This window comes from Mycoplasmopsis mucosicanis (assembly GCF_006546935.1).
Lineage (GTDB): Bacteria > Bacillota_I > Bacilli_A > Mycoplasmatales > Metamycoplasmataceae > Mycoplasmopsis > Mycoplasmopsis mucosicanis.
Genome location: NZ_SMDN01000004.1, coordinates 1 through 57,671, shown reverse-complemented (window position 1 = coordinate 57,671; position 57,671 = coordinate 1). Strand labels below are relative to the sequence as shown.

Annotated in this window: 38 protein-coding genes and 10 tRNA genes (1 of these 48 running past the window's edge); 10 read left to right on the top strand and 38 right to left on the bottom strand. The window is 29.7% G+C overall.

Annotated elements, in window-relative coordinates; translation table 4 throughout:
• From E1I18_RS01470 to E1I18_RS01435, 8 genes are all read right to left on the bottom strand, one after another.
• Positions 1 to 242, bottom strand: partial view of an FAD synthase gene (locus tag E1I18_RS01470; protein WP_141483829.1) — the 5' portion only. Its footprint begins 625 nt before the window's first position; the window shows 242 of its 867 coding nt (coding positions 1-242); its start codon is at positions 240 to 242; the stop codon falls past the left edge of the window.
• Between the two features lie 18 nt (positions 243 to 260).
• Positions 261 to 1,100, bottom strand: a complete 840-nt coding sequence (locus E1I18_RS01465) for a YcsE-related riboflavin metabolism phosphatase (RefSeq protein ID WP_141483828.1) — start codon at positions 1,098 to 1,100, stop codon at positions 261 to 263.
• Between the two features lie 8 nt (positions 1,101 to 1,108).
• Positions 1,109 to 1,957 carry a tRNA pseudouridine(55) synthase TruB gene (gene truB, locus E1I18_RS01460; RefSeq protein ID WP_141483827.1) on the bottom strand — a complete coding sequence of 283 codons (849 nt, stop codon included), beginning with the start codon at positions 1,955 to 1,957 and terminating at the stop codon, positions 1,109 to 1,111.
• A 70-nt stretch (positions 1,958 to 2,027) separates the two neighbouring features.
• On the bottom strand, positions 2,028 to 4,685 hold the full coding sequence (gene secDF, locus E1I18_RS01455) for a protein translocase subunit SecDF (protein WP_141483826.1): 2,658 nt from the start codon (positions 4,683 to 4,685) through the stop codon (positions 2,028 to 2,030).
• Between the two features lie 160 nt (positions 4,686 to 4,845).
• Positions 4,846 to 5,802, bottom strand: a complete 957-nt coding sequence (gene ruvB, locus E1I18_RS01450; protein ID WP_141483825.1) for a Holliday junction branch migration DNA helicase RuvB — start codon at positions 5,800 to 5,802, stop codon at positions 4,846 to 4,848.
• Positions 5,774 to 6,385, bottom strand: coding sequence for a Holliday junction branch migration protein RuvA (gene ruvA, locus E1I18_RS01445; protein WP_141483824.1), 612 nt, complete (start codon positions 6,383 to 6,385; stop codon positions 5,774 to 5,776). Before ruvA ends, ruvB begins: the two co-directional genes overlap by 29 nt.
• Positions 6,386 to 6,714: 329 nt before the next feature.
• Positions 6,715 to 6,799 (bottom strand) — tRNA-Leu (locus E1I18_RS01440).
• 5 nt (positions 6,800 to 6,804) lie between these two features.
• Positions 6,805 to 6,880, bottom strand: a tRNA-Thr gene (locus E1I18_RS01435).
• Between the two features lie 119 nt (positions 6,881 to 6,999).
• Between E1I18_RS01435 and E1I18_RS01430 the strand changes: the two genes are divergently transcribed.
• Together E1I18_RS01430 and E1I18_RS01425 are read left to right on the top strand one after the other, a co-directional pair.
• Entirely contained in the window at positions 7,000 to 7,980 is a 981-nt protein-coding gene (locus E1I18_RS01430) for an Eco57I restriction-modification methylase domain-containing protein (RefSeq protein WP_141483823.1), read from the top strand.
• 77 nt (positions 7,981 to 8,057) lie between these two features.
• On the top strand, positions 8,058 to 9,209 hold the full coding sequence (locus E1I18_RS01425; protein ID WP_141483822.1) for a hypothetical protein: 1,152 nt from the start codon (positions 8,058 to 8,060) through the stop codon (positions 9,207 to 9,209).
• A gap of 120 nt (positions 9,210 to 9,329) precedes the next feature.
• Here the strand turns inward: E1I18_RS01425 and E1I18_RS01420 are convergent, their stop codons facing one another.
• From E1I18_RS01420 to E1I18_RS01280, 29 genes are all read right to left on the bottom strand, one after another.
• Positions 9,330 to 9,767 (bottom strand): carboxymuconolactone decarboxylase family protein, encoded by a 438-nt coding sequence (locus E1I18_RS01420; protein ID WP_141483821.1) that lies wholly within the window; start codon positions 9,765 to 9,767, stop codon positions 9,330 to 9,332.
• A 103-nt stretch (positions 9,768 to 9,870) separates the two neighbouring features.
• Positions 9,871 to 9,946 (bottom strand) — tRNA-Val (locus E1I18_RS01415).
• Between the two features lie 4 nt (positions 9,947 to 9,950).
• Positions 9,951 to 10,026 (bottom strand) — tRNA-Glu (locus E1I18_RS01410).
• A gap of 3 nt (positions 10,027 to 10,029) precedes the next feature.
• Positions 10,030 to 10,104, bottom strand: a tRNA-Asn gene (locus tag E1I18_RS01405).
• 90 nt (positions 10,105 to 10,194) lie between these two features.
• Positions 10,195 to 10,268: transfer RNA gene (locus tag E1I18_RS01400), tRNA-Gly, on the bottom strand.
• 117 nt (positions 10,269 to 10,385) lie between these two features.
• Positions 10,386 to 10,462, bottom strand: a tRNA-Arg gene (locus E1I18_RS01395).
• A gap of 49 nt (positions 10,463 to 10,511) precedes the next feature.
• A tRNA-Arg gene (locus E1I18_RS01390) sits at positions 10,512 to 10,588 on the bottom strand.
• A gap of 5 nt (positions 10,589 to 10,593) precedes the next feature.
• A tRNA-Cys gene (locus E1I18_RS01385) sits at positions 10,594 to 10,669 on the bottom strand.
• 166 nt (positions 10,670 to 10,835) lie between these two features.
• A complete protein-coding gene (locus E1I18_RS01380) occupies positions 10,836 to 11,828 on the bottom strand; it encodes an NAD(P)H-dependent glycerol-3-phosphate dehydrogenase (protein ID WP_141483820.1) in 993 nt (330 codons plus the stop codon).
• A gap of 26 nt (positions 11,829 to 11,854) precedes the next feature.
• Positions 11,855 to 12,241 carry a hypothetical protein gene (locus E1I18_RS01375; RefSeq protein ID WP_141483819.1) on the bottom strand — a complete coding sequence of 129 codons (387 nt, stop codon included), beginning with the start codon at positions 12,239 to 12,241 and terminating at the stop codon, positions 11,855 to 11,857.
• Positions 12,241 to 13,017, bottom strand: a complete 777-nt coding sequence (gene rsmA, locus E1I18_RS01370; protein ID WP_141483818.1) for a 16S rRNA (adenine(1518)-N(6)/adenine(1519)-N(6))-dimethyltransferase RsmA — start codon at positions 13,015 to 13,017, stop codon at positions 12,241 to 12,243. The genes E1I18_RS01375 and rsmA overlap by 1 nt, the downstream gene beginning before the upstream one ends.
• Positions 13,004 to 13,771, bottom strand: a complete 768-nt coding sequence (locus tag E1I18_RS01365) for a TatD family hydrolase (protein ID WP_141483817.1) — start codon at positions 13,769 to 13,771, stop codon at positions 13,004 to 13,006. Before E1I18_RS01365 ends, rsmA begins: the two co-directional genes overlap by 14 nt.
• A 6-nt stretch (positions 13,772 to 13,777) precedes the next feature.
• Positions 13,778 to 15,115: a tRNA uridine-5-carboxymethylaminomethyl(34) synthesis GTPase MnmE gene (mnmE, locus tag E1I18_RS01360; protein ID WP_141483816.1), complete on the bottom strand. Its 1,338-nt coding sequence runs from the start codon at positions 15,113 to 15,115 to the stop codon at positions 13,778 to 13,780.
• 72 nt (positions 15,116 to 15,187) lie between these two features.
• Positions 15,188 to 15,261 (bottom strand) — tRNA-Gly (locus E1I18_RS01355).
• A 145-nt stretch (positions 15,262 to 15,406) separates the two neighbouring features.
• Positions 15,407 to 16,684 (bottom strand): CNNM domain-containing protein, encoded by a 1,278-nt coding sequence (locus tag E1I18_RS01350; RefSeq protein WP_141483815.1) that lies wholly within the window; start codon positions 16,682 to 16,684, stop codon positions 15,407 to 15,409.
• Positions 16,684 to 18,117 (bottom strand): replicative DNA helicase, encoded by a 1,434-nt coding sequence (locus E1I18_RS01345; RefSeq protein ID WP_141483814.1) that lies wholly within the window; start codon positions 18,115 to 18,117, stop codon positions 16,684 to 16,686. Before E1I18_RS01345 ends, E1I18_RS01350 begins: the two co-directional genes overlap by 1 nt.
• A complete protein-coding gene (gene rplI / locus E1I18_RS01340) occupies positions 18,107 to 18,562 on the bottom strand; it encodes a 50S ribosomal protein L9 (protein WP_141483813.1) in 456 nt (151 codons plus the stop codon). Before rplI ends, E1I18_RS01345 begins: the two co-directional genes overlap by 11 nt.
• Positions 18,562 to 20,520 (bottom strand): GGDEF domain-containing protein, encoded by a 1,959-nt coding sequence (locus E1I18_RS01335; RefSeq protein ID WP_235888473.1) that lies wholly within the window; start codon positions 20,518 to 20,520, stop codon positions 18,562 to 18,564. Before E1I18_RS01335 ends, rplI begins: the two co-directional genes overlap by 1 nt.
• Positions 20,521 to 20,534: 14 nt before the next feature.
• Positions 20,535 to 23,366 (bottom strand): excinuclease ABC subunit UvrA, encoded by a 2,832-nt coding sequence (uvrA, locus tag E1I18_RS01330; protein ID WP_141483812.1) that lies wholly within the window; start codon positions 23,364 to 23,366, stop codon positions 20,535 to 20,537.
• A gap of 7 nt (positions 23,367 to 23,373) precedes the next feature.
• Positions 23,374 to 25,356: an excinuclease ABC subunit UvrB gene (gene uvrB, locus E1I18_RS01325; protein ID WP_141483811.1), complete on the bottom strand. Its 1,983-nt coding sequence runs from the start codon at positions 25,354 to 25,356 to the stop codon at positions 23,374 to 23,376.
• A 124-nt stretch (positions 25,357 to 25,480) separates the two neighbouring features.
• The gene (locus E1I18_RS01320) at positions 25,481 to 25,723 is read right to left on the bottom strand and encodes a DUF2188 domain-containing protein (RefSeq protein ID WP_141483810.1); all 243 of its coding nucleotides are present in this window, start codon (positions 25,721 to 25,723) and stop codon (positions 25,481 to 25,483) included.
• A gap of 193 nt (positions 25,724 to 25,916) precedes the next feature.
• Positions 25,917 to 26,699, bottom strand: coding sequence for an MAGa3780 family membrane protein (locus tag E1I18_RS01315; protein WP_141483809.1), 783 nt, complete (start codon positions 26,697 to 26,699; stop codon positions 25,917 to 25,919).
• 149 nt (positions 26,700 to 26,848) lie between these two features.
• Positions 26,849 to 27,556, bottom strand: a complete 708-nt coding sequence (locus tag E1I18_RS01310) for a UpaP162 family type II restriction enzyme (RefSeq protein ID WP_141483808.1) — start codon at positions 27,554 to 27,556, stop codon at positions 26,849 to 26,851.
• Positions 27,549 to 28,523 (bottom strand): DNA cytosine methyltransferase, encoded by a 975-nt coding sequence (locus tag E1I18_RS01305; RefSeq protein WP_211334696.1) that lies wholly within the window; start codon positions 28,521 to 28,523, stop codon positions 27,549 to 27,551. The genes E1I18_RS01310 and E1I18_RS01305 overlap by 8 nt, the downstream gene beginning before the upstream one ends.
• Positions 28,524 to 28,896: 373 nt before the next feature.
• Positions 28,897 to 37,806: a GA module-containing protein gene (locus E1I18_RS01300; protein WP_141483806.1), complete on the bottom strand. Its 8,910-nt coding sequence runs from the start codon at positions 37,804 to 37,806 to the stop codon at positions 28,897 to 28,899.
• 301 nt (positions 37,807 to 38,107) lie between these two features.
• Positions 38,108 to 39,076, bottom strand: a complete 969-nt coding sequence (locus tag E1I18_RS01295) for an exonuclease/endonuclease/phosphatase family protein (protein ID WP_141483805.1) — start codon at positions 39,074 to 39,076, stop codon at positions 38,108 to 38,110.
• A gap of 182 nt (positions 39,077 to 39,258) precedes the next feature.
• Positions 39,259 to 39,588 carry a variable surface lipoprotein gene (locus E1I18_RS01290; protein ID WP_141483804.1) on the bottom strand — a complete coding sequence of 110 codons (330 nt, stop codon included), beginning with the start codon at positions 39,586 to 39,588 and terminating at the stop codon, positions 39,259 to 39,261.
• A gap of 209 nt (positions 39,589 to 39,797) precedes the next feature.
• Entirely contained in the window at positions 39,798 to 41,309 is a 1,512-nt protein-coding gene (locus E1I18_RS01285; RefSeq protein WP_141483803.1) for an APC family permease, read from the bottom strand.
• A 190-nt stretch (positions 41,310 to 41,499) separates the two neighbouring features.
• A complete protein-coding gene (locus E1I18_RS01280) occupies positions 41,500 to 44,160 on the bottom strand; it encodes a hypothetical protein (RefSeq protein WP_141483802.1) in 2,661 nt (886 codons plus the stop codon).
• Positions 44,161 to 44,746: 586 nt separating this feature from the next.
• Here E1I18_RS01280 and E1I18_RS01275 point away from each other — a divergent pair.
• The 4 genes from E1I18_RS01275 to E1I18_RS03775 all read left to right on the top strand — a co-directional run bounded on the left by E1I18_RS01275 (position 44,747) and on the right by E1I18_RS03775 (position 50,957).
• Positions 44,747 to 45,571, top strand: coding sequence for an HAD-IIB family hydrolase (locus E1I18_RS01275; RefSeq protein WP_141483801.1), 825 nt, complete (start codon positions 44,747 to 44,749; stop codon positions 45,569 to 45,571).
• A gap of 24 nt (positions 45,572 to 45,595) precedes the next feature.
• Positions 45,596 to 46,861 carry a GTPase ObgE gene (obgE, locus tag E1I18_RS01270; RefSeq protein ID WP_141483800.1) on the top strand — a complete coding sequence of 422 codons (1,266 nt, stop codon included), beginning with the start codon at positions 45,596 to 45,598 and terminating at the stop codon, positions 46,859 to 46,861.
• 272 nt (positions 46,862 to 47,133) lie between these two features.
• Positions 47,134 to 49,794 (top strand): type I restriction-modification system subunit M, encoded by a 2,661-nt coding sequence (locus E1I18_RS01265; protein ID WP_141483799.1) that lies wholly within the window; start codon positions 47,134 to 47,136, stop codon positions 49,792 to 49,794.
• Entirely contained in the window at positions 49,794 to 50,957 is a 1,164-nt protein-coding gene (locus tag E1I18_RS03775) for a restriction endonuclease subunit S (RefSeq protein WP_211334695.1), read from the top strand. The genes E1I18_RS01265 and E1I18_RS03775 overlap by 1 nt, the downstream gene beginning before the upstream one ends.
• Positions 50,958 to 51,041: 84 nt before the next feature.
• Here the strand turns inward: E1I18_RS03775 and E1I18_RS01255 are convergent, their stop codons facing one another.
• Complete coding sequence (locus E1I18_RS01255) at positions 51,042 to 52,151, bottom strand: hypothetical protein (protein WP_141483798.1); 1,110 nt, start codon at positions 52,149 to 52,151, stop codon at positions 51,042 to 51,044.
• A gap of 578 nt (positions 52,152 to 52,729) precedes the next feature.
• Here E1I18_RS01255 and glpO point away from each other — a divergent pair.
• The 4 genes from glpO to E1I18_RS01235 all read left to right on the top strand — a co-directional run.
• Positions 52,730 to 53,884, top strand: coding sequence for a type 2 glycerol-3-phosphate oxidase (gene glpO / locus E1I18_RS01250; protein WP_141483846.1), 1,155 nt, complete (start codon positions 52,730 to 52,732; stop codon positions 53,882 to 53,884).
• Between the two features lie 18 nt (positions 53,885 to 53,902).
• Positions 53,903 to 55,420 carry a glycerol kinase GlpK gene (gene glpK / locus E1I18_RS01245; protein ID WP_141483797.1) on the top strand — a complete coding sequence of 506 codons (1,518 nt, stop codon included), beginning with the start codon at positions 53,903 to 53,905 and terminating at the stop codon, positions 55,418 to 55,420.
• 2 nt (positions 55,421 to 55,422) lie between these two features.
• On the top strand, positions 55,423 to 56,181 hold the full coding sequence (locus tag E1I18_RS01240; protein ID WP_211334693.1) for an MIP/aquaporin family protein: 759 nt from the start codon (positions 55,423 to 55,425) through the stop codon (positions 56,179 to 56,181).
• 232 nt (positions 56,182 to 56,413) lie between these two features.
• On the top strand, positions 56,414 to 57,671 hold a 1,258-nt coding region (locus tag E1I18_RS01235), incomplete at its 3' end, for an IS1634 family transposase (protein WP_141483796.1).

The window sequence follows — 57,671 nt, the reverse complement described above, 5'->3', positions numbered from 1 at the left end:
GCAAAATTCTCGAGGCGATAAAGTTCATCAGTAAATTTAATTCCGTTGTTTTTAGGCAAATTTTCTACATCAGCAAAATAAATAAGCACAATATCACGCTCATTGTTGCTCAAAGCATTTAACTCCTTTGCCTTGAGCAACAATTCATTGTGTCCTATATGAAAAGATTCAAAAGAACCAATCATAAAGATTGGTTTTTTGAATTCGATTAAATTATCTAATTCATAAACATAAATAGACATATTTTTAATTATAAAACATTAAATTAAATTTAGCTCTTTTAATTTAAGATATGCACCATCTTGCTCAACACTTTGAGCAATATCTTTGGCAATATTTTTTAAGTTTTCATCGCCTTCTTGCATAACCACACCTCAGGCTGCATTGCTAATCATTTCATAATCATTTGAACTGTCTCCAAAAGCAATAACATTTGAACCATTTGATAGGTCAAGATGGTTAGCAAGTCAATCAATTGTGTCTGATTTTGTTACACCTTTTGGTGTGATAAAAAGACCTTTATATCAAGTTGAATTAATTTCAACATTTAAATTGTTTTGCTCAATGATTTTATTGATTTTTTCTACAATTGCATCAGTTCCTTCTTGATTAAGAGATTGAATTGTGATGATATGAAGGTGGTCTTTATCAATAGCATCAAAGTCCATTGGACGCATTTTTTCTTTGTGTGGTTTTAAAAATCAAGTGTCAAGGTTCATGCCTGGAGTATGATAGCATCATTCAAGATCAGTAATTGTAAGCCCTTTAGCTTCTGGAATATCCTCTAATGCATTATAAATTACTTTTAATTCATGAAGTGTAATTGTTTTTTCATAGATGATTTTTTGTTTTTTGATGTCATAGACAAACATACCATTAGCACCAATAAAGAAGTCTAAATGTGGAGTTTTATTCATTAAAGAACCTATGGTCACAAATTCTCGAGCAGTTGCAAGAGTGCTATAAATTTTAGATCTATTGAGTTCTTTAAACATTTTTGAAACATTATCACTAAAAGAATGCTGTGCATATGGCAGCAATGTACCATCAATATCGAAAGCAGCTAATTTGATTTTGTCTTTTAGATTTGATTTAGTCATGTTTGCTCCTATTTCAACCTTTTACCAAATAATTTAACAGGTATTAATGTGTTGTTTTCTATTTTTACAATACCTAAAGCCTCATTTTTGCGTTGCTCATCGCAGCAAAGAATGTAGCGGCCATTTGTATGATTGTATCCTACTTTTAAACCTTTCGATAGTATGTTTAACACATCTTTTTGAACGTCTAAAACAGGTATCGACATCAAAGGTAGGGCATTAATTATAGCAAATGTATTTTGTGGTTGAATAATATTTTTATCTAAATTATTAATTGAGATTCTTTCGAGGTCAGCCATATAAGAACACGTATCAAAAGCTTGACCAACATCATGAGATAATGAGCGAATATATGTACCATTAGACACGCAGAGTTCAACAACCAGTGTTTGAGTTTCTTCATCAAAAACGTGTAATTTTACTGAAAAAACATTGATATTTTGTTTTTTTTGCTTAACTGTCTTGCCTTGTCGAGCAAGTTCATAACTTCGTTTACCGTCTATTTTTTTTGCACTATAAATTGGAGCATATTGACTAGTTTGCTCTTTGAATCAGTTGAGTAAATGTGGAATAGTTTCATTGTTAATACGGTTCGATGAAGTCTGGATTATTTTGCCTTCGGCATCGTAAGTGTCTGTAGCAAAGCCAAATTTAATTGTAGCGATGTAGGTTTTGGTTTTGTTGGCAAAAAAGTTTATTAATTTGGTGTCATCATCAGTGGCAATTAATAAAAGTCCACTGGCAAGGGGGTCAAGAGTGCCTGAATGTCCAATCTTTGTGATGTTATGTTGGCGCGCAAAGTCGCGAATGAATTTGAATGATGAAATTGATTTTGGTTTGTATAAGAGTGCAAACATAGCCTGGCCTCCATAAAAAAATATCACTAAAAAGTGTAGTGATATTATTTTATTATATTAAGCAGTTATATTAAGCAATAAAATCGTTGATTCCGGCAAAAATTTGTTCATCATTTCCGGGTAATGCTCAATATTTTTCTTTGTGTCTTTTTTCAATTCCTCTTTGACGACGCATTTCAAGTTTGTTTCAAATTGACATTGTTACAAACATTGAACAAAGACTTACAACTAATGAAGCAAAAATCAATGTTATAGTGAATGAAAAGTCAATTGGGAATATGAATAAAGTTGCTATTAAATTGATTAAAATTAGGATTATTGTATTGAATAATGAACGTTTTAGATTGGCTCGCAATGCTTTGTTTGAGATTGCTAAAATTTGATCATTATTTAAATATGCATTATGAGCTTGAAGTGATGTAATTTCTTTCACTTTTGCAATCAAGGAAATTTTGTCACTGAGTGAGAATAAAATAAGTGAAGCAATAGCAACGATTGCTATTTTGTTGATGTAAAGACGAGTGATTGCTAAGAATGCTAAAACTAGTATAAATTCAAACAAAATAGAAACAACTACTGAAATTGCATAAGTTCATCTGTATCTGATCAATATGTAAACAAAAGCAATACCAATAGAAGCTAAAATTGCATACAGAGCAAATAAGGTATAGTTCAATGATTCGCTAGCACTTACACCAAAACTTAATACATCGAGACTTAAAGCACCAAAATTATTAATAACATCAAATTTAAATTGCTCACGAACATGTGTAGGAATTTGTTGTGTTGTTTTAATTACAAGGCTAAATGACTCACGATTTTGATCTAGTGGATTTAAAGTAATTAATTTGTCTAAATTTGCAATTTCTTTAAAGTTATCTTTGTGTGCATTTTGAATCAAGAATTGTCGTATTTGATTTGCTAATGGCTCATTTAAACTCGAACCTTCGCGACCTTGAATTGTGATATCAGTACCGCCTCTAAAGTCAATAGCACGACTAAATCCGGCCGCAAAATCTTTATTTATACCAGCAAATACTGAATAAATTATGATACCAACAACAACAAATATTAGGGATGCTCACAAGAATCATTTGGCCTTAGCAATAAAATTAAAGTTTTGCAATTTTGGTTGATAAGATGGATGAAGTTTTTTTGGACGCAAACCACATAGACGTGGATGGTTGATAAATAATTTTGAGTTGGCAATTAAAGTTGTACACAAACGTGTTATAAATAAAGTAGCAAAAGTTATCGCAAGTACTGAAAATACAATACTTATACTGAAATTCCGAATGTCTTGAAGTCCTAAATAGAACATAACAAAGGAAGCTAAAAGAATTAAAATGTTGGAGTCAAGTAAGCTTGGTAAAGTAGAACGCATAGTTGTTGCGACTGCTTTACGCATTTTTTCACCTCGATAAAGTTCTTGTTTAAGACGCGAAAGTGTTACAACATTAGCATCAAAGGAAATCGCTAGTCCAATTAATACTGCACCAAAAGTTATTGGTGAATATTCTCCACGTAGAACAGTAAATAAAGTTAATGTTAAGAAGACATAAAGAGCAATAGAAATTGTGCTTAATGCACCTAATAAACCATAGTTTACTAGCAACATAATTGCTAAAAATGTAAATACAACACCTATAGCAATTAGTGAGAGTGCAAATGCATTATTTGTTGATTCTGCAGTTATAAAGTTAGATGAAACTACTTCAAGATCATATTGTGAAGTACCATAATTTATTTCTTCTGCCAACTGTTTAGCAGCTTCTTCATTGAATGGTTCACCTGAAGCATTATTTCCAATGATAAATCTATCTCCATTAAGAGGTCTATTTACTCCAACTTTGTTAACAAGATATCTATCTGCTTTAATTGAGTGCAGTTTTAAAATACCTTCTTGATTTTGGAATCGTGGTTGTTGACCAACATAAACAAAGTTATAAGGGTTTTTTTGTGCGGCTGTTCAGTCTGATGAATATTTTGATCTAGCAATTTTTACTAATTCATCAATGTTTAACCAAGTTAATAAAAATTTCTCACCATTTGGTTTTTTTGATAAATAATCAGTCAATTTGGTTCATTCAGCCTCTGAAGCACGATTTTTTAAGTGCGCTTCAACAACAAAAGCATTGCTTCCGAATGAATTAAATGAATGTCTTGCGCTGCTAATCGGAGGAACAAAAGTACGTAAAACTTCACTTGCATCTTGTCTGCTAATAACATCTTCTCAGTCAATTTTGTTGTTTTCGGTAGGTTGGACAAAAACACCATTTCTAAAAAGTGGTTGACCTGAAACATCAGTGAAAATTAGAGTAGATTTAGTGGTTACTAAACTTTCAAACTTCTTACGGTCATCAGCGCTTAATCGACCGCTTTTAGAAATTTTGATATTATCATTACCCTCTAAAGACACAATCGCATCACTAAAAGATGAACCATCATTGATTCTACTTTGGATCGAGTTTGCTATATCCAAACCTTTAATCTTGCTATTTTTGTCTCGGTTTTTAATTTCAATCAAAAACTCTTGACCACCATCATACTCAACAGATTTTTTAACATTTTTTGATGTGTAAGCAGTAGTACCAGCAACAATTGAAGCTACTGCACCCGTTAAGATAAAAAGTGATAAAAACCATCTTTTTCATCCGTTTAATGAAAAAACTTTCTTCCAAGTTTTTGCACTAAAAAGATTCTTAAAAAACATTTTAACTTTATTCATAATACAATTTTATATTATATATAAAAGATATATTTTTGAGTTCTTAAATTGTAAAAGATTTTATGCTTTTATTGTAAGCACATTTTGACCAAAATACTCATTAAATGTGTATTTTGGTCAAAACGATAAAATAAATCCTTCCGAACGGAAGGAATAAATATTATTGATGAATATAATTTTTAAGTAAGTAATTCACACCTTGAGTTGTAATTCTTCTACCACGAGGACTTTTTTCAATTAGCTTAAAAAATAGTAATAAGGGTTCAATTTCATAAAGTATATTTTCACGTTGAAAGTTTAAAATTCCAGACAACGAATCCAGTGATGCACTCTTATCATCAAAAGTGTCACTTAATACTCTTAAATACTCTAGATGTTCGCGGCCTAAACCTAATTCATAAAGTTCAAGATACTTAAATGTTTGCATAACAGTCTTTTTCGAAATGATTGATTCATTATTTTTAATACTGAAATCATAAATTCGTTTGAGTAAATGAATAGCAACACGCGGTGTTGCTTTAGAATATTGAGCCACAATTTTTCAAACACTTTCTTCAGCCTCAATTTTCAATATTTTCTGTGCATTCTTAATAATTTTGAGTATATCTTCTATTGAATAAGGATTTAGGCGTCCTTGAAGACCAAATCTATCACGCAAAGGTTGACTAATTAAATTTATTTTTGTTGTGGCACCAATCAGTGTAAAAGGTTTTAGGTTCATTCTCATTACTTTTGAATTACCCTCAGGTCCAATTATGATATCAATTTTGAAATCTTCCATTGCTGAATAAATAAGTTCTTCAACATTCTTGTTAATACTGTGAATTTCATCAATGAAAACAATATCACCAGTATTTACCTGCGCAAAAACACTCAAAATGTCTGCTTTTTTCTCGAGCAATGAACCTTGTAAATAATGAACTTTTACGCCTAATTCATTGCTTAGAATGCTAGCTAAAGATGTTTTTCCAGTTCCGGGTGGTCCATAAAAAAGAATATGATCCAAAGTTTCATTACGGTGTTTGCAACCGTTAATCATTGTTTTTAGTGTGGTTGTTAATTTTTCTTGTCCCACAAATTCATCAAAATTATGCGGACGTAAAATTAGTTGTTTCATTTTCCATTTGTTTTCCAGTCATTACATACATTGCTTGTTGGATAATAACTTCAACATCATTTGATGTTGGTATTGCATTAAGAGCTTCATCAATTTGTTTTGGTTTAAATCCTAAAGTTTTTAGTGTTTCTCTAGCTTCTTCAATTACGTTTGTAGCAGCAACAACTTGACTAGCTTTTTTATTATTTATTATTTTTGCTCATTTATCTGATAATTCAGCAATAGTTAGTCTTGCAATTTTAGGACTTAAATATGGAGTCTTTAAAATACCATCAACATCACCTAAACTTATCATACTTGCTATTTTTTCTCATCCTTGATTCAACAAGTTAAAGGCAACTTTTGGACCAACACCATTCAATGAAATTAAATCAATAAATAGTAATCTTTCTTTAAAATCTTTAAAAGCATAAGTAGCTTGGTAATAATCATTTTTAATATCAAAAAGGTATAGTTTCAACTTCATTTTTGCTTCAACTCGTTCAGGTTGAGGCATTATCAAACTATATCCTACTCCGCTTGATTCAAAAATTAAATTTGAGTTATTTTTATATATAACCTCGCCAACACGATATAAAATCATTTATCTCCTTAAAATTATTTGTATTTGTAGTTTCAAAATATAGTGGATTTTTTATAAGCTAATATTATTAACTTAACATGTAATAAAAAAGATTGCAAAGTCTGTTCCATATAGTAGCTCCTTTCTTTTTCACTACGCACTTATGATATTTTTATTTGTGCATTTATAACGCTAATGTTTTCCATAATAAATAATGTGGAAAACTAACAAAAAACAACAAAAAAATACTCAAAAATGAGTATTTTGGTAAAAAAGTAATGAATTTATAATGTTGATAAATAAGTTAATAAAAAAAGTTGCTTTGAGCAACTATTGGTGAAAAAAACATTTGGTGCGCAAGAAGGGACTTGAACCCTTACGCCGTGAAGCACTAGAGCCTAAATCTAGCGTGTCTGCCAATTTCACCACTCGCGCATAAATGGTGCCGGCTATAGGACTCGAACCTACGACCTACTGATTACAAGTCAGTTGCTCTACCAACTGAGCTAAGCCGGCATAAATGCTTTACTATTATATAATATGCGGTAAAAAAATATAGAAAAAATTTTATTTTTTTGCAACCATAAAAATAATTAAAATTTAGTAAGATAATAATATTAGTTATAGAAGGAAATATGGATAAAAAACTGCAGAAAGGTCAATTTTTTACAGAACAAGATGTCTTTGAAAACAATGATGTTTTTATTGATTTTATGCAAAAGAACAATCTTTGAAATAAAAAGATATTAGAACCTTTTGCAGGCTCGAATAACTTAATTAAATTTTTACAAAAGATAAAACCACAGATAAATTATCGTTCTTATGATATAGAACCAAAAAATAAAAATGTTTACAAAAATGATAGCATCAATAATTGAAATTATCAGGGTTTTGATCTTGTAATAACCAATCCTCCATACTTGTCAAAACATTCAGCAAAAAGAATGAAAATTGATGTGGACTTTGGTGATTTTGATGATCTTTATAAACTTTCTATTTTTAAATGCATACAAAATGTACGATTTACAGTTGCTATAATTCCTACAACTCTAATAAATTCCAATCGAAAAAAAGATAAAATATTAATTCAAAAACTAATTGCATTTCAACTCTTACCTAATAAACAAAATTTCAAAGACACTGAACATCCAGTTGCTTTAGCATATTTCGATAACTTAAAAAATAATGAGAATATTGATTTTGATATCTATGAAAACAATAAGTTTATTGAAAAATACTCAAATTTAATTGAAATAGAGAAATCTATATTAAAATCAACAAACACACATGAAATTATATTTAACAAACCTAACGGGAATGTTTGTGTAAATACCGGAGACAATACATTAGATAAATCAAATATTAGATTTTTAGAAGGAGAATGACTTAGCAGCGATGAAGTCAAGACGACAGACCGTCACAAGGTTAAATTAGAAATCAGAGGAATTGAAATAACTCAACACCATATTGATAAATTAAATAATAAAATCAATGAACTTCGACAAAATAAATGTGATTATCTTTGAGCATCATTTAAGGGTGTATCAAAAAATGGTCATTTTCGCAAGCGAATTGACTTTGGAACTATAAAGAGAATAATCAATGCTGTTTTATAGCATTGATTTTTTTCGTTCACAATGCTAAATATATGAATAAGACACAAAATTCTATAAAATTTAATTAAGGAGGCATAATGAAACTAAAAAATTTAATGTTAGCACCAATTATCTTAGCTCCATTAAGCGTTGCTTCATGTTCTATTTTTGGCGATGATTATGAATCAGATAAAATAGACTCACATCTAAGAAAGCATGCTTATTTTTGAAATCTATATACAGACTTTGATGATGAAATTATATTTAGAGATTTAAACGCACCTAAACACACCACAAAGACTTTTATTAGCGAAAAAAATCTAAGAAATAACGAGTACAAAAACTACTCTCTTTCGCATGGTCGTGATTTAATTGTGTTGCGAAAAGTCGGTTCTAAACCTTTTAATTTGAATTACAATTCTTATTCTTATGGTAGTGATTCTCCTGACTACTACGAAAGATTTCATACTGAAAACATAAATGGTATGGAAGTAGATGGTCGAAAATATTTTTTATTAAATCTCGGAGTCAAAAATAATTCAACCTTCAGCGGTTTAATTCACAATACCTCTTGAGCAATAAAAACAGGTGCTGAACTTAAAGAAGCTTCAGATAATTTAGATAAATTTTTCAATAGCGTTAATGTATTTATCCCTCACGATCAGAGTAATAATATAGATCTTTACGATGAAGTAAGGAAAAAAGTTAAAGGTTGAGAAAAAGTAATAAATAACAACAAATTCTTTTATAAAGAAGCGAATAAAGACAAAAAATATTTTGTTTTCCAAGCAGCAATTCTTAATCAATGAATTTGATCAAGATTAGATGATAAACCTACTACAATTTTTAGTTATGTACCAATGATAAAAAATGGAAAATTAACAATTCAACCTTATATTTATAATAGACCTCTAACGGATAAAGACTTCGAGCAAGGCAGATACATATTCAATAATTTATCACGATCAATTTCATATGTAAATTATGTATTTGATCTCGAGCAACTCTCAAAAGATCTTAATATTAAAGAGAGTGAATTCGATAGAAAAAAACATGTGTTTATTGACCACAAAAATTACTTCAAAAACTTTGAAGAAAGTGTACCTAAAAACAAAATTAATAATGTTGTGGAACTTGTTTTCTATTTAAGCTCAAAATTTTTTAGTAAAAAAGGTATATCTTCATATATTGAATCTAGCGCTGTTGATGCAAGGTGAGATGGAGCACGTTTTGATACAGAAGATCATTAATTAGATATCTTTTAAAAATTAATCTATCATCTTTAATAATCTAAAAAAGACTCATTTTTTATAGCAAATGAGTCTTTTTAGTATTCAATGTTGTATTGAAAAAATATATTTAACAAAAATTTATTTGTGTTGGTGTTTTGCAATCAATCCAACTCTATTTCAAGCATTCATTATAATTGCAGTCATTACAAGTAATGCAATTTCATCTTCACTGAAATATTTTGATAATTCTTCTACAGTTTCATCTCTTAGGTTTCCTTCAGAAATGAGTGCAATTTCTTCACACATTTGAAGAATTGCTCGTTCTGCATCACTAAACAATGGTGATTCTTTTCATGTGGAAAGAGCAATGATTCTTCTATAGGTTTCACCAGCCTCTACTGCTATTTTTCAATGTATTTCAAGACAGTATGCACAACCATTAATTTGTGAAGTGCGCATTTTAATAAGTTCAATTAACTTAACATCTATTCCTTTTGAAGCAATATATGATGTTGCAACGTTTAAACCTTCAAGTAATTTAGGGTCAATTTTACCAATAACTATCTTTTTGGCCATTTTTTTCTCCTTTTTTGCATTTTTTGCTTTTTATAGACTATTTCATTATAGCAAAAAAACTTATAAAAAAAACTAGCAACGCTAGCAAGGTGTAAAAAACAAATGGTGGAGAATAAGGGGCTCGAACCCATGACCTACGCCTTGTAAGGGCGCCGCTCTCCCAACTGAGCTAATTCTCCAAAATGGCAGTCTGTACGGGACTCGAACCCGTGCGTGCATGGATGAAAACCATGTGTGTTAACCACTTCACCAACAGACCAAATGGCGCCGATTGCGGGGATCGAACCTGCGACCAACTGGTTAACAGCCAGCTGCTCTACCGCTGAGCTAAATCGGCATTGCAAAATTGCTTATTAATTATAAATGAAATAAATTTATTTCAAAATAATTTTTTTACATTTTTGCATTTTAGGTGTTTTAAAACAAATGGAGCAAACGAGGGGAATCGAACCCCCATTACTAGCATGGCAAGCTAGAATTTTGCCATTAAATTACGTTTGCATTTGCAAAATAAATAATACCATTTATTTTTATATAAAAAAGAAAAAAATACAAATTTTTTATAAAAAAAAATCTTAGGTAATAAACCTAAGATTAATGACTTTAATATTAAAGATATGGCGCGCCCGGCAGGAGTTGAACCCGCAACCTCTAGGGCCGAAACCTAGCACTCTGTCCAGTTGAGCTACGGGCGCAGTAATTTTAATAAAAAAATCCTTTTAAGGATTTGGTGCATAAAGCATATGGCGCGCCCGGCAGGAGTTGAACCCACAACCTCTTGGGCCGTAACCAAGCACTCTGTCCAGTTGAGCTACGGGCGCATAAATGGAGGCACCAACCGGATTCGAACCGGTAAATCAAAGTTTTGCAGACTCATGCCTTGGCCATTTGGCTATGGTGCCATTTTGCTAAAACATTATACAATATTCTGCTTTAAGTGCTAAATAATTATACATATTTGATTTCATTTAAAAAACATTTTTTTGTGAAGTTTGCTAGATATCTATATTTGACCAAAAGTACTCAAAAATGAGTATTTTAAAAGAAAAAAATGATTTAATTAAGTCTCTAAATTTGAGCAAAAAAACTTAATAAATCATTTTGGTGAATTTTTAAATCTAAAACATTAACAATATTTTTTAATAGTGGTGTATTAAGAAGAGGATATTTTTCAAATATATCAATCAATATTTTTGCTGTATTATAACCTTCAACTGTTTTGGTATTAAGCGATAATGCTTCAACTACACCAACACTTGCAACTTGTAAGCCAAAACTATAATTTCTTGATGTTGTGTTGAGACAAGTTAAAACAATGTCTCCAATTGCAGATAGTTCATAACCACTTAAAGGATTTGATTGAGGATAAATAGTAAGTGCAATATCTTTGATCTCTTTAAGTCCAATTGAAATTAGTGCTGGTGCTAAATTTTTAGCAGGATATAGTGCAGAAGCAATTCCTATTCCAATTGCTAATACATTTTTTAATGCTGAATAAACCTCTGATCCATCTTCGTCATTATTCGTGATTAATTTAAATGTATCATTATTAAATAATTTAGTAATAGAGTCAAGAAATTGAGTATTTTTGCCAACTGCATTAATTAAAGTTAGGTGATTATTAAATACCTCTATAGCAAAAGAAGGACCGATTAGACTACAAATATTTTTGAGGTTTTTTGACATAATTTCAGAAATAATTTTTGAAAAAAATTGTTTCGATTCTTTATCTATACCTTTAGAAACATTGATAACATTAACACTTCGTTCACCTAAGGTCTCTTTTATTTTGTGTAAAACTGATGTAATAACTGGTGTAGGTACTGCTAGAACTATTGTTTCAGCATCATTTAATGCTAATTTTAAGTCATTTGTTGCATGAACTAGTTGTGGATTATTAAATTTCGTTTTACCAAAATATTTTGAATTATAACCTTTGTTTATATCATTAATTTCAGTTTCATCAATACCTCATAGGCAGACTTGATGGTTATTTTTTGATAGTACAGTCGCAAGCGCTGAAGCTCATGCACCTGTACCGATAAATGCAATTTTACTCATTTTTTACCCCGAATTCAACATTTATTTTATTTTACATTACTTTTATGTTTTTTTAATGAAGTTCAATCAAAACTGAAGAATTTATATTTTTTGTAGCTTTTAAGACCTAAATCATTGTTGCCTTCTCTTATTAATTTAATACTTTTTTTATAAAAAAATCAAGCAAAAAATCTAAATGCACAATGAAGATACAAAAGAACAGAAACCACAGTTAAAATGCTTAAACCAATTATTCAGCCAACTTCAGCACCTCTAGTAAGAAACAACATCCCTAAGCCAAAATTTACAACAATAGCAATCAAAAATCAAAATTCAGCAAACTTAATTTTTTGCTTAATTTTTTTATCAACTAAATCAGGATTTGAAACAACATTATTTATTTCTTCATTGAAATCTAGTTCTAAAATACTCATTATTTCTCCAATTCTCAATATAATCCAACAATTTTATCAAGTTCCAATTCTTGAATACGTGTGTTGTCACCTAAATTAAGTGTTTTGTATGCTTGTGTTATTTTTTCAACGGTGTATTTTGATTTAAGACTTCAAATTAATTTTTTTCTTCTTGAAAGAAAGCAAAGTTTAAAAAAGTCTTTTAGGTGTTCAAAATTGTTGTCTTTTGTGTCTTTAAAATCAATAACAACAATTGCAGAATTCACTTTTGGAGCAGGACTAAAAGCTGTTTTATTAACAAAAAGTTCTTTTGAAACATTTGCAACATATTGCACTGTAATTGAAAGTTTTGAGTACTCAGGTGAATTAATTTTAGCTATTAGTCTTTGTGCTACTTCATCTTGAACCATCAATGTAGCTTTTTTAATTAAATGACGATTTTCAATAATTTTAAAAATTATTTCGCTAGTGATGTAATAAGGTATATTTCCAACAATTTCATAACCTGCAAACTCATCAAGATTAGATTTTAAAAAATCTCCCGAGACAATTTGATCACTAGTCAAAATTTTATTACTAGTTAAATAATTTATCATATCAACATCAATTTCAAATGCTTTATACTCTAAAGCAGATGAAACTAAATGAGTGCTTAATGCGCCCATTCCCGGGCCAATTTCAATAATTTTTTTGCCTTGTGGAGCAATAATTTCAATAATTTTATTGATAATATTTGAGTCAATTAAAAAGTTTTGACCAAACTTTTTCTTTGCAGTATATTCACTATTTTTTTGCATTTAAATTAAAAAATTCCTTTGCATTTTTTTGAACTTGTTGAGCAAATTTTTCAGGAGACATTTTTTTAATACCAGCCAAAAACATTGTTGTATAAATAACATTTTCACTAACATTTTGCATCCCTCTTTTAGGGATTGGGCTAAGGTAAGGTGCATCAGTTTCAGTTAATATTTTTTCAATAGGCAATCAGTCAACTACTTCAATAAGTTTGTCTGCATTTTTGTATGTTATTGTTCCGCTTATACTGAAAATTGTGTTGTATTGGGCAAATTTCTTTGCTCAATACAAGTCGCCGCTGAACGTGTGAATCATAAACTTTACATCCGGATAACTTTTCAATACTTCATATAGATCTTCATAAGAATCGCGCATATGAATAACAACTGGTAAGCTATGTTTTTGAGCAACTTTAATTTGTGCATGCAATGATTCAAGTTGAATTGCTTTTGGAACACTGTCTCAATAATAATCAAGTCCAATTTCTCCAATTGCTTTAACACTTTTATCAATTTGTGCTTCTAATTCAACACCATCTTGAGCACCTTTTGCATTGTTAGGATGAATACCAATAACTGCATAGACGTTTTGATGAATAGACGCTAGACGTTTTATTTCTTCATTTTCGCTTAGACTGCAACCAGTGATCATCATTATTGAGACACCATTTTCGATTGCATTTTGAATAATTTGACTTGGTTGATCGTAGTATTCTTTCAGTGGATGAGTGTGTGCATCAGTAAATTTTATTGACATTATGACCTACTTTCCTAGACAAAAATTTTTAAACATATCATCAAGCAATTCTTCATTATCTGCTCGTCCAGTAATATCAACTAAATTTTTCCATGCTTCAGTTATATCAATTATGACCAAATCACTATAAACACCTTGTTCAAGTGCATTTATAGCAACATCAATATTATTTTTTGCCTTTTTAATTAATGAAAGTTGACGAGCATTTGAGACATAATCCTTATCATCGAGATCAATTGAACTAAATTTATCAACTAAAGCGTCTAGAAGTTGTTGAATATCATTGTTCTGCGCACTGATTGCTATTGAATCTTTTGGTCAATAAGAAAGGTCTTTTTTGTTTCAAACACACAAGTATTGCTTGTTATATTTTTTGACCAATTCACTGACTTTTGAGTCATATTCGTCATTTTTTTGAGTGGTGTCACACACATGAATAACGATGTCTGAATTTTTGATTTGTTCAAAACTTTTTTCAATACCAATTTGTTCAGCTTTTGCTTGTGCTTCACGAATTCCGGCAGTATCAATAAGTTTGAATAGCATACCATTGTGTTGTCAAGAAGCCTCAACAACATCACGAGTTGTGCCGGCTTCATCAGTAACTATTGCTTTTTGCTCACCTAATAAGCAGTTGAGCAATGAACTTTTTCCAACATTTGGCTTACCAACAATTGCGACTTTTATACCCTCAAAAAGCAGTCTAGAGTCTTCACTATGTTTGACTAAATCATTGATTTTTGTTTGTATTTGGAGTAATTCTTCGTGTAAACCTTTATCAAGAATTCTTTCAACATCATCGTATTCTGGATAGTCAATATTTACTTCAATTTTTCCTATCAATTTCATTAATCAACTGCGCAAATTATCAATCATTTGTGATGTTTTTCCATCAAATTTTTGCACTGCTAATTCTGTTTGAATCAATGATTGAGCATGAATTAAATCATTAATTGCTTCAGCCTTTACCAAATCCATTTTGCCATTAATAAAACTTCTTCTTGAAAATTCACCAGGAGTTGCTAATCTTGCACCATTTTGCAATATTAATTCCAATATTCTATTGGTTATAACAACACCACCATGACAATTGATTTCAACAGTTGATTCTCCAGTGAAAGTATTGGTTCCAATAAATCACATAACTAAAACTTCATCAATAATTTTATTATTGTTGAAGTTATCTATTATGTAGCCGTATGTAATTGAGTGATTTTTGCCAATTTTTCCAGTGAAAATTTTTGAAACAATTTCCACACTCTCTTGTCCGCTTACTCTAATTATTGAGATGGCCTGATTAATCTTACCACCTGCTGAAATTGCTGCTATTGTGTCATTTATCATAGTTGTAATTTTACCTTATTTCAGTGTATTAAAAAAAGCAGTCTACTGCTTTTTTCGGTGTAATTAAACAAATGGAGCGGATGACGAGAATCGAACTCGCATAGTCAGCTTGGAAGGCTGAAGTTCTACCATTGAACTACATCCGCAATTTGCTCAATTATTATAAATCATTGTTGTTAAATTCAAAAGAAAAAAATAACTTTTTTTTCTGTGGAAGTTTTAGTCAAAAATTTGACCAAAAGTACTCAAAAACGTGTGTATTAGTAAATTAAACTAAAAGTAGTGCATACATTATGAAATAACTTGTGTGTCTATATTAATTGGTGCATTATTACCTATTTCAATTTCAAATCTAAAATGCTTATGCTTGGTTGAAGGGGTTGAAATAACTTTAAAAAATACACCGCAGAACTCAAATTTAGTATTTTTGTGTAATTTTTGTTTAACTTGTTTATGAGCTCATTGCTCTAAATTTAATACAAGATCACTTTCATCAAGTTCAAAATCAAGTTCCATTGTACTTAAAATTTTACGCATCTGAACATTTCCGCTGGCTTGAAATAATTCTAGACTGATTTCGAAGATTTCTTCAACCTCTTCTTCATCAAATTCATCATATATTTCGCCTACTATTTCTTCAATGATGTCTTCAATAGTAATTACTCCGAGCACTTGTGAACTAGAATTATTGTTTGTTACAAAAGACATTTGAGCACGTTGTGAGCGCATTTTTTCTAATGCTTTAGCCAGTGTAATATTTGCGCTTACTGTTGGAATTGTTTTAAGATGATCAATTACTTTGCCTCTTTCTAAATGAAAAATGTCTTTAAGCAGTACAATACCTAGAAAATTACCATCTTTTTCAATAGGCAAACGTGAATAATTAGTCTCTTTAAACATTTCTAAAGCTTCAGAGATTGATGCTTTGTAGTTCAGATATGAGAGGTCTTTTACTTTAATATAATGCTTGCGTACTCGAGTTGCGTCAAGATCTAATGCGTTTTGAGCCATTATACTTTCATTGGCTTCCAAAACTCCTTCTGTGTGTGCTACATCAATTAAGTTTTTAACATCTTGTTCAGTGTTTGTGACATAAATTTTGCTACTTAACTTACTGATAATTCAGCAAATTGGGAAAAATATTCAATAAAGACCTTCTAAAATGTAGCAAAAGGCTTTTGCTACTTTTTCAGGGTAAGATTTAGCAACTAATTTAGGAACAATTTCGCCTAAAATAACGATAACTGGTGTTAATATTGTTGTTGAAATTAGTGCTGAATATTGTGTTGCACTTTGAGGCAGAGAGACTGAAAACAAGTAGGCAACAGCAGTTGAAAGACCAATATTTGCAATGTTATTACAAATCAAAATTAAGGCCAATACACGATTAAAAAAGTTATATTGCTTCTTAATAATTCTTGCACCAAATTCCTTACGGTCAATCATTGATTCAAGTTTGCCGGGATTGAGTGATGTATAAGCAGTCTCAGCAGCACTAAAAATAGATGAACAAGCGAGTAGAAAAATTAATATTGGAATTAAAACATAAATCAAATAGTTCGGAGGCATTAGTTATCACCTTCTTTTGAAATAGATGGATTATAGAAATTAATGTTTGTAAATTTTGCATACTGAGGTAGAAATCTTAAATCAATCTTTCCAGTTTGTCCACCACGGTGTTTTGCGATTAAAAGTTCAGTAACTTCACCTAATTCTCGACCATCAAAACTATCAGTTTTAATTTCCTTGGTCTTTGAATTGTAGTAATTTTCGCGATATAAAAACATAACCATATCTGCATCATTTTCAATAGAACCAGATTCACGCAGGTCGGCTAAATTTGGTCTTTTGTCTTCACGTAATTCAGTTTGACGATTCAATTGTGAAAGTACAATTATAGGAATATTGAGTTCAAGAGCTAATGTTTTAAGGCTTCGTGAAATTCTAGTTATTTCCATTTGTCTATTGTCTGAACCACCATTTGCCTTGCGTGATTGAATTAATTGCATATAGTCAACAACAATAAGGTCAATAGGTTCAACTTTGTGAAGTCGGCGACACTTTCAAAGAAGTGTTTGAAGTTCATTTTCATAGGTGTTATCAATAAATATATTGAGTTTATCAATGTTATTAATCTTTACTGAGTTGATTTTTAATATTTCTTCATCAGTAAGGAGTTGAGGTTTTTTAAGTTTAAATTGATCAACACATGCAGCCATTGAATAAATACGTCCCATAAGTTGTTTAGGTGGCATTTCAAGACTAAAAAATGCCACTCGTCGCTTGCGGTCGCTTCCTTTTTTGTTTTGTCGTGAAACATTAACAGCAATATTTAGGGCCAATGCAGTCTTACCAATACCAGGACGAGCGGCCAAAATTATCATTTCAGCTCCATGCATTCCTTGAGTAATGCGGTCTAAGTCTTCATAACCTGTAGGAATACCGCTAATTGAGTCCATATCTGCATTTCGAAGAGTATTTAAATCATTATAATATTCATCTGAAACACTTTTTGCAGTTAAAAAATCTTCACCATTTTTAGCTCGGTCAATATCAACTAACAATTTTTGCATCTCTAAAGCAATTGCATCAGGATCTAAATTTTTATCTAGTCGGCTAAGTTTATTTTGAAGTTCAATAATTTTGATTTCTATTGATCTTAATTTTGTTAATCTGATAAGTTCTTCAAGATAAATTTGAATATTTGAAGGTATGCCTGCGTTTGTATAAATATCAATTAAAAGAAGGTTAGTAATTGATTTTTCATTGGTTTTTTGAGCTAAATTAAGTACTGATTCATTATTGATTGATGAATTAGTATTAAAAAGTTTCTCTAAAATTAAGAATAATTTTTTGTGCTCAAATATAGCAAAATCTTCCTCAAGCAAGTAAGGAAGAATACTATGTGCATAATTAGCATCAGAAAGTACAATGCCTAAGAGATTTTTTTCATATGTAGCATTGATGTGAATGGAATGAGGCTGAGGCTGATTATTTAACATCGACACTTACCTCAACTTTTAGCTTAGCAACAATGTCTTTGTAGATATTTATTTCTATTTCATGTAAGCCATTTGAAACAATATGTACTTTTTGCACAGCATATTTATCTAGTTTGTAGCCTTTTTTAACTAAATCTTTGATGATATCTTTTGTTGAAATTGATTTGTGAACAATTAAATTACCGTGTGCATCAATTAATGCATTTAAAACATATGTTAGTTTATCGTTCTCAATTTTTTCTTTAAGTTTGAGTGCTTCAGCACGCATTTCCATTTCGTTAGCTGTTAAATCGCTTAATCTTTTTTGCAGTTGACGTTGAGTTGTTTCGTTGTATGCAACTCCATAACCTTTTGCGATTAGATAGTTTGTTCCATAACCTGGTGAAACCTCAATAATTGTGTTTGCTTTACCATGTTGTGAATCTTTAATTAATATTATTTTCATTATTTTGCCCCCACTATTGCTTGTTTAATATTACTAATAAATGTTTCTAAATCTTCATTTGAAACTGCTGCAGCAGCACTAAAACCACCACCGCCACCAACATTTTCACATATTATTTGAACATTTGTCTCAATTCCTCTTGCTGAAAGTTTTAATTTTTGAGACTTGTCTTGGCGCGCAACTACAAAACTAGCTCGACGGCCATCTATTCGTAAAACTTCTTCAGCAGCAATTGATATCAAATCGTCGGAAACACTGATATCTGAGTATGCTAGGAAAAATCCTGGTTTAATTTCTTGTAAATTTTTGAGCAATTTATTGACCACTTGTTGAGTTTGCGAATCAATTTTTAGTGCATTGGCAGCTGTTGATGAGTTGGCACCTTTTTGTTCAAGTCAACTTGCTGCTTCAAATGTTTTGCTTGTTACTTGTTTTTGAAATTGCAGTGTGTCTAAACAAATTCCATTTAAGAGTAATTGTGCAGTAATTAACTCAATATTGATATTTTGTTTAGCAAAGATTAATAACTCAGTCACTAATTCAGAAGCTGATGAAGCCGATGTTGTTACAATTCGATTTTGTTTAGGAGCAAAATCGATTGATAATTTAACTCTATGATGGTCAAGAATAAAGATGTTTTCTGATTTAACTTTCTTGATTGCATCTGGATTATCAGTACGTGAAGGATGCGAATTATCAACAAAAAACACAATTGTTGATTCATTAGAAAGTTTATTTGCTTGTTGAGGACGAATAAATCTGTTCTTAATTACATCTCAATATTGAGCAAGCACTTTTTTAGTTGTTTCATCTTGACTTATTGAACAAATATAAGCATTTTTGCCATAATGCGACGCAAGCGCATAAACTCCCATCGCAGCACCTATAGTATCTAAGTCAGCAACACTGTGACCATAAATTATTACATTGCTTATTGACTTATCAAGCATTTTTTTCTCAAGAATATTAGCAAAAGTTCTTATTTGTGTACGATCTAACGAAGGTAGAATTTCAGTAGTTGATCCAAAATAGCGAGTTGGTTCATAAGGCGACATAACCACAACTTGATCGCCACCACGTCGGCGAGCATGCAGCAATGCTTCTTTTGCTAAATTAGCTTTTATTGATAAATCATTTACACCATAAGCAAAACCAGCAGACACAGACACAACTATATTGTTGTTTGTTGTTTTTAACATATCGTGCAGTGAATTGAAAAACTCAAATTTTAACTCCATTAATTCATTAAGGGTTTTTTTGTTCATCAATATTAAGAAGTGACCTTCAGTAATGTTTTGGCGATAAACAAAGTTATATTTTTCAACTAAAGAGTCTAAAAGTTTAATTATTCCTTTGTTTAAATTATAAAATTCATCATTAGTCAATGTAGATTGATACAAATCTAAATTATCAATTTCAAGTTGTCCTAATACTGGAAGTTCATCATCATATAACTGTAATGCTTTTGTTTCAAGTGAAATATCTTTTATTGATAAGTAGTTGTCTAACTCTAAATATTTCAATAAATATGTATTGTTTTCATACATAAATTCGTATTCTTTGGTTCGACTTTCGATTGTTATTTTTAGGGTTTTAAAAAACTCACTCAACCTTGTACCAACCAATTTTTTACCAAATCGTTCACGTATAAAATTAGTCGTATGAATTATGTTTCCACCAGTATCGAAAACTAACATTCCAACATTATTGTGTTTCAATATTTCATCAACATATTTTGAATAAGATGACTTAATATTTGATTGCATACAAATGAATGACTTGATACTTTGAGTTGAAAAAATGCCTATTAAAACAACACTAATTATTAGCGCCATAGTTAATGTAATTGACCAAATTACTGAATTATGAGTAAAAAACATTACAACTGAGCCAATTAACACAGTTGAACTTAAAATGCTTGCAATTATGTAAAGAATAAATTTGGTTTTTACATTCATATTTTAATTATATATTAGTTTAAATATTTAGATAAATATTGACCAGTGTATGAATTAGGATTTTTTGCAACTTGTTCAGGTGTTCCAGTTGCAACAATTCTACCACCATTAATTCCGCCTTCGGGTCCTAAATCAACAATATAGTCAGCACACTTAATAACGTCTAAATTGTGTTCAATAACCAGTACAGTGTCGCCATTATCAACAATTTTATTCAGTACGCTTAATAGTTTTTCAACATCATAAGGATGCAGTCCCGTGGTTGGTTCATCAAGAACATATACAGTCTTTCCGGTAGGTTTTTTTTGTAAATATGTGGCTAACTTAACTCTTTGTGCTTCACCACCCGAAAGTGTAGTTGAAGGCTGACCTAATTTGATATAACCTAGTCCAATTGACTGAATTATTGCTAATTTTTCTTTAATTTTTGGTCTATTTATAAAGAATTCATAGGCTTCATCAACACTCATTTCTAATACTTCAGAAATATTTTTTCCTTTATATTTTACTTCTCTTGTTTCAAGTGTATAACGTTTACCATCGCATTCATCACAAGCAATATAAACATCAGGTAAAAAGTGCATTTCAATTTTGATAACACCATCTCCGCTGCATTTTTCACATCTTCCACCCGGCACATTGAAACTAAAATTTGATTTAGTATAGCCTCTTGCTTGTGCTTCATTTGTTGAGGCAAATAATTCACGAATATCGTCGAATACTGATATGTGTGTAGCTGGTGTTGAGCGTGGTGTTCGACCAATTGGAGATTGCGAAATAGGTACAACTTTATCTATTGCATTTAGATTTGTTATTGATTTAAATTTGCCAATTTTATCAGTGCTCTTATTGAGTACTCTTTGAATACCTTTAACAAAAATTTCATTGACTAAAGTACTTTTTCCTGAACCACTCATACCAGTGACTGCAATTAATTTGCCTAATGGAAACTTAACATCAATATTTTGCAAATTGTTTTCTTTTGCACCAATAATGGTCACTACTTGGCCATTACCGCTTCGTCTGCTTTGAGGCACAATGATTTGTTTATTTTGACTTAAATACTGTCCTGTAAGTGAATTTGGTTCATTCATTATGTCTTGTATTGAACCTTGAGCCACTATTTCTCCACCTTTTTCACCAGCAAATGGACCTATATCAACAATGTGTTCAGCTGCTTTAATTGTTTCTTCATCATGCTCAACTACTATTAAAGTATTGCCAATTTCTACCATATTTTTCAATGTAGCAATCAAACGTTCATTGTCTCTTTGGTGCAAACCAATTGAAGGCTCATCAAGCACATAAAGAACACCAGTTAAATTAGATCCAACTTGTGTAGCTAGTTTAATTCTTTGACTTTCTCCACCTGATAATGTCTCAGCACTACGATTTAAATTTAAGTATCCTAGTCCAACATTTTGCAAAAATTTTAGACGGTTTATCAGCTCACTTAATATCAATGCAGACACTTGTTTTTGTGTATCATTTAACTTAATATTTTCAATAGCAAATAATGCTTCATCTACTGAAAAACGTGTATATTGGTCAATATTCTTGTCGTTAATAAGCACTGCTAGAGCGTACTTGTTTAGTCTTGCATAATTACATTTTGAACAAGGAAATGAACCCATATATTTTTTAAGTCAGTCTCTTATTGCTTCTGAACTAGTATCCATATATTTACGTTCAACGATGTTTAAAATACCCTCAATTCTTTTGTATCTTCGAGTTTTATTTCCAGCAGACGAAACCAAAACATAGTCAATTTCCTCATCTGAACCATACTTAATAATTTTTAAGTCTTCTTCACTCATTTCTTCAATTGGAATACTTTTATCAATGTTGTAATGGTTAAGCAAAATATCAAACTCTTGTCACTCAAGATTTTGTGTATTGACTGTGTTTTCGAAGATTTTTATTGCTCCTTGATTAATACTTCTTCAAGGTTCAGGAACCAATGCATCAAAACTTGCCTTTAGATCAACTCCAAGACCTTTACATTGACTACATGCACCAGCAGGAGAATTAAAAGAAAACAAACGTGGCTCAATTTTTGGCATTTCAAAGTCTTTGAAAGGGCAAGAGTGCAATTTAGAATATGTCTTAATTTCGCCTTGCACAGTTTCAACTTTTACTACACCTTTTGAGTATTCAGCAGCTAGTGAAATTGCTTGAGAAATTCAAGCTCTGTTCTCTTCATCAAGATTTACACGGCCAACTACAATATCTATACTGTGTTTGCTATTTTTATCTAGTTCGATTTTATCGTCAAGTTTGTATATTTGTCCATCAATCTTTACACGATTAAATGCATCTTTGCGCAATTTTTCCAATAAATTTGCATGAGTTCCTTTTTCATTTTCAACAACAGGACTCAAAATATCAAGTTTTGTGTTTGGAGCAAAATTATAAATAGAATCTAAAATATCTTTATTACTTTGAGATTTAATTTCTATTTTGTGACGCGGACAAAAAGGTGTTCCAACACGAGCAAAAAGCAATCTTAAATAGTCATAAATCTCAGTTACTGTACCTACAGTTGAGCGAGGGTTATTGTGTGTAGTTTTTTGTTCAATAGCAATTGCTGGACTAAGTCCATCAATTGCATCAACATCAGGTTTATTGGCTCCACCTAGAAATTGACGAGCATAATTGCTTAAACTATCAACATAACGTCTTCGTCCTTCTTCATAAATTGTGCTAAAAGCTAATGAAGATTTACCCGAACCACTCAGACCACTAAAAACAATCAATTTATTTTTTGGTAAAACTAGATTGATGTTTTTTAAATTATTTTCTCTTGCTCCTTTAATGGTTATAAATTCTTTTGTTGAATTTGCCATATTTCTCCTATTTTTTCTCTAATTCAATAATTAAGTCTCTAATTTCAATAGCTTTTTCATAATCAAGTTCTTTTGCTGCTTGTTCCATTTTTGACTTGAGTTCTTCTAAAAGTTGCGCTTTTGCTTTCTTATTTTTTGCTTTTGCGCGATTATCAGAAAGAAAAAAGCTTATTTGTTCATCTTTTGCATCGTCTAGCATACTTTCTGGAATTTCTTTAATTATGGTTTTTGGAGTTATGTTATGTTTTGTGTTGTATTCAATTTGTAATTGCCGTTTTTCAAGATTATCAGCAATGCACTCTTGCATACCTTTTGACATTTTATCTGCATAAAATATAACTCTACCATTAGCATTTCTAGCAGCTCTACCAGCAATCTGAATCAATGATTTAGTGTCTCTTAAAAAGCCTTCTTTATCAGCGTCCAAAACAACAATTAAACTCACTTCAGGCAGGTCAATTCCTTCACGTAAAAGATTGATTCCAATTACTGTATCATACACACCTTTTCGCAGTTTAATAAGTATTCTATTTCGCTCAAAAGTATTGTGTTCTGAGTGTATAAAGGCAATTTTTTCGCCTTTTTCAAGATAATGTCTTGTGAGTTCTTCGGCTAGTCTTTTGGTAGTTGTTAAAATCAATGTACGTTCATTATTTTGCTTTTGCTTTTGCAGTTCATCATAGATATTTTCAACTTGATTTATTGAACTACGAACCTCAATTTTAGGGTCTAAAAGACCAGTTGGACGCACATATAAACGAGTTAAAACTCCGTGTGTTTTATTTAATTCATATTGCTCAGGTGTTGCTGAAATATAAATGGTTTGAAAATCAAATGCATTTTCAAACTCTTCAAAAGTTAAAGGTCTATTATCTAATGCAGAAGGCAGTCTAAAACCATAATCAACTAGTGTTTGCTTGCGTTGTCGATCACCATTATACATACCGCGCAATTGAGGAAGCATCATGTGTGATTCATCAATAATTAGGAGTGGATTTGAGTATTTTAAGTAATCTAAAAGTGTGTAAGGACGTTCGTTTGCTTCACGTCTATCAAAGAATCTTGAGTAGTTTTCAATTCCACTGCACACACCAAATTCGCTCAATGATTCCATATCGCGACGTGTGCGCTCTTCAATTCTTTGTGCTTCAATTAATTTATTATTTTTAGCAAAATATTCAATACGTTCATCGAGTTCAATACCTATTTTTTTAACAACTTCTTGAGTAAGTGAATCACCAACCGTGTAGGCATCGCCAGGGAAAATACGATATTTGCTAAATGAATCAAATTGAGCAAGTGTTAAAGGATGACAAGTTGAAATCTTCTCGATTTCATCTTCTCAAAAGTCAACTTTAATTAAAAATTCAGAACTGTGTGCAGGTCTAATTAATACAGAATCTCCTTTAGAACTAAATGTTCCAAGTTGCATATCAACATCATTTCGTTTGTAGTTTTTCAGTATTAATTCTTTAAAAAAGTCTTTTGGTTTGTATTTGTCACCTACTGAAATGTAGAAAATTTGTTCACGATATTCTTCAGGGTTTAATGCACCATAAATAGCAGATACCGAAGCTACAACAATGGTGTTTTTATCAGTCAAGATTGAATTATATGTAGACATTCGCATTGCTTCAATATCAACGTTTGTTTGTGAATTCTTTTCAATATATGAATCTGATGAAGGAATATATGCTTCGGGGCGATAGTAGTCAAAATAAGACACAAAGTACTCAACTTTGTTATTTGGAAAGAAATTTTTTAGTTCACTATAAAGTTGGCTTGCCAATGTTTTGTTGTGAGAAAGCACTAATACTGGACGGTCAAATTCTTTAATCACATTTGCAATTGTAAAGGTTTTACCTGAGCCAGTAACACCTTTGAGAACTTGGAAACGCTCGCCATTTTTGATATTTTGCACAAGATCTTTAATTGCATAAGGTTGATCACCAGCAGGTTGATATTTTGCTACAAGTTTATAATTTGACATCTTCCTCCATGCTTGAAATTTATTAATCACTTGATCTTGTTTATATTAAATAATAAGAAAAAAATGCTTTTTTTATACAAAAAAAAGCAAAAAATTTGTATTTTTTACTTCATTAATAAAATAATTATTTTTTGGCTTTATTGCTAATTGAACCTCGCACCATACCGTTTGGTCGATGAATAATTACTGAACCATTACGTTTTTTTGTTAGTCCATTTGCATAGTCAATAGCTTCTTTTTGAGTATTAAATAGTTTGGTTGGTCGTGAATTACCAACACCTTTTACTTGTCATCTACCATTGTATGGTGTAACATGATAAACGGTTGCTAATTCTTTTTCGATTTGTTCAACATCTTTTTTAGCCATTTTTCTTCTCCGATTACATCATTTTCAGTATATTGATGAATGAATTTTTTCCTATATACACATTTTTGAGTACTTTTGGTAAAATCAATAATTTTTTTGTTTAAAAATAAAGTTTGTTTAACTCAATTTTTATAGAAAATCAATATATTCATATTATATGTTAAGAAGAAATTAATGTGTTATATATTTCAATTTAGTTGTCTTTTTTTTGCATTTTTTTGCGTTTTGCACAATATTGTTTCAATAAACCTGTGTAAGGAATCTTGTAAACTGATCTTCAAAATACACAAAGGCTTCAAGGTATTAGAAAACCTAATAGGAAAATGACTATATCCAATATTATAATTGTACCTAGTTTGCCACCTGGATAAAATAAAGGTTTGTTAAAGTTTAAAAATGAATATACAACTACACCAGTTTGATTATCTGATGTATATTTACCTCTTGAAGCAAAGAATAGAACAAAAGTAAATACAAAGTAAATAATAACAATACTTATTGCAAGTCTGTCTACTTTTGAGTCAAGACTAAAGGTTTTTCGCACTAAAAATAAAGCAATAAAACCTAAAATTGGATTAAGTGCATGAGTAATAGTTGATCGAGTACCAGAGTAAACTGTTTCTCATGTTTTTTTGTTTCATGATAATAATGCTCAATAAATAATGAATGTCACAGTAATTAAAGCAACTGAAACAAAGAAAACTCTCTTTAATTTAATTGAATTAGGTATAAATGCAACAATTACAAGCATAACACCTAAAAAGAAATTTGATAAATATGTGAAATAAAATATAGTTCCTGCTTGCTTAAACGCTGCATAAATGGTAGGAATACCATTTTGGATTTCGTCATTTGCATCATATTGAATTACATCAGCAATTACAAAAGACAATGATGTAAGTAGAACTATTAGTCCAAAAATTAGAAACACTACTTGTCATTTGTTTATTAATATAGAATTATTTTTTGTTTTCATTTGCTTATTATATTGATAAGTGTGAAAATATCAAAAAAATAATTTATAAAAAAGAAAAGTCAAGACTTTTTTAGATTTGACTTTTCCGTTTTTTTTATTTTTATAATTAGTCTGTTTCATATCACATATGAAACATGACTTACATAAATTTAGGTGATTTTATGAGCTATCATATTGTCTAAATAAGTAAATGTTTTTTTATTCGATATCTCGTCTGACTCACTTAATTTATTATCAGTATAGAATTTTTTACTTATATGAAGTCTTCCAGAAATTGGTTTATATTCTTTTCCTCAGTTTCGGTGATCTTGTGTAAAGCCTTTATCAAAAGATATTTCTTCAAGTGAATAAATATCAAAATCTGTAATCTTTACCTTATCAAGATATATTATTTCATTGTCATTGGTGCTGCGTGTATCAATTTCATATTTTATTTTTAAAATAATATAATAAAAATCTTTCTGTAGCAAAATATGTTTTGAGTAGTCTTTATATAATTGGTTAATTGCTGCAATTGCATTGTTAGCACTATTTCTATTTTCAGTTTTGACATTAACTAATAAATCATACTTTTTAGACGAGACTAAAAAATCATAGCTACACGATTGCGTTGAAGATTTATTGCGAAATATCTCGAAACTTTTTGAATAGTTCATAACATTTTTTAACTTTTGGTATATAAACTCTTCTAAAACATAACCAATTGCAGTTGATGATCTAATACAACTATCCTTTGACTTTAAAACATTTATATCTTCCGCTCTAATCTCAATTAAATAATTATAAACTTTAAAGATATTGTCTATTTCAGTTCTTAAAGTATATTTAATTTCCTTCAAATCGTTTCAATTAATCATTGTAAAAAATCTCGAGAATTATTTTAGCTATCTCATCAGATAATTTTGGTGGAACTGCGTTACCAATTTGTTTAAGAATATTTGACTTGGTAGATTTGAAAATAAAGTCATCCGGGAACGATTGCAATCGTGCCAATTCACGTGGAGTCATGACTCTATTTAGTTTTGGATGTACATGCACTCCACCATGATTTTCTTTAACTGTGGTTGATGGTTTATTGTAATATTGTCTTCTAAAAGCATCTGAATAACCATTCATAACACTTTTTCCTTCTGGAGTATTTTTAATTCTTTCTACCATTTGTGGAGTATGTTGTGTGAAAATATGGTTAAAATCATGACTTTCAGCTGCATTTTCAAGATCGTGTATTGCATCATAGACAGTTTTAAGTGGAAATTTAGTATTTTTTAGTCTTTCAATTACTAAGTCCACTTTGTCCTTGTTATTAAATGATGAACCTATAAAAATCACTCTTTCTCTTTTTTGTGGTACTCCAAAATTTGAAGCGTCAAGTAAAACATATTGAGAATAGTATCCTTTTTGGTTCAATGTATTCATAATCTTATCTATTACTAAATTACCATCGCTTTCTTTGAATGATAAAATGCCTTTAACATTCTCCAATACAAACAACTTAGGTTTGACTCTATCTATTATGTCAATAGTGTATTTATAAAGTTGATTTCGATGGTCGTTAGGATTTCTTTTACCAGCCATCGAATAACCTTGACAAGGAAATCCTCCAATAATTATGTCAATATTATTTTTAAATTTAGCTTCAATTTGATCTATTACATTTGGATCAGTTATGTCTTTTATTTGCTCGTTTTTATGAAAGTTCAAATTATATGTATCAAGAGCAGGTTGTCAATGTTCAACACTCTCCACGATATCAAAATCATTATGGTAAAAACCATATGTTAAGCCACCGCAACCACTAAATAAATCAATAATTTTCCTTTTCATTATGCTCTCTTTCTATTATTGAATTATACAAAAGTCTTGCTCTTGTATGACAACAAAAGCATTTTGTGATTTCAAATACCAAACAAAAATGAATCTCTAAGTTAATATTCAACTCAAGTTTAAGTAGATCAAAAATTAGGCTTTTAAGATGATATCTAACTTAAAACACTTTATTAGAAACGTTTAACAAGATAAATATATAAATTGTTAGGTGATCTATACATATATAAAATTTCCCTAAACACTCATATATCAGTAGTTTAGGGAAATTTGTCCTTTAGTGTCATATATTGAGATATGATGATTAAATGCACTATGAATAAAGCGAATAAATTAAATAAAAACACACAACTAGTGTGTGTTTGAAATGTTGTTAATTAAATTTTTCAGGCTTATCAGAAAAACCTCAAAGTTCAGCATCATTAAATATACCTTTGCTACGTCCTTCAGCAAATAGTGAAATAAATTCAGGGACGTTTTTGAGAGCTAATATTTTATTGCGTGTATTATCTCTACCATCAGTTGCTGTTAATGTAAATAACTTAATAATAAGTTCAACAACTTCCTTCTTAGTGTATCTATTTGATTTGTAGTTCTGTTTAATTAAGTCAAGAAGTCTAGAAATAACTGATTTGCCTATATATTCTCTTAATGTTGAAGATGGAGTTCGTACATCTCCTTTTCTACCATCAACTTGGGCTGCTAAACTTAGGGTTTTTTGAATGTCTTCACGAATGTTTTTATCAGAAAATGAATCTGTGGAATTATTTCTTTCGATATATAGGTTCAATGAACGTCAAAAATCTAATAAATTAAATCCGTGATCTTTGTCATTATCCCTAATATCAAAAGAAGTTGTAAAAGGTTCAACATATTGTTTAATAAACTCAACATATCTATCTATAGAACCATCACTATTATGTCTATTTCTAATGTATGTGGTAGTTGTTAGGTATTCAATCATTGAGTGTGCAACTGCTCTAATTCTAATAGAATCAGCATATCTTCCAAACAAGAAATTAGTTTCTAGTTCTTCAAGTCCATTATAACTGTTTTGTTTAGCAACTTCGTCTTTATATCATAAGTAGTAGTTATCTTCAGCTGATACTCAAATTTTGCCACCACCGCTTGTTGAAGGGAAATAAGATGCGGCATTATGTAATAACTCTTGTTCAATTCTATTAATGGCTTTTTGTTTAAGTTTTTGGAATTCCTCATCAGCTTCTTGTTTCAACTCATTGATTTTTTGTCTTGAATTAGACTGCTCAGGTCTATTTAGTTGTCTAATAATTTCAGTACGTTTTTCACTTTCACTTGGATTATTTGCTGTTCCTAATAACTTGTCAACATAGTCTCTTGCTTCTTTTCTTAACGGTTCTAATTTTGCACCTTCAGAGATTTTTCTTAATTGATCAAGACCTATATCATCAATATTTTGAAGTTGTTTTTGATATTCTTGCTTAATATCTCTAGATATTTTATCTTGTTCAGGTATTGCATTCACATCTCTTAGAGCTTCTTGTTTTGCTTGTTGAATTTCTTTAAGTCTTTCTTGCACACGTTTAGCAATTTGATTCATTTGTTGTGTTGTTGTTGCTTGTGAAAGTTCACCGATTAAATCATTTTTGTCATTATAGTTTTTAATCTTGTCTAATTCTTTAACTATATTATTGTAATTTCTAATTTTATTTATGAGCGCATCTAAATTATTAAGGTCTGTCTGTGCAAATTCATCCTCAAATCTATCTTTTTGGTTTCCTGCACCTACACCTTTAACTTTATCTAATTCTGCTTTTAAAGTAGCAATTTTGCTTGCTGCTTGGTTTAGTGTTGACTCAACCCTTTGTTTATCTTGGATTGTCATATTATTTGTTAAAGCATTTTTAATTCTTTGTTTTGTTGCATCAACTTTTGATTTTAGAGTATTTTTGGATGGATAATTTAAATTATTATCTATAAATCAATCATAGTTCGCTTTTAAACCTTCATTAACTATAGTGTTTATTAATTGAATTTCACTTACTATTGCTTCTCACTCTTTATTACCTTTAATACCATCAATTCTTTTAATAATATCATTATATTTATTTTTGTCGTGATCTCTTAGGTTAGTCAATTGTTGAACAGTGCTTTTCACATTAGCTTTATATTCTTTAATAATTTCGGCTTTAAGATCTTTTTCTTTGTAATTACCAAAAGGAAAATCTTGATTATTACCGAGTTTTGTAGGTACTGTCTGATTTAGACGTGTTAATAAATTGTTTTTGACTGAAGAATCCACAAAACTACTATTAATAATATCTTTGTACTCTCTAATTCTTAAACTTCAATTATGCGGTAATATGTTGTCAACATCACTAACTGAGGTTGCTTGATCAAGCGCTCTCTTAATATTATCTATAGCAGTTTTTGGTTTACTTGAATCACCTTCAATGTATGGAATATTAGATAAAGATGAAACAAAGTCAGTAATTTTTTTACTCAATGTACCTATTTGTTTATCAAGTGCAACTAATTCACTTTCAGATTTAGCACTATCAACTTTAGCTTTAAGTTGTGTTTTACTACTTTGACCACCATTAGGATATGGTAATCTTTCTATTGCTCTTTTGATGTTTGCTTTTTTATTATCTAATTGTGATTTATAAGCCATAATTTCATCAATAAGGTTTTGAGCCCCTTGTTCATTTAGAGTCGAAACTACAACAACTACCTTATCAAGTTTGTCTTGAAATTCTTTAACTTTAGGATCACTGCTGTATTGTGCTTTGAATTCATCAAATTTAGATTTTGCTTCTTTAAATTTAGCAATAAATTTAGTTGTTTGATCTCTAAAACTATCAATTTTATCCGTTACATTGTCGTTATTTGGTTGTTGAGGATTTTTAGTTCCAATGGTTTCAAACAACTTTTTAAGGTGTTTTTTATTTGATTCTTTTCCACCAACTTCATTAGATGAAATAGACTCTAAAAGATGTTTAGCATCATCATAAAATCCTGACACCACTTTATCACCTTGAAGCGTTCTACTACCTAAATATTTAGTAATTCGCTCCATTTGTTCTTTTGTAAATCCAGCAGGTAAGTTAAGTATTTTGTGTTTTAGTGAGTCTTTAACATCGTTTGGAATGTTTTTGCTGCTATTATCTTTATATTTACGAGTAAATTCTATTAATGCTTTATATCATTCTACTTCAACATCAACTATATGTTTAACCTCTTGAGCACTACGTCTTGTTCTTATTTTCTTAATTAATAAGTTATAAGGTAAAAATCTATATTGATTTAAGTCAGTAACTTTATCTTCAGTTACACCATTTGGTAAGGAATTAAATCAGTCTTGATGAGATCTTAAATGGTTTCCTTTGTCACCTGTTCAAAACTTATCTAATTCTATTTTGAAAGGAGCAATTTTATTTTTAATTGCTTGAAGCTCTGCAACTGTGTTCTTGGTTTTAGCATCTTCAAGAAAACTTACTACTGCTAAAATGTCACCACTAAGTTTTTTGGTTTCTTTATATAGTTCAATTGCTTCATCAATAATGTGACCTAAATTGTCTTGGTCTTTTCTTGCAACTAATGAGGCTAATTTATCTCATAAAGCATTTTTTAAATTATCTAATGCTTTATTAGCTTCTGCTAGATCTTTAGCATCGTTGCCATTCGCACTTGCATAATGTGCAAATTGATTGAATTTTTGTGTGATAGTTTTATAGTTTTCAACAAGTAGTTTAAATGCTGTAAGTTTTTGATTAGTTTCTGCTTTAGCAAATATTTTATTGAAACTCTTAATTGCACTTTTATTTTGATTTGGATTTTTATCTATTGCATCAATAGAGTTTTTAACATTAGTTACAAGTGTTTTAAGTTCATTTAGTTTTGACTCAAGAGCTGTTATATCAGTAACACCATTCAATGATTTTTTAGTGTAAAGATCTTTTAGTGCTTCTTTAGTTTTCGTAACATCTGCTTGCAATTCTGAATCACTTGGATAAGGAAGTGAATCAATAAAAATTGAATAGTTTTCTTGATATCCTGCAACAACTAAATCTTTAATTTTTTCAAATACATCATGTTGTCATTGATCAGGATTTGTTGGTTTAGCAACTGCGTCAATTTTATTTTTGTGTGCTTGTTTTTGTTGAGTGCTTAAATTACTCATTGAATCAACTTTTTGTTTAGCTAGATCTTTAAGTTTGCTCAAAAACTCTGCTTCAAAATTAGCTTGCGTGTAACCATTAGAACCATAACCATTAGGCAACATTTTGTTCAATTTAGTTAAGAATTCATCTTTTTCATGAGTATTATATGAAAAGAAATGTTGTCCAGAAGCAAAACCTTCAGCACCTAAATAACGTTTGATAAGTCCTTTATATACATCAATTGCGTGAATATATTTATCATCAACAATATTTGCACCTTGTTTAGGATCAGTTAATGAATCTATCTTGGTTTTAAGTTTTGCTAGTGCATCTTTAGGTTTAGATTCTTCATAAGGAATATTTTCTAGTTTTGCATTAAGTGTTTGAACAATACTACGAAGATCTTTTACTTTTTTGTCTAATTCATTGATTTTTGTAGGGTCGTTAGGTAAAGCATCTACTTCAGCTTTTAAAGTCTCAATAGATTTCATCGCTTCTTTAGAGGTTTTATTAGGATATTCAATTTGGTCAATTATTACTTTTAAATCCTTTTTCTTAAGATTGAATTTGGCTTGTTTTCTTGCTTCTTCAACAATTTTGTTGATTGAAGCTTGGTCAGTGGCTACACCTATTTTCGTCTTAAATTTATCTTTTTCACCTTGATCTAAATTATTGATTCCGTCAATAATATCTTTACCAAGTGCTCTTTGAATTTCTAATTCAATTGATGGAACTTGACTTAAATCTGTAAGTCCATCTATTAATTTATTAACTTTAGATTTTTCTTGAGCATTAACTATAGGTGCTGCTGCTGATTTAAGGTCACTTATTTTTTGTCTTAATTGATTTAATTTTTTATAAAGAGCATTTGTTTGTTGACTATTTGTTGCTTTATCTGCTTCGGCTTTAAGAGCATTTTTAGAATCCATTGCTTCAGTTGAAGAAGGATCAGGATAAGCTAATTGTTTATCAATTTTTGCCTTTAGATCTTCCTTAATTGCTTCAAGAATAACTTTGTCAATATCATTGATTTTTTGTTCTAATTGGTCTAGAGAAATGTTATTATCTGATTCACTTCATTCATGAATTTTTGCCTTTAATTCAGATTTTTTATCTTCACCAAGATTACCTAATAAATTAATTGTTTGGAATGCTGATCATTGACGTTTTGTTTCATAAATTTGTTTTTTAAGATCTGCTTCATTAGTGTCAGGCAATCAATCAAGGCGACCTTCTTTTAGTTTTTGTTGGTTTGTTTGTGGAATTGGATAGTCACCTTGTTTTTCAATAATATCTCTATATTTTTGAATTTTTTGTTTAAGTTCGTCTTTAACAATTTCATTAACTTCTGAGTCTGTGGTTGCATTGTCCAACTTTTCCTTCAAGAATCTTCGACCGTGTGTGTCTGGTTTAGTGAAAGGCAACTCATCGATACGTTTATTAACTGCTTCGATTGCTGTTTTAAGATCATTAAGACGTTTTTTGTATGCGTCAAAACTATTATCATTAGCATTATTTGTATCGATTACTTCTGCTTTAAGGATTTGTTTTGCACGTCCATTGTTAGTTGGATAAGGAAGCTTGTCAATGAAATTTTTAAGGTGTTCATCTCTTGCTTTTTCAAGAATTCTAAGCATTTGTTCATATGAGTCAGCAGTGTTGACTTCATTTTTGAGTTTAGTGCGCTCTTCACCTGATAATTCATTCAATTGGTCAATTTTAGTATTAATTTCAACTTTATCTTGTGTTTTTAATTTGTCAATTTTGTCGAATAAGTCTTTGAATTTTTCAGATTCGAATACCTTAGATGTTTCATCATTAGCTTCAGTTTGTTTATTTGAAGATAATTTAGATATTTTTTCTCTTGCTTCTGCAAGTTTTTTACCAATTTCATCGAGTTCAGAAGAAAATGAACGAAGTTTTTCTGTTTCAAGTTTATTAATTTTTGCTTTTAATGCATCTTTAGCTTCAGTTTTTCCATTAGACGAATTTGGATAATTTAATTTATCTACTTGTTCAATTAATCTACGTTTTAGATCATTTTTGTAGTCTTCAGCACTTGATGTCTTAGCTTTTTCAATATCTTTTTTCAATTGATCAAAATCATCATCACTTACAGCACGACTTAATTGATTATTAAGGTCAGCTTGTCTTTGACCATCTTGGTCATTTCCTGCAACTTTAACGTCTTCGATAGCTTTCTTAGCTTCTTCAATCTTTTTAGGTAGACCCTCAATTGTTGATTCAACATTAGCAATATTATCCTGTGTTGCTTCATTTATCATTGTGTTTAGAGTAGTAATAGCAACTGAATTTTTGCCATTTGGATAAGCTAAATCGCTAGCTTTTTTGTGTAATTTTGCTTTCTTGATGTAAAGTTCTGTGTTTTTGATGCCTGCATCATCAATATCACTAGCCAATTGTTTAGCTAGTTCTTTTTTAGTATTTTTAACATCTAAAACGTCTTGGTCAGTAAGTCCTTCAATTTGAGATTTCAAGCCAGAAAGTTTGTTTTTAAGATCGTCAAGTTCTTGACCTTTTTCAGTAACTTTATCTTTTTGAACTCCATCAATAGATTCTTTGAGTTTTTTGATAGTTTCATCAATAACTTTTTTAACATCAGGATCATCAGCTAAAGCATATTCGTTAGGAGTAATAACTTTTTTAAGTTGCTCAATTTTTTCTAATAGTTTAGCTTTATCTAATATTCTTTGAATCTCATCAGCATCTAAAGCATCTTGAATTAATTTTTTATTTTCTTCTTTTTGTTGAGGTGTTAAATCTTTGAGATTGTTTAGTTCTTGTATAGAGTCATTTTTGTATGAATTTTTAGCTTGTTCAATAGCTTTGTTTAAAGCATCAAAATCAGCATCTTTATGAGCTTCATTAAGTTGACGGTTTAATTCGTCTTGTTTAGACTGAGGTAATTTAGCAATCTCATTTTTTGCATCAAGAATTTTATTCTCAATATTACTGAAATTATCTTGGATTTTCTTAAGTTGTTCAAGATCATTGATATCTTTATAAGAATCTTTAATTTCTTCTTTAGCTTTTGCTTTTGGATCTGGATAAGAAAGAGTATCAACGTTTTTGTCCATTGCATCTTTAAGTTCTTTAATTTCTTGAGCTTTTTTAATGCCTATCGCTTCGTTAATTACTTCATCAATTTGTTCAGGTGTAGAAGCTTTATTAAGTTTATCGTTAAGTTCTTTTTGCTTGTCTAAAGGTAATTGATTAATTAAATCACTAGCGCTCTTAATTTTTGATTCAAGAGTTTTAAGTCTTGAATCAAATTCATCAACTTTTTCTTTACTATCAACAGTATCATTAATTTCTTTAATGATGTCTTTGATTGCTTGAACACCATTTCCACCAGGATAAGGTAATAATTTTGCTTTTGCTTCAAGGTTTTTTTTAGCAACTGCAATTTCTGTTTGACGAATTATGTCTTGCATTTGCGCTCAATTATCAGTTTTATCTACTAAGTCTTTGAGTTTGTTTTTCTCTTCATCGCTTAATTTATTTGCGCCTATTTCACTAATTTTATCTTTGGTCTCATCTTTGTCTTTTTTCAATAGTCTTTCAACAAGTTCATCTAATTCATCAAATGATTGATTTGGAAATGCACTATTACGCTCTAAAAGTGATGTTTTATCGAGTTGAGTATTAGCTTCTTTAGTTGCACTTGGACTTAATTTTGCGATATTTTCTTTTGCACTTGATATTTTTTGTTTAATTGTGGGCAAAATTTTGCCAACTTCTTCTTTGGCTTTTTCATATTTTTGAGCACTTGATAAAGTAGCGTCATTTTTTATTTGTTCAACTTTTTTAACTAGGTCTTTAACTGCTTGAGAATTAGCTTTGCTTGGATATTCAAGTAGCTTAATTTCGCTTATGATGTCTTCTACACCTTGTTCTAATTGATTATCTTTAATTGACTTGATTTGTGCATTAATTTCTTCTAGTTTTTGTTTAGAATCTTTGTCTGTTATGTCTAAATTGAGAATTTTGTTCAATAATTCTTGCTTAGTTTTTTCATTTATTAAGTCTTTTAAAGAATCAATTGATTTGATTTTTTCATTTATCAAATCAAGTTGGCTTAAGCTTGCAGCATCACTAATTTGTTCTTCAATTGCGCTTTTTACTTTTTTGTCTTGAATTTTAGATGCTTGTTCAACACTTTTGGTTCTAGCATCTTCTAGAATTTTTTGAGCTTGTTCAACTACTTGTTCTATGGTATTTTGGTCGCTATCTGCATTATTAATTTGATTAAGCATTTGCTCAACACGTGGATCATTGTCGAGAATGTCTCTAACTTTTTTAGATGCATCACGTTTAATTTTACTTAGTATATTGATTGCATCACGAGTAATTTCTTCAATTTCTTTTTGTGTTACATCTTTTTTGTTTAAATCTTTTAAAAGCGCTTTTTTATCATCAGAATCTTTTAGTTTATTGATGTGTGATAATGCTTTTTCTTTGGCTTTTTCAATTAATTTATTAACTTGATCTTCAATGTTTAGATAGTCTTTTTCTGTATTGTCTTTTTTGTCTAATTGTTTAGTTAAAGCATCAGAATGCTCTTTGTCTGTAACTCGATTTATTGATTTGTGTGCTTTTTCTTTTGCTTGTTCTAAAGCTTCATCAATTTGTTTAACTGCATTAGAAAGATCAGATGTAGTTGCATCTGGCTTGTTAATTTGGTCTTTGATTTGTTGTTTTTTAGGATTTGAGTTATCTAATTTTTCAAGTTGTTCAAGCGCTTCTTCTTTTGTTGGATTTTGTTTTTTGTTTGCTTGAGCAATGACTTCATCAAGTTTTGCTACACTTTGTTCCAATTTTTTAAGTGCTTGCTGAACACTTTCATCCTTGATGTTTTTGTTATTTGAAATGAGTGCTTTAGCATTTGATGATATTTCTTTAGCATTGTCTAAATTAGATTTTGATCACAAATCATTAGCCAATTCCGCGGCAATTGAATTTACGCTTTGATCCATTTCGTTAATTTGCTTCAATAAATTCAATGTTTTTGAAGATTTTTTGCGAGAAATAAAGCTAGCTAAAAGACCAGTAGATGCTGCTGCTGAAACTGTTGACAAAGCTAACAATGTGTTTATTACTTTTTTACTTTTTCAATTCATAGAGACCTCTAAATAAATAATGTATATATAGATTTATATATAATTTATTAATATTAAATTTTTTGAATTCTATCAAAACATTCCGTTTTTTTTTTTTTTTTTTTAGCAAAAAGATAATTTTTTTGCAAAAAGTACTCATTTTTGAGTATTTTTTTCATTGTGTTGCACACAACAATTTACTCAATTCAATAAAAGTATTGCTAGCATTAATTAAGTTAAGTTTGTTCAAAATGTTCTATATATCAGATCAAAAAACAAAAAGCATTTTTTGCTTTTTGTTTATGAAATTAATGCTTGAACTTTATGCTCAATATTTAATTGGATAAGTAAAGCTAGCGGAGTTAATAAGATCAAAGTTTTTAGAGTCATAGATAATTGCAACTTGTTCTTGTTGACCTTTACCAAAACGACCTGAATTTAGATATTCTTCTCTTATTTTTGTGTCTTTTTGTAGTTGTACAATTACTTTAAATCTTGACTCTTTAATCAATTTATTTAACTCATCAACAATTAATTGAACTTTTTCACCACGTCCATTATTTATTTCGGTAAGTCCAACAATATCAAAAGCACTTTTATAAATTATTGAAGCCAATGACAAGGCTTTGGCTTCATCCTTGTCATTTTTTTTACCATAATTCAATATGTTTCAGTGTGCTACTCGTATTGTTTTTGCATCTTTAGCAATCTTGAAAATTGTGCTTTTTAATGAAGCATCTACTTTTGTTGCATCAATATTTGTATTTAAATTTATATCAGTAAAAACAGGAGCATGATCTGAAATTAGAGATCTAACAACTTGGTTATCTTTTTGAGAATTATATTTAGGTAATCAACCTTTAGCATTTTTTAATTGTTGTTTAGTTATAAAATAACTAAAAGCTTTATAAATATCTATTTTAAAATCTTTAAGTCCGTTTTTAATTATTTGTGGTGTAAATGTCTGCTTATCATTATTAATAAAAAACATTTTATCATATTGATTTGTATAGTTGCCCCTTGTACCTAAAGAGGTGATGAACTGTTCTTTATATGTTCTTTTGTTGGCTAAATTAACACTTAAATCCAATACACTTTCAATGTTTGTATCTTTATTTACAAATTTACGAGCAAGAAAATAGTTCTCATTTTTAATGTTTGTATCTCCGCCAAAAATAATGAAATCAGTTTGCTTGTTAGCTCATTTAAAAACTTGTGGAAGTGCCAAAAATTCACTAACCTCTTGAGCGCCTTGTTTATTAAGATTTGTTAATTTATTGTTAGAATCCACTAATTCTTGTGATGGCCCGGGTTCAGTACCTTTTTTAGCAGGACTATCTAAATGATCAAAAAATGTTGAAATTTGTTTATTGTTTGATTTTATTTTAAACTTAGCAAGAAATGGTGGACGAACAAAATGCGTTATTTTGCCTTGTATTTCTTCGGTAGGTTTATTTACAAAATCATCGTTATTTATAATGCCATCTTTGTGATCATTATTGGGGGGGGGGTTACCTTATTTTTGTCTTCATTTTCCTGAGAATTTTGAGCATTGTTATCGTGAGACTTATTGCTGTTACCATTTTTGTCTTCATTTTGTTGAGGATTTTGACCATTGTTATCGTGAGACTTATTGCTGTTGCTATTTTTGTCTTCATTTTGTTGTGGATTTTGAGGAATAGTGTCTTGTTTTTCGTCTGATCCATTATTGCTTTTTGACTTAGATGAATCTACACAACTTGCACAAATAAATGGTAATGAGGTTATAAAAGTTAGTGAACTTAATAATTTTTTGTACTTCATTTCAACTTCCTTGAATATATACTATTTTAGACGAATAAATTATACATTAATTAGATTAAGTTGAGTTGAGTGCATCAAAATGCAAATTTTACTAAAAGTACTCATAAATGAGTGTTTAGGGAAATTTTATGTATGTTAATTAACAAATATATATATGTTGAAAATAAACAAAAAAAGCCTCAATAAGGTTTTAAGATATATTGATGTGTTTATAAAACAGTATTATGATGTGAATTAGCCTCATTAAGGTCTAAATCTTTAATCATATCTCGTTTAAATATTGCTTTTTCAAAAGCATAATTAATTCAAGGAATACTCATAAAGTAAGCAAATAACACCATATACAAAACAAAAGGAACATAGAATTTTATTAAAGCACCTTGATTATTATCTCAAAATACTCCTCATCCAGACGGGTTATTTGTGCGATTAATAATTAAGTTTTCAAATTGGAAATATAGATAAGAAAGTTCGAGTAGAGTAATACCGACAACCGCAATAATTGCAGATGTGTAAAACAATACACTATTTATTTTTTTGCTATCTTCAATCTTATTACGTTTAATTAGGTACATTAAAATTGTAATTCCATAGATTGCAAAAAAGAATACAGTCGGAAAGTTTGATAAACCATCTACAAAAATGTCGGTGTTAAAGACAATGCTAGGTACAATAATTATTAAAAAGTAGAATATTTCAATAAATATTAAGTACATAATAAACGTACCTTGAAGGCCGATTTTTTCTTTTAGTTTTTTTGAGCCAAATAATAAATTATTTTCAACATTGGCCTTAAGTTCACTAATAAATGCAGATGAAAGACCATTAATAACACCTAGCGAAGAAGCAAAAACAAAGAAAATTATTGTTGCTGATACACTTGATGAGTATTTTTTAGGCAAAACATCATTAATCAAATCAGAAATAACACCTTTAGAATGTAAAATTGATGAAAGAGCAATTAAAGAATAAAGAATTACAACTAAAATCATTCCAACTAGTATAGCTTTAGGTAATGTTTTTTGTGGATTTTTGGTCTTTTGCGATATTGATGAAGATACTAAAAATGCATCATAAGAAAACAACACTGCAGGCAAAGCAACTATAAGACCTTTGAGTGAAAATGCGTGTTGAAAAAACGCATTTTTGCCTTCATTATTATGGATATTAGGCAAAGCAATTCCAATGATTAATGCAAAAAGAAGTGGTAAAAATTTAACTACTGTAATTACTATTTGAAAATTTGCTGACGCCTTCAATGAAAAAACATTTAGCGCAATAAACACAGTACTCAATAAAAGACCAACTATCACGTGCATCCATATTTTTATGCTCTGTGCATCAACTGCTTTAATTAGCACAAAGAAAAAAAACAATGATTCTGAAGCAAAAATACCAATAACAGCATTTAAAAGTCCTCAATAAAATAGAGTATATGCAACTGAACAATGATATGCTAGATGTTTGTTTTTGCTTATCTTATAAACTCAATTGCTTAGACCAATTAATTTAGTATTTTTAAATGAACCTATTTCAATAAAACTTATTGCAGCAGCTATTGAAATGATTCCTCCTATAATTCAGGCCAATAATCAACTTATTCCATCACCATTAACTGCTTTAGAAACAGATTGATTTTTAAAGAAAATACCAATACCAACAACAGATCCAACAATCATTGCAATAGATAAAAATAAGCCTATTTTCTTTTGTTTCTGCATTTGGCCTCCTTATAAGAAATAACTTTTTTTATAATATCACAAATGTTTATTAATTGATTTAATAATTACTATTTTTCCTTATACACTCATATTTGAGTGTATTGGGAAAAATTAAGTTATTTAATACACTTAAAAATCAATAAAAAAAACTGATGTCTTTTGTTTAAAAAAACATCAGTTTTTTTGAATATTAGTTGTTTTGAGATTTAGAGTTAAAAACTAGTCTGTCTTTTAGTTTATCATCTTTTGTTAAATCAAATACATATGTTCTATCAGCTAGTCTCAAGTTAAATTGTGATAGTTTAGCTTCATCGTTTGAATTATTTAACGAAACCTTAACAATATTTTTTGTACTATTGTCTTCAAAAGATAAAAATTCAACTTTTATATCTTTTGAGTCAATTGGAGAAAATTTATCATTTGCTTTAGTTAATTGTCCATTTGATGATTTTAATACTAATGCACCAAATTTACCTTTATCAATATCTTTATCAAAAGCTAAGTAAATTACATTATCTACTTTTTGAATATGAGTTAATTTAGGTGGATTAAAGTCTTTTTGCTCATCTGCCTTAACACTTTCATTTAATGGTATTTGTATAAGTTCTTGTTCTTTTCCGTTTTCCTTAAGTCCACCAACTAGAAGAATTAAGTCCAATTTATAATCTGCTATTTGTTTTACTTTATTATCATTAGGATCGGTATATTTAATCGGTAATTGTGCTTCAAAGAAGAATTGAACTTCTTTCTTTGCACTGTCATATTTTGCAAAACCATGAACACCGGTTTCAGGGAATCCTTTTACTAATGGAAGCGCTTCATCATTTTTATTAGCTTTTAACATTCATTGAACACCACCAATTAAAAGTTGTTGAATTTTATCGTCATTTGTAAGATAAGATGGTCTTTTATCTGATTTTTGAGTAAGTGTAATATCTCTTTTTATAATGTCTGGTTCATTCTTTGATACACTTGCATCATTACTCAATATCTTACTTTTAAGAGCTGCTTCTTCTTTAGCTTTTTTAAGATCGATTTTTATGCGGTCGGCTTTGTCTTCATTTTGTCTAAAAGTAGAAAAAGCATATTGGTATGTTCTTTCATTGTTTCTAACAAAAAGTGAGAGTAATCGAACATATTCCACATTGTCTTTCATATTTTTTAATGATATTTCAAGGATGTTACCTACTTTTTGGTTTGCTCTTCTAACAACTTTTGGTTCATAGTTGTCATCAGGAAGGAATTTTCGTGAAAATGGATTATCAAATGTATCGCTTACTTCTTTGTAACGCAATTGTGCTGCAAAGCTTAATCCTTCAATACTTTCATTAAATTCAATATAAAGTTTGCCATTTTGCTTAATAACATCTCTTACCATAGGTGGATTAAAATCAAGTTTGCTATCTGAAACAATTGGTGTTTTAGGAGTTCATGCTTCTTTGTGATTATTATTTTCAAATTCAATTTGTTTTAATTTATATGACTTAATTGGTAATGGTTTGTTTTTATCATCAGTGGCTTGCGCAGGTACTGAATAAAATGTTTTTAGACTTACAGATTTATCATTTGAATCGTATTTTGCTAGTACTCATTCTCTATTTGAAACTTCACGTTTTTGAATAGAACTATTTACTTCAACTTCAACTTCATAAGTAATGTTTGCTCAAACTTGTTCATCTTTATTTTCTTCTTTTAGTCATTTAGGTTTAGTTTCTGCACTAAATTTAGTATTTAACTCTCTTAAAACTTTACCAACTGCTAAAAATGCATCTTTTCCTTGTTTTGCTTCATGAACTTCAACTGCTGGAACCAATGTTTTGAACTCATGCGATGATAATTCTTTTGCTTCATATAAAACACTAACTTTATATTTTGTGTTTGCTTTTAAATCAAACTCATCAAAATTAACATCAAAACTAGTTCCTGAAACTTTAACATCTTTAGATTTGTTTAAATCAACACCCTCTTTAAGTGAAGTGATCTTAATTGTAAGTGATTTGTCTTTAATGTGTGCAAAGCCTTCATTTGTCAATTTTATTGTGGCTTTAGTTTCAGAAATATTTACATCTTCGAATTTAATATCATTTAGCTTAAATTCTTTAATTTGTTTTTCTGTATTTAGGCCTAATGTTGTAAATGTGTGAGTTACCAATTCTTTATCTTCATAAAGAACGCTAATTTTATATTTTGTTGAGTATTTAAGTTCTTCAAACTCTACCTCAAAACTTTTTCCACTTACTTTATGGTCTAATGATTTTTCAAAAGGTTTAGATGGATCTAAAGAAGTGATCTTGATTGTAAGTGATTTGTCTTTAATGTGATCAAAGTCATTATTTGTAAGTTTAATTTTGGCTTTATTATCGCTAATATTTACATCTTCGAAAGTAATGTTTTTCAAATTAAATGTAGGTTGTTCATCTTTAGATTTAGTTTTAAATGGTAGTTTTTGTACTTCTACACCATCAATTGTTACAACTAAAGTATACTCAGTATTTGGACTTAATTTTGATCCTTGAGCATCACCAACAGCGATTGAAAGTTGCTTATTAGTAATTGGTAATTCACCACTTATAAGCATTTTGGTTGGTTCATTTTTAGAATAAATTACATATGATAATTTTTTAGGATTTTTACTATCTACATATTTGTCTAAATTAGTTAATTGGAATGTAGCTTTGGTTGCATTCACAGAAAGTGTAGATACTTTAATTGGATCTTTAACTCTCGTGCATTGTACAGCTATAGCTGCTGCAATAGCAACAGCACCTCCGGCAAGTACACAACCTAATATGATTCCAGCACGTCTTTTCTTACGTTTGTCCTCATCTTTTGTTTTTTGATTTTCGTTCATATATATCCTTTCATTTAGATTTATAGTTTTATGAAGCTAATATACATAGTTTTATATATATATATATATATAGGCCTATAAAATCAAAAAAAATTGCGTTTCGGGGTAAAAATGTGGAAAAAATGTCAATTTTGGCTTATTTTAAGAATTTATCGATTGCTTTCTGAATATGCAAATTAGATTTATTTCTATTTAATATCAATAGAATTTTTACTAAAAGTACTCAAAAACGTGTATATACGTAAAATTTAAGAATAAATTTGATTGCTTATTGTGCTGATACACGATGTATAAATCTATGTCATATTTTTTAAACTACAAAATTTATAAATAGTCATAAAGAGCTTACAAATAGATTAGATCTAAAATGAACACTAAAAACATTTTTGTCTTTTTATTAAGTAAATTTTTAAAATAAAAAATATTGATATTTTTACCAAAAGTACTCAAAAATGTGTATATTAGTAAAAAAATGTTTATAGGACATATTAAAAAAATAGTGTATTATTTATTAGCATTTTTAATATAAAAATTAAGATATAAATATAAATTTAAATTATTAATTATTAAAATAGGAGTGTTTATTATGAAGAAAAAACCTGTTGTTTTTAGCGATGTTGATGGAACCATCTACACAAGTAATGGTTATGTTTCAAACTTTAATTTAAAAGTTATTAAACAAAATGAATTGAGTTTTAATATAGCTACTGGTAATCCAATTTGTCCAAAAATGTTCAAATTAGCAAAACTAACAAATGCAGACTACATAATCGGTTCTAGTGGAGTACAAATTTATGATTTTAGACATTATAAATTTGTACGTGAAGAATTCCTTTTGCCAGCTGATGTTAAAAAAATATTTGACCATTTCAGAAAGTTAAATATTTCAGCAGCTGGTTGGAGTTCAGATGCATTTTATATTTTTAGAGATGAGGATAAAGAATTTCTAAATAGAATTTATTTTAGATATGAACATTTTGACCAATTTGAATTATATGAGGGTCAAGAAATTAAAAACGTTTCTAAAATTGAAGTCTATTTTGAAAATGCTGAAAACATTGATGAAATCATTGCATTCTTACGTACCTGTGATGTAAAAATCATTAAAACACATATGAATTTAGAAATTCTTCCACGTGGTGCATCAAAAGGTAAAGCAATTTTATGAATGCTGCAAAACATATTTAAACATCACTCAACAAACGATGTTATGGTTATAGGTGATAGCGAAAATGATTTTAGTATGTTTAAAAGATTTAATTATTCATATGCAATGGACAACTCAAAAGACGACGTAAAAGAAAAAGCAAAATATGTAACTAGATCAGTACAAGAACATGGTTTAGGTATTGCTATTTTAGATTATTTATCTAAATTCAATAAAGCACAAGAACAAGAAGAAGAAAATTAATAAAATTATAAGTAAGGAGGTAAAATGGCCCGATTTATTGATGAAATCAAAATTCAATTAGTTGCTGGTAAGGGTGGCGATGGAATGATTTCATTCCGCCGAGAAGCACACGTTGATAAAGGTGGACCAGATGGTGGCGATGGTGGTCGTGGTGGCAACATTTATTTTGTTGGTGATTTAGGCAAAAATACTCTTTTATCTCTTTATGGAAACAAAAGAATCTCTGCAGAAGATGGTGTTAATGGTGGACCTAAAAACCTTTATGGAGCTGCTGGTAAAGATAAATATATTCAAGTTCCTATCGGAACAGTTGTTTATAAAGAAGGCAAGGTTGTAGCAGATATTATTGAACCAAAACCTTATCTAGTAGCAAAAGGTGGTCAAGGTGGTCGGGGAAACATGAAATTCAAATCACCTCGCAACACTGCACCTCGAATTAGTGAAAACGGAAGCAGAGGTGAAAAATTTGAAGCACATATCGTGCTTAAAATTTTGTCAGATGTTGGTGTAGTTGGAAAACCATCTGCGGGCAAAAGTACACTTTTGAGTGCAATAAGCAATGCAAAAGCAAAAATAGCTGAATATGAATTCACTACACTTGTACCTCAACTTGGACTAGTTAAATATTTTGAAAACTCTTTTGTTATAGCTGACTTACCAGGACTTATTGAAGGCGCTTCGCTAGGTAAAGGACTTGGTATTCAGTTCCTTAAACATATTGAAAGATGTCGAGTAATAGCGCATATTATTGACTTTGGTAGCGAATATAAAGACCCTATAGCTGACTTTGAAACAATCAATCAGGAACTAAAAAATTACAGTTTAAACTTAGAAAAAAAAGACCAACTAGTCATTGCAAACAAAAGCGATCTTGATTCATTTAATACTCATTTAGCAGTGTTTAAGGAAAAATATCCAAACATTGAAGTAGTTGAAATCTCTGCATTAAGCGCTCAAAATCTTGATGAAGTAAAACAAAAACTATGAGAATTAATTCAAAAAAATAAACTTAAACCAATTGAAGAAGTTGAACAAGATGAAATAGTTGAAATAACTCTTGAAAAAGACTATGATGTTATTAGTCCTTATGCTGGTTATTTTGAAGTAAGTGGTCCTAAAGTACAACAACTTTATGAAAAAATTCCACTTGTGAGTTATGACAACTTACTACGTTTCAATAATATTCTTAAAAAAATTGGTGTTTGAGATGAATTGGTTATGTTAGGAATCCAACCTGGTGATACTGTTCGAATCTTTGAATACGAATTTGAATGAGATGGTGAATATTAATTAATATATGTGAGTGCAATAGCACTCACTTTTTTATTTGAATTAAGTCAATCATAGAACATTAATTTTGCCCTATATACACATTTTTGAGTACTTATCGCTAATTTCAATACATAAAATTGTGTTGAATCATGCAAACAATTTTAATTATTAGTTATTGATATGAAAAAGGTGGAAATTTTTATTGTCATTATGAAGCAAAACGACTATTTAATGAATTTGTGTAATGTTTTCAATATAATATTAATATTTGTAATATAAAAGGGGAAATAATGGAAAATAATATACTTTCAAAACAAAAACTAGCAGCCACTTTGTGAGAGGCTGCAAACAAACTTAGGGGTGGACTTGAGGCCAATGAATATAAAGACTACATTCTTGGACTTATTTTCTACAAATACTTATCACAAAAGCAAATTGACTTCATGCTTTCTGAGGGAATTGATGAAAACGACCTTGAATGTTTTACAAAAGATTATGAACAAAGAACAATAGATTTTAGCGATAGTTCAATCAATGACAAAGAAGAAATAACTGAATTAATTCAAAGAATTAAAAAAGAATTAGGATACTACATTCACTATGAAAACCTTTATCAAGTTTGAACTAATCCACAATGAAAAAGCATCAATGTCTTTACAGTTAAAACACTAACAGATGCAATTGAAGAATTTAACAGATCATTAAGTAATAATTCAAGACAGCTTTATGGAAATATTTTTGGCGTTTTTGAAAACGATATGTCAAAATATTCAACAAACCTTACTGAACAATCAAAAATGCTTGCAAATCTAATTGATATAATTCAACGTATTCCATTCCATCATGGTAAATACGATGTTTTAGGTTTTGTTTATGAATATTTAATTGCTCAATTTGCTGCCGGAGCAGGAAAAAAAGGTGGTGAATTTTACACACCTCACGAAGTGTCATTATTGATGGCAAAAATTGTTGCTTATCATCTTCGCGATCGTGAAACAATCAAGGTTTATGACCCTACATCAGGTTCAGGTTCACTTCTTTTAACCATCAGTGATGCATTTAGAAAGTACAACAAAAGTAAAAGTCCAATTAAATTCTTTGCACAAGAAAAAATTAGACAAACATTCAACATCACCAGAATGAACCTTGTTATGAAAGGGATTAATCCTGCTGATATTTCAGTACGTTGCGGTGATACACTAGAGCAAGACTGACCATTTTTTAACGATGATGACATTACATCATACAAATATGAATCAGTTGATGCAGTTGTATCTAATCCCCCTTATTCACTAAACTGAGATAATGAAAACAAAACAAATGATCCTCGATATAAAGAATATGGAATTGCTCCAAAATCTAAAGGTGATTATGCATTCTTGCTTCACGACCTTTACCATCTTAAAAATGATGGTATTTTAACCATTGTTCTTCCACACGGTGTTTTATTTAGAGGGGGAAGCGAAAAACAAATTCGAAGCAAACTTATTGAAAAAGGTCAAATTGATGCAATTATTGGTCTTCCATCTAATATTTTTTATGGTACCGGTATCTCAACAATCATAATGGTGCTTAAAAAACAAAAAGACACTCGAGATATTCAATTCATTGATGCTTCTAAACTTTTCGTTAAAGGTGTTAAAAAAAATAGACTTGAAGCAATGCATATCAAAAAAATAGCTGATGTAGTTAATAATCGTCTTGAAATCGAAGGCTTTTCACGCATTGTAAGCTTTGAAGAAATCAAAAACAATGACTTCAACTTAAATATTTCACGTTATCTAGACAACTATGAAAAAAGTGAAACAAATGACCTTTATTCATTGATGTATGGTGGAATTAGTCATGATGAACTTAAACAATTTGATAAATTCTTCGCATGCTTCCCTGAACTTAAATCTAAATTGCTAAAAGCAAACAATAACAACTACTTTGACATCATTAGCAATGATGATTCTCAAATTCGCGACTTAATAATCAATGATCAAACAGTTAATATTTATAAAGCCAAATATGATCAAATCAGCGCACAAATCAACTGATTATTCAATTCAACATTCAACTCACTAAGCAGTATGCAAAATGTTAATGCTGAAGCATTTGAAGATAAATTGGTTGAGCTTGTTTTTGAGCAATCTTCTTCATTAGATTTAGTTGACAAATACTTATTCTATCAAGTAATCAAAAACAACTTTGAAAACATAAAAAATGGTTTAGATCTATTGAGTAATTTTGACCAAAACAACTCAATAACCAGTATATTGGACGAAATTATTGATAAAGAGTATGCTGGAAAAAAACGCAAAAAACTCAAAGATTTTAATGCTCAATTATTCAATAAAAATGATATTGCTCAAAGTTATTATGCAACACAACTCGAACTTTTAGAACAATATTCAGTACAAAATGAGCAACTCAACAATCAAATTAATGAACTTGTTGAATCAATACCTGAAGAAGAAAGAGTTGATCAACTATTCAAAGAAAAAGATAATTCTTTAGATGCAGAAGAATTAGAAAAATATGTCAAAGCACTAAATGCTTCGACATATGATGAAGATTCTTTTGAACACAAAGTGATTCAAATAAACAAACTCATTGAACAAAGAGCAAGTCTCACTAAACAACAAAATGAACTTAATAGCAAAATAACACAAGATTCATTAAACAAAATTTACAATCTTAGCGAAAATGAATTTGTTTCACTAATTATCAATAAATGAACTACTCAAATCGGCAATGAAATCAATAAAATAGCAAACGTTATTATTGAAGATTATGTTTCAAAATTTGAACATTTAGAAGCAAAATACAAAGACACATTCAACAACATTGATGAACAAATTGTTGAAAATGAAAAAGAACTTATTACACTATTAAATGACCTTACTGGTGATGAAAGTGATATGAAAGCTATTGATGAACTTATAAAAGTTCTTGGAGGCAAATAATGAATAAGGCTTTAGTGCCTCAAATTCGTTTTAAGGAATTTACTTACGCTTGAGAACTAAAAAGGTTGGGGGATTTTTTGGATTATGAACAACCTGCAAGATATCTTGTTTCATCGGAAGATTATAATGAAAAATATAAAACACCAGTTTTGACAGCCGGAAAATCTTTTGTTTTAGGTTACACCAATGATAATTTTGGTATTTTTTTCGCAAGTACCGACTCTCCAGTAATTATCTTTGATGATTTTACAACTTCTTCTCATTTTGTTGATTTCCCCTTTAAAGTAAAGAGTAGTGCATTGAAAATATTGAAAAAAGCTAATAAATTACACAAAGATGTATTTATATTTAATATACTCAAAAAGATAAAATATGAAGTTGTAAATCATGAGCGACATTGATTATCGATTTTTTCAAATATAATGGTCAATTTTATTGACAATATCCCCGAACAAAACAAAATAGCTCAGACATTCTCCACTCTAGACTCACTCCTAACACTTCATCAGCGTAAGTGTGAAAAACTCAAAAAAATTAAGCAAACTCTACTTGAGAAAATGTTTCCAGTTGAGGGCTCAAATATTCCATCAATTCGGTTCGCCGGATTTACTTACGCTTGAGAACTAAAAAGGTTTGGTGAAATTCTTAATAAAATTACTCGAAAAGGGTATACAGAATTGCCTCAATTAACTGCTTCGAAAGCAGGCACTATGTTTATAAGATCTCAAATTAACTACTCAATATCAGTGTCAGCGACAAGTTTAAAAAGTTATGTATTAGTAGACAAGCACGACTTTGTTTTACATCTATCAACATACGACAGTGGTCTTGCATATTCGCCATTTCGTGGCATAACATCGCCTGCATACTCAGTTTTAAAGTTTTCCGAACCACTAAAATCAGATCCAATCTTTTGAAAATATGTTTTTAATGGTAAAAAATTTATTAAATCATTAATACCATTCACATATGGATTGAGAGTTGGTAAAACAATAAACTTAGATGAACTGAATGAAAGTTATTTACTAACTGCTCAACTCCCCGAACAAAATAAAATAGCTCAGACGTTCTCCACTCTAGACTCACTCCTAACACTTCATCAGCGTAAGTGTGAAAAACTCAAAAAAATCAAGCAAGAATTGCTCAATAAAATGTTTGTCTAATACTCATTTTTGAGTACTTTTGGTTAATTAACGCATAGAATAACACATTAAAAAAACTCGGGTTTAACCGAGTTTTTGATATGCTTATCTTCTTCTAAGTTTTATACCTAGTGCAGTCAATGAAGCAATTGATAATACAGAAGTAACACCAAGTGCAACACCTACACCTACATTTGTTTTGACTAGTTTTTTGTTTTCTTGTTCTCTTTTATCAGATAAGTCTTTAAATTCAGAAACTTCTCCTCTTAATTGAGTTAGATTTTGTTGTTGAGTGTTAAGTACTTTATCTTTTTCTTCAATTTTTTTGTTTAGAGTTTGAATATTTTCTTTTTTGGTTGATTCTTTAAGTTTTTTGATTTCTTCATCTTTTTGAGTTTGTTGTTGTTTTAAATTATTGATTTCTGTTTCTTTTTGTGCAATTTGTTGTGTTAGACCTTCTTGTTTTGACTGGTCTTGTTGTTTTAACTCATTAATTTCAGTTTCTTTTTGCGTAATTTGATCTTTTATTTCTTTACTTTCAAAACTTAATTCATCAATTTTTTGTTCTTCTTCATCTATTTTGTCAAATGATTCTTTAATGTCTGAAGCATATGTTGTTGCAATTGTGTTTAGAATTAATGTTCTTAATAATGTGTCACCATCAATTTTTTGTTTTGTGTCATCAGGTCTAATTGTAATTTGATCAATATCATTTACACCAAATTTTTTCATATTTAGTAATAATTGTTTTTCAAATGAGTCATAAATCTCTGATGAATTAATGTCATAAACACTGACTAGTGTTAACATTTGACTCAATGCATCACCATAATTATTTATTGCACTTCCAACTCTAATTGCATTGTATGCTAAATTTAATTTGTAATTTTCATCATCTTTTTTATCAAAGATTTTTAACGCATCACTAAGCAACATAAATCATTTGTTTAATGCTTTTTCAGTGTTTGAAGATGAAGAAGCATGGTCTTTAAAATGTTTAATGATTTCATCTTTTAATTCTTTGAAGTCTTTATCAAAAGTCTTTTTAAGAAAATCTATATATTTTTCATTTGTGTCTAAAGCAGCTTTTTCAGGGTTTGTCACGTCCTTCATATTTGGTTTTGTGGTTTTTGATTCACTAACTTTCGCACTCATTAACGTTGCAGGAGCAATTGCTAGAGGTGTAAGAGTGCTTAATATTCATCTTTTACTCATAATAATTTATTCCTTTTTTCGTAGTTAAAATTACCATAAATTATATATTGATGCATTATTGATTTCTTACTGGTGAGTGAATTTTCCAAATACAATACGAATTTTTGATGTTTAAATTAATACAAAAAAAATGCAAAAAAAATGTTTGTCTGTATTTATACATTTTTTATAAATAGTCGATATGTAATTGATACCATAAATTTACTTATATACACATTTATGAGTATTTTTAGTAAAAAAACGTAATAAAAAGTCTTGCAATATTTATACACACATTATTTTTTGCATATGAAACAGCAAAAAATGACTGATTTTGAGTGTTTTTTTGGTTAATTTTAACAAACAACACTAAATACTGGAATATTGATTGTTCTGCATTATGAAATCAATTCTACACATTGAAAATAATTTATATAAACGTAAATAACTACTGTATAACTTGTTATTTACGTTTTATTTGTCTATTTGTGGAAATATTTTCCAAATACTTTAAAAATTATGGAATTATTTCTTTAAAAACTCAATATTATTGAGCAAAAATGTATTCACACATTAAAATAGCAGCAGGAGGTTTAATGGTGAATAATAAATATGATGTCATTATTATAGGGGGTGGAATTATTGGTGGCGTTATTGCTTATGAACTTTCACAGTACAAATTAAGGACTTTATTACTTGAAAAAAATCCTGTATTTGCTGATGAAACATCAAAAGGTAATTCGGGCGCTATTCATGGAGGCTTTGATCCTGACCCTGGAAAAATTGAAGCAAAACTTAATGTTATAGGTAATGAATTATGAAGAAACAAAATATTTAAAAATTTGAAGTTTCCAAATGCACAAGTTGATTCGTTAATATTAGCATTTAATGAAGAAGAAATGAAACACGTTCATATGCTTTATGAACGTGGACTTATAAATAAGGTACCTCAAGAGTATTTAAAAATAATCTCAAGAGAAGAAGTTCTTAAAAAGGAACCAAACGTGAATCCAAATGTTTTAGGTGCCTTACTTTGTACAAGTTCTTGAGCAATTGATCCAGTACGAGCAACCTATGCATTTTTAGGCTGTGCTAAACAAAATGGTACAGATTTAAAAACATCTGCTGAAGTGAATAGAATTGATTTTGCTAACGATATGTTTAGTGTTGGACTAAAAAATGGTGAAGAATTTAGTTCAAAAGTAATAATTAATGCTGCTGGTCATTATGCAGATGTTATTGCTAAACTTGCTGGTTATGGCGATTTTGAACAAAAGGCACGTCGAGGTCAATATCGTATTTTAGCACGTAGTGAAAGTGGCATAGTAAATTCAATTTGTTTTAAAGTGCCTACAATTCATGGAAAAGGAGTAATTGTTGCTCCAATGTTAGATGGTCATGTGTTAGTTGGTCCTACTGCTGAAGAAGGAATTGCTAAAGAAGATACAAGAGTAGTTACTCAAGAAAAATATGAATACATTGGTAATATTGGTAAAGAAATTATTCCTTCAATTCGTTTAGATAAAACAGTAATGACTCTTGCGGGTTCAAGACCTATAGACATTGAGACAAATGATTTTGTTATACGTCCAGCACACAAAAATAACAAATTTATCAATGCAGCAGGAATGCAATCGCCTGCAATTGCTTCAGCACCTGCAATTGCAATTGAAATTGCAAAACTTGTTGAACAAAGTGGACTAAAACTTGAGAAAAATCCTCAATATAAACCAACCTATAAGGTAGAGTTTTAAACAAATCCAAGGAGATATATGAAAGAAAAATACATAATTACATTAGATTCAGGAACAACCTCATGTCGAAGCTTAGTTATTAATCATGCTGGTGAAGTAGTAGCTTCAAGTCAAGCAGAATTTAGTCAGTATTTTCCACAGTCGGGTTGAGTAGAACATGATCCTCTTGAAATATGATCTGCTCAATTAGGAACAATGCAAAGTGCAAAACTTAAAGCAAATATCGGTTCGCATGAAATTGCTGCATTAGGAATCACAAACCAACGTGAAACTGTGGTTTTATGAGACAAAAAGACTGGATTACCAGTGTACAATGCAATAGTTTGACAGGATCGAAGAACTACTGATTATTGTGAAGAGTTGATTGAACAAGGTTGATCAGAAAAAATACAAGAAAAAACAGGTCTAATAATCAACCCTTATTTTAGTGGAACTAAAATAAGATGAATATTGAAAAATGTACCTGAAGCACACAAAAAACTGCAAAAAGGTAATTTATTAGCAGGAACTATTGACACCTGATTAATGTGAAAACTTACAGATGGCAAGGTGCATGCTACTGATGTGTCTAATGCATCAAGAACACTGCTTTTCAATATTCATACATTACAATGAGATCAAGAAATATTGGACCTACTTGAAATACCAAGAGAAATATTGCCTGAAGTTAAGTCTTCATCTGAAGAATATGGTACAGTAGCTCCTTACTATTGATCAAAAAGTGCTAAAGGTGTTGTACCAATTACTGGAGTAGCAGGTGATCAACAGTCTGCACTATTTGGTCAGTTATGTACTGAAGTTGGAATGGTAAAAAATACATATGGAACAGGTTGCTTTACCTTAGTAAATACTGGAACAACACCAGTTAAAAGTAAAAACAAACTTTTAACGACAATTGCATGAAAAATTGGCAAACAACAAACAGTTTATGCACTTGAAGGTTCAGTATTCATTGCCGGTGCAGCCATTCAGTGATTAAGAGATTCGTTGCGAATTCTTTATAATTCTGCTGAAAGTGATTTCTTTAGTTCATTGGTTAATGATGATCAACGAGTATATGTGGTTCCTGCTTTTACTGGTTTAGGTGCTCCATATTGAGACTCATATTCACGTGGTGCAATTTTTGGTCTTGAAAGAGGAAGCAAACGTGAACATATTATTAAGGCAACACTTGATTCAATTGCATATCAAAGCTATGACTTAATTAAAGCAATGGAAAAGGATTTAGGCAAACCAATTATTATGCTTAAAGTTGATGGTGGTGCTTCAAATTCTAATTATTTAATGCAGTTTCAATCATCGATTTCAAATCTTAAAGTTCAACGTCCGCTTAATCCTGAAACTACTGCGTTAGGTGCTGCATATTTGGCTGGCTTAGCTGTTGGATATTGAAAAGATATTGACGAATTAAAAGAAATCAACAAAATTGAGAGAGAATTTAGCCCATTACTTTCAACTCAAGAAGTTGAAAAATTGATCAAAGGTTGAGAAGTTGCAGTCAAAAAAACACTGAATTGAACAAAGGATATTGAGTAGTTATGGAATTTGCTTTAAAATTATTATCAGAATTTTTAGGTACAGCAATCTTAATTTTGCTTGGTAATGGTGTAGGATATTCAGTTTCTGGCTCAAAAATGTTTGCAAATCAGCCTGGAAAATGAGTAGTTATTGCATTTGGTTGAGGTTTTGCAGTAATGTTTGGTGTGTTAGTCTCAATAGCGCTTGGTGGATCAGGTCATCTTAATCCCGCAGTGAGTGTGTATGCGGCAATAAATTCACTTGATGCTAGCCTACTTGCATATATTCCATTCCAAATACTAGGTGCAATATTTGGTCAAATTGTACTGAATTTTATTAACTGAAAACATATTAAAGATACAGATTTAAATACTGTAAGAGCATGTCATTGTACTTCGCCAGCATACAGCAATTTTAAAGATAAAGCATTAGTGCAAAATTTGTCTTACGAGTTTGTAGGCACACTTGTTTTAATTGGTTTAATTGCAGTATTTAGTTCTTCAAAAGTTGCAGAAAGCATAGGCGCATTGAGTGTTTTACCAGTTACATTATTAGTTGTTTCAATCGGAATGTCGCTTGGTTCTTCTACAGGATATGCAATCAATCCTGCAAGGGACTTAGGCCCTAGAATTGTGTATTTTTTCACTGAAATTATCTCAATGAAAAAACGAAAAAATGAACTTATAGGTGCTTATTGATCATATAGTTGAGTACCTGTGATTTCACCCTTGCTTGCAGGCTCATTAGTTGGTGTTATTGACCATTTTGTTAACCTATAGCATTTTAATTTATGTTTAAAATATTTAAAGGATTCATAGTCATTTATGAGTTCTTTTTTTTGTGGGAGATTGAGTGAATTCATACTCTAAACTTTCGGTAAAAAATTATACTAACAACCAAAATTTCATAAAATAACTATTTTTCTTCAAAAATGGTTATTTTTTTATATTAATTTGTTCCATTTTGTTTGTTTTTTAGTATAATTATTATACTATCAAAAAAGGAGCAAAAATGTTAGATAAATTCAGAATGGTTCAAGTGCCTAAAGGTGCAAAAATTTCAAAACAAAAGAATGGTGAATGAGTTCAATTGGTGGTTGATAGAGAATATATAAAATCAAAAAAATACTACAAAGAGAAAAAGGTTTTAATAGGTTTAATTACAACGAATGAAAATGGTGAACGAATGATGTTTCCAAATGAAAAATACTTTAATTACTTTTCAGATGAAAGTGTTGTTGAAATTGAAAAAGATCTTGAATTTAGTGATACTTTATCTTTTGGAACATATGCTGTATTCGACTTAATTTTTAAAAAAATCGGTATTGATGATATATTGAAAAATATTTTTGGAACTAATTCAACAATTATAAAAGCACTTGTTTGCTATTATTCTAGCAATTGTTCAAACACGATTCAAGGGTTTAAAACATGACTTTTTAAAAATTATGCAGGGTTAGAAAAAGTGAAATCTGAATCAACTATTTCTGAAATTTTAAATAAACATTTAACTGCAGAAAAAATTGCTAAATTTTCAGAACTTTGACTTAAAAATTACCAAAGAAATTTAAATAATAATGTGAATAAAAGTTATGTCAATATTGATTCAACCAATGTAAATACATCATCAAAAAATGTTAAAAAAGCTGAATATGGATATGCTAAGGAAAATAAAAATGAACCAATCATTAATATTGGTTTAGTTACTGATCAAATTAACAATTTTCCATTATTTTATGAAATCTATGCCGGTTCCGTGACTGATATGTCTCAGTGTGATATATTGATAGAAAAAATAAAAACAATTGGTATTAAAGATCATTGTCTAGTGATGGATAGAGGTTATTTTTCAGCCAAAAACATACATAATATAGATAAAAAAGGTTATTCTTTCATAATCATGGCTAAACTTTGGAATAAAAATTTGCAAAGAATTTTAGATGAAAATAAAGACAAATTTAAACATAAAATTAGTAATTTAACAAGTGATAAAAAATCATTCGGAATGATTGTGAAAGACAAAGTTTTTGATGATGTAAATAAGAAATTTAATATTGTTTTGCTCTATGAACCTATTAAAGAATCAGAACGAGTTTCATTTTACACAGAGTACTTTACACGTTTAGTTGAGCAAGTTAAAAATATGAAAAAATTAACAAAAGAAGTTGAACATAATTTTTCTGAATATCTTGATTTTGAGCTCGATGAAAAACGAAGAATTTTAAGTGTAACACCAAAGGAAGAATCATTTGAAAAACATATAAAAAACG